At 70.7% G+C, this 56,602-nt stretch carries 53 protein-coding genes and 3 pseudogenes (2 of these 56 cut by a window edge); 34 read left to right on the top strand and 22 right to left on the bottom strand.

Translation table 11 applies throughout. From position 1 onward, the window contains the following. The 5 genes from ACPPVO_RS24845 to ACPPVO_RS24825 form a co-directional block, all read left to right on the top strand. Positions 1-819, top strand: the end of a protein-coding gene (locus tag ACPPVO_RS24845) for a hypothetical protein (protein ID WP_426513546.1). Its footprint begins 3,282 nt before the window's first position; only the last 819 of its 4,101 coding nucleotides appear in the window; its start codon lies beyond the left edge, outside the window; it ends in the stop codon at positions 817-819. Continuing rightward, a complete protein-coding gene (locus ACPPVO_RS24840) occupies positions 816-3,476 on the top strand; it encodes a hypothetical protein (protein WP_426513545.1) in 2,661 nt (886 codons plus the stop codon). The genes ACPPVO_RS24845 and ACPPVO_RS24840 overlap by 4 nt, the downstream gene beginning before the upstream one ends. Positions 3,477-3,486: 10 nt before the next feature. Next, a complete protein-coding gene (locus ACPPVO_RS24835; protein ID WP_426513544.1) occupies positions 3,487-8,730 on the top strand; it encodes a hypothetical protein in 5,244 nt (1,747 codons plus the stop codon). Between the two features lie 211 nt (positions 8,731-8,941). Next, positions 8,942-11,512: an Hsp70 family protein gene (locus ACPPVO_RS24830; RefSeq protein ID WP_426513543.1), complete on the top strand. Its 2,571-nt coding sequence runs from the start codon at positions 8,942-8,944 to the stop codon at positions 11,510-11,512. A 136-nt stretch (positions 11,513-11,648) separates the two neighbouring features. After that, complete coding sequence (locus tag ACPPVO_RS24825; protein ID WP_426513542.1) at positions 11,649-11,930, top strand: hypothetical protein; 282 nt, start codon at positions 11,649-11,651, stop codon at positions 11,928-11,930. 44 nt (positions 11,931-11,974) lie between these two features. On the opposite strand, the gene ACPPVO_RS24820 is transcribed toward ACPPVO_RS24825, so the two are convergent. Both ACPPVO_RS24820 and ACPPVO_RS24815 read right to left on the bottom strand, forming a co-directional pair. Beyond that, positions 11,975-12,610, bottom strand: a complete 636-nt coding sequence (locus ACPPVO_RS24820) for a hypothetical protein (RefSeq protein WP_426513541.1) — start codon at positions 12,608-12,610, stop codon at positions 11,975-11,977. Between the two features lie 142 nt (positions 12,611-12,752). Then, positions 12,753-13,016, bottom strand: a complete 264-nt coding sequence (locus ACPPVO_RS24815) for a hypothetical protein (RefSeq protein ID WP_426513540.1) — start codon at positions 13,014-13,016, stop codon at positions 12,753-12,755. A gap of 352 nt (positions 13,017-13,368) precedes the next feature. Between ACPPVO_RS24815 and ACPPVO_RS24810 the strand changes: the two genes are divergently transcribed. From ACPPVO_RS24810 to ACPPVO_RS24790, 5 genes are all read left to right on the top strand, one after another. After that, entirely contained in the window at positions 13,369-13,875 is a 507-nt protein-coding gene (locus tag ACPPVO_RS24810; protein ID WP_426513539.1) for a MarR family winged helix-turn-helix transcriptional regulator, read from the top strand. A gap of 16 nt (positions 13,876-13,891) precedes the next feature. Then, on the top strand, positions 13,892-14,731 hold the full coding sequence (locus tag ACPPVO_RS24805; protein ID WP_426513538.1) for a helix-turn-helix transcriptional regulator: 840 nt from the start codon (positions 13,892-13,894) through the stop codon (positions 14,729-14,731). 121 nt (positions 14,732-14,852) lie between these two features. After that, positions 14,853-15,260 (top strand): hypothetical protein, encoded by a 408-nt coding sequence (locus ACPPVO_RS24800; protein WP_426513537.1) that lies wholly within the window; start codon positions 14,853-14,855, stop codon positions 15,258-15,260. Between the two features lie 120 nt (positions 15,261-15,380). After that, entirely contained in the window at positions 15,381-16,322 is a 942-nt protein-coding gene (locus ACPPVO_RS24795; protein ID WP_426513536.1) for an NADP-dependent oxidoreductase, read from the top strand. 42 nt (positions 16,323-16,364) lie between these two features. Continuing rightward, complete coding sequence (locus tag ACPPVO_RS24790; protein ID WP_426513535.1) at positions 16,365-17,306, top strand: NmrA/HSCARG family protein; 942 nt, start codon at positions 16,365-16,367, stop codon at positions 17,304-17,306. 156 nt (positions 17,307-17,462) lie between these two features. Here ACPPVO_RS24790 and ACPPVO_RS24785 read toward each other — a convergent pair whose 3' ends face one another. From ACPPVO_RS24785 to ACPPVO_RS24770, 4 genes are read right to left on the bottom strand one after another with little or no spacing between them, the layout of a single operon-like run. Further along, positions 17,463-18,155, bottom strand: a complete 693-nt coding sequence (locus tag ACPPVO_RS24785; RefSeq protein ID WP_426513534.1) for a class I SAM-dependent methyltransferase — start codon at positions 18,153-18,155, stop codon at positions 17,463-17,465. Positions 18,156-18,177: 22 nt separating this feature from the next. Further along, positions 18,178-19,002, bottom strand: a complete 825-nt coding sequence (locus ACPPVO_RS24780) for an ABC transporter permease (protein ID WP_426513533.1) — start codon at positions 19,000-19,002, stop codon at positions 18,178-18,180. Further along, the gene (locus ACPPVO_RS24775; protein WP_426513532.1) at positions 19,003-19,995 is read right to left on the bottom strand and encodes an ATP-binding cassette domain-containing protein; all 993 of its coding nucleotides are present in this window, start codon (positions 19,993-19,995) and stop codon (positions 19,003-19,005) included. Next, complete coding sequence (locus ACPPVO_RS24770) at positions 19,992-20,294, bottom strand: hypothetical protein (RefSeq protein WP_426513531.1); 303 nt, start codon at positions 20,292-20,294, stop codon at positions 19,992-19,994. Before ACPPVO_RS24770 ends, ACPPVO_RS24775 begins: the two co-directional genes overlap by 4 nt. A gap of 60 nt (positions 20,295-20,354) precedes the next feature. On the opposite strand from ACPPVO_RS24770, the gene ACPPVO_RS24765 reads away from it, so the two are divergent. Both ACPPVO_RS24765 and ACPPVO_RS24760 read left to right on the top strand, forming a co-directional pair. Beyond that, a complete protein-coding gene (locus tag ACPPVO_RS24765; RefSeq protein WP_426513530.1) occupies positions 20,355-20,984 on the top strand; it encodes a TetR/AcrR family transcriptional regulator in 630 nt (209 codons plus the stop codon). 193 nt (positions 20,985-21,177) lie between these two features. Further along, a complete protein-coding gene (locus ACPPVO_RS24760) occupies positions 21,178-23,799 on the top strand; it encodes a CHAT domain-containing protein (protein WP_426513529.1) in 2,622 nt (873 codons plus the stop codon). A gap of 10 nt (positions 23,800-23,809) precedes the next feature. On the opposite strand, the gene ACPPVO_RS24755 is transcribed toward ACPPVO_RS24760, so the two are convergent. From ACPPVO_RS24755 to ACPPVO_RS24745, 3 genes are read right to left on the bottom strand one after another with little or no spacing between them, the layout of a single operon-like run. Further along, entirely contained in the window at positions 23,810-24,097 is a 288-nt protein-coding gene (locus tag ACPPVO_RS24755; protein WP_426513528.1) for a hypothetical protein, read from the bottom strand. 14 nt (positions 24,098-24,111) lie between these two features. Next, positions 24,112-24,618 carry a hypothetical protein gene (locus ACPPVO_RS24750; RefSeq protein ID WP_426513527.1) on the bottom strand — a complete coding sequence of 169 codons (507 nt, stop codon included), beginning with the start codon at positions 24,616-24,618 and terminating at the stop codon, positions 24,112-24,114. Next, entirely contained in the window at positions 24,615-24,956 is a 342-nt protein-coding gene (locus ACPPVO_RS24745; protein ID WP_426514972.1) for a hypothetical protein, read from the bottom strand. The genes ACPPVO_RS24750 and ACPPVO_RS24745 overlap by 4 nt, the downstream gene beginning before the upstream one ends. On the opposite strand from ACPPVO_RS24745, the pseudogene ACPPVO_RS24740 reads away from it, so the two are divergent. Together ACPPVO_RS24740 and ACPPVO_RS24735 are read left to right on the top strand one after the other, a co-directional pair. After that, positions 24,838-25,233 (top strand): annotated as a pseudogene (locus ACPPVO_RS24740) (DUF1963 domain-containing protein); the annotation flags it as partial. The gene ACPPVO_RS24745 and the pseudogene ACPPVO_RS24740 sit on opposite strands and share 119 nt — an antisense overlap. A 484-nt stretch (positions 25,234-25,717) precedes the next feature. After that, positions 25,718-27,772, top strand: coding sequence for a PQQ-dependent sugar dehydrogenase (locus ACPPVO_RS24735; protein ID WP_426513526.1), 2,055 nt, complete (start codon positions 25,718-25,720; stop codon positions 27,770-27,772). A gap of 138 nt (positions 27,773-27,910) precedes the next feature. Here ACPPVO_RS24735 and ACPPVO_RS24730 read toward each other — a convergent pair whose 3' ends face one another. Together ACPPVO_RS24730 and ACPPVO_RS24725 are read right to left on the bottom strand one after the other, a co-directional pair. Continuing rightward, positions 27,911-28,441, bottom strand: coding sequence for a GNAT family N-acetyltransferase (locus ACPPVO_RS24730; RefSeq protein ID WP_426514689.1), 531 nt, complete (start codon positions 28,439-28,441; stop codon positions 27,911-27,913). A gap of 202 nt (positions 28,442-28,643) precedes the next feature. After that, the gene (locus ACPPVO_RS24725; protein WP_426513525.1) at positions 28,644-29,216 is read right to left on the bottom strand and encodes a helix-turn-helix domain-containing protein; all 573 of its coding nucleotides are present in this window, start codon (positions 29,214-29,216) and stop codon (positions 28,644-28,646) included. A 74-nt stretch (positions 29,217-29,290) separates the two neighbouring features. On the opposite strand from ACPPVO_RS24725, the gene ACPPVO_RS24720 reads away from it, so the two are divergent. After that, a complete protein-coding gene (locus ACPPVO_RS24720) occupies positions 29,291-30,226 on the top strand; it encodes an alpha/beta hydrolase (RefSeq protein ID WP_426513524.1) in 936 nt (311 codons plus the stop codon). Next, positions 30,223-31,083, top strand: coding sequence for a CPBP family intramembrane glutamic endopeptidase (locus ACPPVO_RS24715; protein WP_426513523.1), 861 nt, complete (start codon positions 30,223-30,225; stop codon positions 31,081-31,083). Before ACPPVO_RS24720 ends, ACPPVO_RS24715 begins: the two co-directional genes overlap by 4 nt. Positions 31,084-31,214: 131 nt before the next feature. Here ACPPVO_RS24715 and ACPPVO_RS24710 read toward each other — a convergent pair whose 3' ends face one another. Both ACPPVO_RS24710 and ACPPVO_RS24705 read right to left on the bottom strand, forming a co-directional pair. Beyond that, positions 31,215-31,733: a GNAT family N-acetyltransferase gene (locus tag ACPPVO_RS24710; RefSeq protein WP_426513522.1), complete on the bottom strand. Its 519-nt coding sequence runs from the start codon at positions 31,731-31,733 to the stop codon at positions 31,215-31,217. Between the two features lie 109 nt (positions 31,734-31,842). Beyond that, positions 31,843-33,711, bottom strand: a complete 1,869-nt coding sequence (locus tag ACPPVO_RS24705) for a histidine kinase (RefSeq protein WP_426513521.1) — start codon at positions 33,709-33,711, stop codon at positions 31,843-31,845. A 376-nt stretch (positions 33,712-34,087) separates the two neighbouring features. On the opposite strand from ACPPVO_RS24705, the gene ACPPVO_RS24700 reads away from it, so the two are divergent. The 3 genes from ACPPVO_RS24700 (at position 34,088) to ACPPVO_RS24690 (ending at position 35,896) form a co-directional block, all read left to right on the top strand. Then, a complete protein-coding gene (locus ACPPVO_RS24700) occupies positions 34,088-34,828 on the top strand; it encodes a phosphotransferase (RefSeq protein WP_426513520.1) in 741 nt (246 codons plus the stop codon). 117 nt (positions 34,829-34,945) lie between these two features. Continuing rightward, entirely contained in the window at positions 34,946-35,467 is a 522-nt protein-coding gene (locus ACPPVO_RS24695) for a hypothetical protein (RefSeq protein ID WP_426513519.1), read from the top strand. Between the two features lie 96 nt (positions 35,468-35,563). Beyond that, positions 35,564-35,896, top strand: a complete 333-nt coding sequence (locus ACPPVO_RS24690) for a hypothetical protein (RefSeq protein WP_426513518.1) — start codon at positions 35,564-35,566, stop codon at positions 35,894-35,896. A gap of 83 nt (positions 35,897-35,979) precedes the next feature. On the opposite strand, the gene ACPPVO_RS24685 is transcribed toward ACPPVO_RS24690, so the two are convergent. Together ACPPVO_RS24685 and ACPPVO_RS24680 are read right to left on the bottom strand one after the other, a co-directional pair. Further along, positions 35,980-36,801 (bottom strand): patatin-like phospholipase family protein, encoded by an 822-nt coding sequence (locus tag ACPPVO_RS24685; RefSeq protein ID WP_426513517.1) that lies wholly within the window; start codon positions 36,799-36,801, stop codon positions 35,980-35,982. Positions 36,802-36,821: 20 nt separating this feature from the next. After that, entirely contained in the window at positions 36,822-36,986 is a 165-nt protein-coding gene (locus tag ACPPVO_RS24680) for a hypothetical protein (protein WP_426513516.1), read from the bottom strand. A 74-nt stretch (positions 36,987-37,060) separates the two neighbouring features. On the opposite strand from ACPPVO_RS24680, the gene ACPPVO_RS24675 reads away from it, so the two are divergent. The 4 genes from ACPPVO_RS24675 to ACPPVO_RS24660 all read left to right on the top strand — a co-directional run bounded on the left by ACPPVO_RS24675 (position 37,061) and on the right by ACPPVO_RS24660 (position 41,298). Then, positions 37,061-38,083 carry an Lrp/AsnC family transcriptional regulator gene (locus ACPPVO_RS24675; protein ID WP_426513515.1) on the top strand — a complete coding sequence of 341 codons (1,023 nt, stop codon included), beginning with the start codon at positions 37,061-37,063 and terminating at the stop codon, positions 38,081-38,083. Between the two features lie 53 nt (positions 38,084-38,136). After that, complete coding sequence (locus tag ACPPVO_RS24670) at positions 38,137-38,769, top strand: TetR/AcrR family transcriptional regulator (RefSeq protein ID WP_426513514.1); 633 nt, start codon at positions 38,137-38,139, stop codon at positions 38,767-38,769. A 126-nt stretch (positions 38,770-38,895) separates the two neighbouring features. Then, positions 38,896-39,699: a class I SAM-dependent methyltransferase gene (locus tag ACPPVO_RS24665; RefSeq protein ID WP_426513513.1), complete on the top strand. Its 804-nt coding sequence runs from the start codon at positions 38,896-38,898 to the stop codon at positions 39,697-39,699. Between the two features lie 975 nt (positions 39,700-40,674). Further along, on the top strand, positions 40,675-41,298 hold the full coding sequence (locus ACPPVO_RS24660; RefSeq protein WP_426513512.1) for a nuclear transport factor 2 family protein: 624 nt from the start codon (positions 40,675-40,677) through the stop codon (positions 41,296-41,298). 146 nt (positions 41,299-41,444) lie between these two features. Here ACPPVO_RS24660 and ACPPVO_RS24655 read toward each other — a convergent pair whose 3' ends face one another. Together ACPPVO_RS24655 and ACPPVO_RS24650 are read right to left on the bottom strand one after the other, a co-directional pair. After that, positions 41,445-42,050, bottom strand: coding sequence for a TetR family transcriptional regulator (locus ACPPVO_RS24655; protein ID WP_426513511.1), 606 nt, complete (start codon positions 42,048-42,050; stop codon positions 41,445-41,447). Between the two features lie 107 nt (positions 42,051-42,157). After that, positions 42,158-43,081 (bottom strand): NADP-dependent oxidoreductase, encoded by a 924-nt coding sequence (locus tag ACPPVO_RS24650; protein ID WP_426513510.1) that lies wholly within the window; start codon positions 43,079-43,081, stop codon positions 42,158-42,160. A 64-nt stretch (positions 43,082-43,145) separates the two neighbouring features. Here ACPPVO_RS24650 and ACPPVO_RS24645 point away from each other — a divergent pair, with 64 nt between their 5' ends. The 4 genes and pseudogenes from ACPPVO_RS24645 to ACPPVO_RS24630 all read left to right on the top strand — a co-directional run bounded on the left by ACPPVO_RS24645 (position 43,146) and on the right by ACPPVO_RS24630 (position 45,891). Continuing rightward, a complete protein-coding gene (locus ACPPVO_RS24645) occupies positions 43,146-43,655 on the top strand; it encodes a zinc-binding dehydrogenase (RefSeq protein WP_426513509.1) in 510 nt (169 codons plus the stop codon). Positions 43,656-43,927: 272 nt separating this feature from the next. Further along, a complete protein-coding gene (locus ACPPVO_RS24640) occupies positions 43,928-44,593 on the top strand; it encodes a Type 1 glutamine amidotransferase-like domain-containing protein (RefSeq protein WP_426513508.1) in 666 nt (221 codons plus the stop codon). A 98-nt stretch (positions 44,594-44,691) separates the two neighbouring features. After that, positions 44,692-45,168: pseudogene (locus ACPPVO_RS24635) on the top strand (O-acetyl-ADP-ribose deacetylase); the annotation flags it as partial. Then, a complete protein-coding gene (locus ACPPVO_RS24630; protein WP_426514688.1) occupies positions 45,151-45,891 on the top strand; it encodes a DUF6508 domain-containing protein in 741 nt (246 codons plus the stop codon). The pseudogene ACPPVO_RS24635 and the gene ACPPVO_RS24630, both read left to right, overlap by 18 nt. Positions 45,892-46,014: 123 nt before the next feature. Here ACPPVO_RS24630 and ACPPVO_RS24625 read toward each other — a convergent pair whose 3' ends face one another. After that, positions 46,015-49,188: a tetratricopeptide repeat protein gene (locus ACPPVO_RS24625; RefSeq protein WP_426513507.1), complete on the bottom strand. Its 3,174-nt coding sequence runs from the start codon at positions 49,186-49,188 to the stop codon at positions 46,015-46,017. A gap of 137 nt (positions 49,189-49,325) precedes the next feature. Further along, the gene (locus tag ACPPVO_RS24620; protein WP_426513506.1) at positions 49,326-49,964 is read right to left on the bottom strand and encodes a hypothetical protein; all 639 of its coding nucleotides are present in this window, start codon (positions 49,962-49,964) and stop codon (positions 49,326-49,328) included. 227 nt (positions 49,965-50,191) lie between these two features. Between ACPPVO_RS24620 and ACPPVO_RS24615 the strand changes: the two genes are divergently transcribed. From ACPPVO_RS24615 to ACPPVO_RS24605, 3 genes are read left to right on the top strand one after another with little or no spacing between them, the layout of a single operon-like run. Further along, complete coding sequence (locus ACPPVO_RS24615) at positions 50,192-51,463, top strand: condensation domain-containing protein (protein ID WP_426513505.1); 1,272 nt, start codon at positions 50,192-50,194, stop codon at positions 51,461-51,463. 56 nt (positions 51,464-51,519) lie between these two features. Then, positions 51,520-52,134: a hypothetical protein gene (locus tag ACPPVO_RS24610; protein ID WP_426513504.1), complete on the top strand. Its 615-nt coding sequence runs from the start codon at positions 51,520-51,522 to the stop codon at positions 52,132-52,134. 12 nt (positions 52,135-52,146) lie between these two features. After that, positions 52,147-52,698, top strand: a complete 552-nt coding sequence (locus ACPPVO_RS24605; protein ID WP_426513503.1) for a CoA transferase — start codon at positions 52,147-52,149, stop codon at positions 52,696-52,698. Between the two features lie 46 nt (positions 52,699-52,744). Here ACPPVO_RS24605 and ACPPVO_RS24600 read toward each other — a convergent pair whose 3' ends face one another. Then, the gene (locus ACPPVO_RS24600) at positions 52,745-53,011 is read right to left on the bottom strand and encodes a hypothetical protein (protein WP_426514971.1); all 267 of its coding nucleotides are present in this window, start codon (positions 53,009-53,011) and stop codon (positions 52,745-52,747) included. A gap of 157 nt (positions 53,012-53,168) precedes the next feature. Here ACPPVO_RS24600 and ACPPVO_RS24595 point away from each other — a divergent pair. Both ACPPVO_RS24595 and ACPPVO_RS24590 read left to right on the top strand, forming a co-directional pair. Then, positions 53,169-53,261: pseudogene (locus ACPPVO_RS24595) on the top strand (M23 family metallopeptidase); the annotation flags it as partial. A gap of 311 nt (positions 53,262-53,572) precedes the next feature. After that, positions 53,573-53,698: a hypothetical protein gene (locus tag ACPPVO_RS24590; RefSeq protein WP_426514970.1), complete on the top strand. Its 126-nt coding sequence runs from the start codon at positions 53,573-53,575 to the stop codon at positions 53,696-53,698. Positions 53,699-53,736: 38 nt separating this feature from the next. Here ACPPVO_RS24590 and ACPPVO_RS24585 read toward each other — a convergent pair whose 3' ends face one another. Continuing rightward, entirely contained in the window at positions 53,737-54,684 is a 948-nt protein-coding gene (locus tag ACPPVO_RS24585) for a GAF domain-containing protein (RefSeq protein WP_426513502.1), read from the bottom strand. 151 nt (positions 54,685-54,835) lie between these two features. Next, a complete protein-coding gene (locus tag ACPPVO_RS24580) occupies positions 54,836-55,228 on the bottom strand; it encodes a calcium-binding protein (protein ID WP_426513501.1) in 393 nt (130 codons plus the stop codon). A 148-nt stretch (positions 55,229-55,376) separates the two neighbouring features. On the opposite strand from ACPPVO_RS24580, the gene ACPPVO_RS24575 reads away from it, so the two are divergent. Then, positions 55,377-55,574 (top strand): hypothetical protein, encoded by a 198-nt coding sequence (locus ACPPVO_RS24575; protein WP_426513500.1) that lies wholly within the window; start codon positions 55,377-55,379, stop codon positions 55,572-55,574. A 603-nt stretch (positions 55,575-56,177) separates the two neighbouring features. Next, a protein-coding gene (locus ACPPVO_RS24570) for a hypothetical protein (protein ID WP_426513499.1) crosses the window boundary here: on the top strand, positions 56,178-56,602 show its start. The gene runs 619 nt beyond the window's last position; the window shows 425 of its 1,044 coding nt (coding positions 1-425); its start codon is at positions 56,178-56,180; its stop codon lies off the right edge, out of view.

Genomic DNA, 56,602 nt, shown 5'->3' with positions numbered 1-56,602 from the left:
GACACGCACCGGGAGCCGTTTCAGCCGGCGCACCCGGGAACCGTACCCGGCCCGTCCTATGTGGACACGATGGACGGCCGCGGGGCCGGCCGTTTCCTGTACCGGATCCGCACCGTCGACGCCTCCGGCACCGCCGGTCCGTGGAGCGCCACGATGCCGATCGTCGAGCTGCGCGACGTCACCGCACCCAAGCCGCCGACACTGCTGTCGATACTCGGCGAGGAGGATGCCGTGTCCCTGGCCTGGCGCAGCGGCACCGAGCCGGACCTCGCCGGATACCGGATCTGGCGCGCAGCCGACGTGGCCGAGCTGACCGACGTGCGGCGGCTGCCGCCCTATGTTGAGGTGGCGGCCAATGGCGCCGACGCCCCGGGCGACCAGGAACTGTGGACAGGCTGGACCGACGACGGGTTGGCGCCGCTGAGCCGGTGGTACTACCGGGTCGCCGCCGTAGACCGGGCCGGCAACGTGTCGGCACCGACGGCCGTGGTGTCGGCCCAGCCGATCCACACCGAACCACCGGAGCCGCCGGCCTGGACCCAGGCGGTACGCGACGGAGCCACGGTCCTGCTGGGCTGGACCGTCGAGCAGGACGGGGTGCTCTGCATGGTGGAACGGCAGCGCGGCACGGAGCGGATCTTCACCTCGCGCAGCGGCTGGCTGCCCCCCACCGCGGGGCCGCGCGAATTCGGCTGGACCGACGAGGACCCGGGATCGGGGGCCGCCACCTACCGGATCCGGGCCCGTGACATCACCGGCAACGAGCAGCGGTACCGGTGGAACCCGGTCACCGTACCGGCCGTGGAGGAGGGCCCGTGATCAGCTCTGTCGGTATCGTCCCGCCCCTGATCCTTCCGATACCCGGCGAGTACGACTCGCTCCGGACGGAGGTGGTAGTGACCGCAGCCACCGACCCCGACGCCGTTGACGTCGCGGCTCGGCCTGGCAACGTGTTCCAGACGCCGCCAGACGATCCGCCATCCACATTGGACACGATCATCACCCCAGAGGCGGCGACGGTGTCGTACCTACCCGCTGGGCAACTCCTGGTCCAGGACGGCTGGCCGCAGGTCGTCGGCCCGTTCGATCAGGACGCCTGGGTGGTGAGCGCGCTCCATGGAAAATCGCCGTTGGCGGACATGTTGCCGCCGGGCTCGCCGGTGCCGGTCTACTGGGTACTCGAAGGTGTCGACCGCCGCTCGGTCGATGATCCAGACAGCGTCGATCCAGACAATGATGGTGGCCTGCTGAACCGCTGGCACAACGGCGAGGTACCCGGGGTGAAGCCGAGGGCGGACGAGTGCCACCGCCGGACCGATCCCGATCAGCGTGCCGACATCGCCCTGCACACCTGGAAACAACGGATGATGGCTGGCACCTGGGCCGAGTCGGTACCGGCCGAGACCGCCCTCGGGCTGGCCACCGCCGACGGCGACTGGAGCCGGCTTCGGGTCTGGACCTTCGGCGCCGACGGCACACCACTGCCGGCGGCCGCCAGCCTCGCGGCCCTCGCGATCGCCGATCCCGACCTCTTGCCCGCCCATCCGGTCGTCGCGGGGTGCGGCGTTCTCACCGACAACGTTCCAGTTCGGTTCTACCTGCGTTTCGAGGTGTGGGATGTGGACCAGTCCTCGGCCTCCGATCCGAAGGGCGCCCCCCGGTCGTTGCAGCCGGACACGGTCCGACTCATCGACAGCCTGCTCGGCAGCGAGATCACTGGTACGCAGTGGACCTGGCGCGAGGCCGCTACGGGCGGCGTGCTGGAGGTGCCCCGCCCGAGTGTGCGGACAGCCACGTTCCACATCCGGGCAGAGTTCCCTGCCGGCCAGCAGATCCGGCTGTCGCGTACCGAGAAGCGGGTCTATCCACCGGGTCAACGGCTCGTCTGGAACAGCGCCGGCTGGACTGCCAGGGACAGCATCACGCCAGGCTCGTGGACCGGCTTGGAAGCGTTGCAGTTGGGCACGTTGTCGCAACCGGTGGCGTACTGGATCGGGACCAAGGTGCGCCTGGCCGCCGCGTACCAGCAGCCTCGGGTCGACTGGTTCAAACGGACAACCAACCTCACGTCCGGTGCCACGTACACCATAAGCAGGACAGACACCTATCCGGTCGCCGCTGGCCACAGGTTGGATCTCTATCAGACTGCCGCGAACCCGGTCGCCTATTTCGTCACCGACGACGACGGCGAGGTCAGCGGGGTCGTCTTCGATGACGTGGTGCCGGGTACCGCGGTCCGGTTGGGACTGGCGCTCATCGTCGGTCTGCCCTCGGTGGGCGGCGGCAGCACCGGGACGCTGTTCGCCCTCAGCGATGGGAGCAACGTACCAAGTCCGGTGTTCGCGGCCGGGGACTTCCTGGCCAGCAATGCCAGGGTTCCGTTGCTTTTCGTCGGATTCAACAGTGGCGTGGTCGGCGCCGCCGAAGGGCCGGCGACGTTCGTGGTGGATGCCGACAGGAACAACTTCGCCACGGGGAACACCGCCTACGCCGCGGCGTTGCACGCGTTGAAGTGCGCAAAACTGACCCACGACGCGGTCGTCCTGCTCAAAGGCGACTCGGTCAATCTCCCGCAGCGCCACGATTTCCAGCTGGCGCTTACGAGTTCGACGGCCGTGACGGTGGCCCTGGCGGCTGATGCCAAGAGACCAGACCGCACCGAGACGACACTTCCGTCGAACAGCTCATGGTTCTGCTCCAACGTGGTTCCCCACGAGTACGGGCACGCGATCGTCAACTGGCTGGGATCGGCCCTGCCCAGCCCCGGGACACTGAACGCCACCTACGCTGCGATCGCCGTCACAAATACCATTCAAGGTTCGCCACCGACGTGGCCCGGCCACACGGCTGGCGCTGTCATCAACTCCGGCGTCGCCTTGGACGAGGGTCTCGCGGAATTCGTCGAGTGCCTGATGGGATACGTCAAGATCTACCGTCGCGGCCATACGTCGCTGAAGAAGCATGGTTCGGTAGGTCACCCGGCCGCGATCTACCTCGCACTGCTGTCGCCGACGTCAAGTCCGCAAAGCCTCAGCAGATTCACACCAGCTCAGGTCCGTGCCGTGGAGGGTGCGGTCGCGCTGGCGCAAGCGACGTACCTGCTCGATACCACGAAATTCCCGGGATTTGGTATCGATACCGGCCCGACCTCCGGTCGGTTCCGTCCAGCCCAGGCGTACCTGGACGACTGGCTGAGGAACAAGCATCGTGACCTGGGGCAGTTGCAGCGGATGTTCCGCTGGTTGTTCACCGATGCGGTCAGCGCCTACTACGGCAATCCCAGTAACTGGCTACTCAGTGGGCCAACTGGCTGGCCCGCACCCCAACTCCAAACGGCCACCTATCCATCTGTGGAAGGTTATCTGACTCAGCTGACGACAAGCGATCCGGCCGCCGGTGGCAGTCCGCCCACGCCGGAGGAGTCGTACCAGCACTTCAACGACAGGTACCTAGTCCCGTGGAACCTCGAACCATAGGGAGACTGCGATGACCGTCGGCATGTGGATCCCGGTCACCGACTACCTGACCGGGTGGGCGGAGAACCTGTTCCCGAAGCCGGATCTGTCCGAGCTGGCCGTGGTCGGCCACAGCACCCGGGTCACCGGCGGCGTGAGCACCGCGGTGATCCAGGTCGAACTCGGCACCGAGCTGACCCTGGCGCTGCCCGGCATCGACATCATCACCGCGCAGCTGCTCCCGGCCGCGGACGGCTCGGACCTCACCGTCGAGTTCGACTGGACCGGCCCGTTCCGGGCACGGCTGCTCGGCCTGGGCGCCGACCTGGTGATCGACTCCACCTTCCTGGTACCGGTGGACAACAGCTCCGGCCGCTGGGAGCCGACCGGGGCGCAGGCGACGATCGGGTTCACCGCCGGCCTGGTCGAGCTGGACGGGTCCGGTGGGATCACGTTCTCCGAGGATGTCGCGCTGTCGATCCCGCCGCTGCGGCTGGGCGACACCGGGTTCGTCATCGAGGCGACCGGGGCGCGGTTGTCGTTCAGCGGCGAGCAGCCGCCGCCGGACACCGCGGTGGAGGGTTTCCGCGGCCTGCTGTTCGACAGCGCGACCGTCTACTTCCCCGACGGGCTGGACGTGGCGGGCATCACCCCGGACAGTATCGAGGTTGTCGACGGGGCGATCGGTACCGGTGGCTTCTCCGGCGCCTTCACCGGCAGCTGGGATCCGGTCTGGGACGGGCTGACCCCCTCCGGAGAGGGTGCCGGTACGTTGCTGGGCTTCGCGTTCGGCCTGGACTCGCTGGAGCTGCAGATCCAGCAAGACGTGGTCACCGGCGCGGCGGTCATGGGGACGCTGGCCGTACCGTTCTTCGACCAGCTGCTCACGGCGTCCCTGACCGTCGACGCCGACGGCGGATTCGCCGCGACGGTCACCGGTACCCCGGACTCCCCGCGGGCGGTCGACGCGAGCGGCACGCCTCTGCCGGTCAACACCCCGGCGATCGCGGAGCTGTCCATCCCTGGTGTGGCGAACATCCGGCTGGACGGCCTCGGCCTGGTCCGCGACGGCGACGGTGCCGGGCTGCTGGTCACCGGGGAGCTGGACCTCGTAGTCGGCGCGCCGGCGCTGGACTGGCCGACGATCGCGGTGCAGGACCTGCGGATCGCCCCGGACGGGCACGTGCACGTCCCCGGCGGGTGGATCGACCTGCCCCAGCCGATCGCCCTGGACCTGTACGGCTTCGGTATGGAGATCACCCGCATCGGATTCGGTACCGAGGACGACGGCCGCCGCTGGGTGGGCGTGGACGGCTCGGTACGCCTGACCGAGCTGCTCCCGGCCGGGGCGAGCGCGCGTGGGCTGCGGGTGCTCTGGGACCCCGCCGACCCGGCCCGGGCGCCGCAGCTCACCCTGGACGGCCTGGCAGTTGGGTTCACTGTGGCCGGTGTGGCCGAGCTCGCCGGCGAGGTCGCACTTGTCACCGACGCCTCCGGGGCGAAGTCGTTCACCGGCGCCCTACGGCTGGGCCTGGACCCGCTGGACATCGGTATCGACGCCGGTCTGACCATCGGGCGCAAAGACACTGGTGTGTACGCCTTCCTGCACCTGGGCGTGGACCTGCCGCTGCCGCTGGGTGCCACCGGTACCGCTCTGTACGGCCTGGAGGGGCTGCTGGCGGTCAACATGGCCCCGACGGCCACCGGCGGCGACTGGTACGGCTGGTACAAGCAGGGCCCCGTCGAGTTCAGCGCCACCGAACCGAGCAAGTGGGCGCCCGAGACCGCCACGTGGGCGATCGGTGCCGGCGCCAGCATCGGTACCCTGCCGGACGCCGGGTTCTCGGTGAACACCCGCGCGCTGCTGGTCGCCGTACTGCCCGGCCCGGTGCTGCTGCTGCAGGGCACCGCGGACCTGCTCAAGATCCCCCCGGCGCTGTCGGGCTCCGCGGCGCAGGAGGGCACGCTGGGGCTGCTGGCCGCGCTGGACGGCCGGGCGGCCACCCTGCAGCTGGGCATCGACGCATCCTGGAGCGTGCCGGTGGTGCTCTCGATCGCCGCCGCCACCGAGGCGTTCTTCGACTTCGACCGCTCCGACGCGTGGCACGTCTGGATCGGCAAGGACACCCCGGCCTCGGCCCGGATCCGCGCCGAGGTCCTGTCCCTGTTCCACGCCGACGCGTGGCTGATGCTCGGCGCCGACGGCATCGCCACCGGGCTGGGCGTGTCCTGGGGGGACCGGTGGCGCTACGGCCCGGCCAGCATCGAGGTACGCAGCTGGATCAGCGCCGCCGCGACGCTGTCGAAACACCCCGCCCAGCTGACCGGGGCTCTGCACCTGGGCGGCACAGCCGAGGTCGCCCTCGGCCCGTTCGGGGTCGGGCTGGCCGTGCGGTCCCGGCTGACCGGCAAGGCGCCCAGCCCGTACGAGGTGGCCGGCAGGCTGGCCGTGACGGTCGAACTTCCACCCCCGCTGAAGGATCTGGACGTCGACCTGGAGCTGAGCTGGCGCCAGCCGGCCGTACCGCTGGTCGAGGACCCGTGGTCGGGCGCGCTGGCCCAGCATCCACTGTGTACCGAAACCTGGACGCCTCTGATCGACGGCACGCAGCCGGACCCCGACGCCGAGGCGCCGCTGGTGCCACTCGACGCCGGGGTCCTGCTCACCTTCGGCCAGCCGATGGGCGACCCGACCGCGATCGCCGACAACCCGCCGGCGTCGGCACCCACCACCGTGATCGGCGACTACACCGCCGACTACTCCATCACCAGGCTCACCCTGTCCCGGCGCCGCCGCAGCCAACCCGACACCGGCTGGCAGGACGTCACCGGCACCGTCTTCGGGACATGGACCCCGGACGCGGCCTCGGACTCGGGTGTGGCCGGATCGCGGCTGCAACTGATGGCCCGCAGCCCGTTCGCCTTCACCCGCTTCAGCTCACGGCGGTGGACCGACGACTTCCTCGCCGGCCAGCCCGACTGGCCGTGCGGCTCGGCGCCACCGGAGCCGATCTGCCTGACCTGGACCGACCAGAGCGCCGGTACCGTCATGCCCAGGCTGTGGCTCCAGGACGGGGCGGTGCTGTCCGGCGCCGCACCCACCGTGGTCAACCTCCCAGTCGTCGGGCACGTTCTGATGCTGGGCCAGCGGCTACCCCTGTCGCGGCTATGGGTCACCCTTCCCGAACCGGCGGCCGAGGTCACCGCACAGGTCGCGGCCATCGCCGGCCCGGTGGTGCTCAGCGGTTGGAATGCCGGCACCGTCGTCGCAACCCGCGAGATGCCGGCGGGTCAGGGAGGCGACCTGACCGTGACCGGCGACGCGTTGCAGGCGGTCACCGTCGACGCGATCGGGGCCAGTCCGGCGATCGGGGTCGAGGCCGGACTGGCGGCGCTGTGCTGGCGCCCGGCGGCGGCCGCGCGGACCCCGGCCGCCGAGCAGACCGCCCGGCTGACCACCGCCGTGCAACGCTGGGCCGACACCCAGCCGATCTTCGAGCCCGACTGCCACTACCTGCTCGAGGTCACCACCCGGGCCCGGCTGGCCAGCACCGACGGGACCCCGGTCCAGGACACGACGTACACCCACACCGTGCGGTTCCAGACCGGTGGGCCACCGGCCATCCCGCCGGACCGCCTGCGCCCGCCCCCGGTGCCGGCTACGGGCTTCCCCTTCGGCGGAGTACTGGCGGACCTGACGCCATACCTGCAACGAACCGTGCCCGATCCCGGCGCGGCGCCGGTGTTCCGGGCCTACGACCTCAGCGCCACCTTCCGCACCGACGCGGTACCCCAGCTGTACGGCGGGGACCTGACACTGCGACTGTACGGCGAGGACGGGCAGCCGGTACGCGACGGTACCGGCGCCGACATCGTGCTCGACTGTGCCTGGCAACAGGCGCCCACAACCACCGTCACCGACGCGGACGCCGCCTGGCTGACCCGATTGACCCGCTGCCTGGGCACGCCAGGCGCCGGTACGGTGCGCGGCGACGACCTGCTGCACGCCGCGCTGCCAGCCGGGACGCTGCTGCCGGCGCGACGCGCGCTGACCGCCCGGTTGAGCGCCACCCGGCCGCTGTTCACCGACCCGTTCACCGACCTGGCCGCGTTCGAGCAGCAGGTACTGGGCACCGGATCCGAGGCGAACAGCTGTACCGCCGCCGGTGGTATCGCCACCATCGCCCGCCCAGCCATCGAACTGGGGGCCGTGGTGGCGCTGGCCGGTGACCTCGACGTGGCTGCCTGTACCGTCGCGTGCACCGCCCGCCCCGCCGGGCCGGGCAGCTTCGGGCTCGTCGCCGGGCACAGCGGGCCGGACCGGTGGGTGGCACTCGAGCTGACCGTCGGCGGCGGCCGGCAGCTGGTGTCGACCACATCCACCGGCTCGCACGCGGTGCTGTGGCACGACGACGGCGCCGTCACCGCCGGGGTCGACTACGCCCTGGCCCTGACCTGCACCAGCGACACCGTCACGGCACGCATCGACGACCTGGAGGTCACCGTACCGGCCGCGGCCGGCCCGGGCCGGTTCGGTCTCCTGTCCGGGATCCGCGCACCACAGGGCTGCCAAATGCGCGACCTCGTGGTCCGCTCGGCACCAGCCACGACCGTGTACTCCTGGCGGTTCACCACCTCGGCCTACCCCGGCCTTCCCGAGATGCTGGCCACCTTCACCGGGACGACCTGGCCGGCACCGGCCACTGTGGACACCAGTACACTGGCGAGCCGCACCCGTGACGCTGCCAACGGATTGTCGGGCGCCGCCGCAGATCTCACCAGTGCCCGGCAGGAGCTGGCCGCGGCGGTCTCGGCCAACAACACCGTGGACCTGCAGGCGCTGGTCGCCGCCGCCGGCGCTGCGGTGCAGCGGCAACACGCCGAAGCCGCCGACAGCTACGACAGCCTGGCCGCCGCCCTCGCTCTGGCGTACCGGCCGGCACCCCCCGTGGTCGAGGTACTCACCGCCGCCGACCACGGCCGTACCGTCGCGCTCGTGCTGGACCTGCCCGAGCCGCTGCCGTGGGAACGGTTGACCTGGTCACTGACCCCAATGGGCCCGCACCCAACCCCTGCCCTGAACGACGTCGTGCTCGCCTGGAGCGCCGACGGCTCACACGCCATGCTGGCGCGTACCGGCGGCAAGACGTTCCCACCAGGACCCTGCTCCCTGGCACTGCACCTGGCCCTTGAGGTGGGCGCCGAAGCAGCCGTCTGGACACGTAACGGAAGGGCAACCCCAGAAGAGGGGACACTCCAATTCACCGTACCGTGACCGACCGGAGCGTTGGCGGTGGACGACCGTGCCGAGCTGCACCGCGTGCGCGGGGAGCAGGCCACGCTGAACGTGCCGGTGATGGCGGCGGCATGGACATGGAATGTGCCCTCCGCTCGGCGGAGGCCGCCTCGGCCGAACGGATGCGGTGTTGATGTCAGGCGGTGCAACGTATCGATCTTGGTGGTCCGGCTGTGGTATTGATCTGGCCATGGTGACGCTCGGCATCGACTTCGGGACCTCGAACACCGTCGCGGTCGTCGGGCTGGACGACGGGCGGGCGGTGCCGCTGCTGTTCGGTGAGACACCGCTGCTGCCCTCGGCGGTCTGCGTCACGCAGGGTGGTGAGCTGCTCGTCGGTCGCGACGCGGTGCGGGCGTCCCGGAGCCGCCCGGAGGCGTTCGAGCAGCACCCGAAGTCCCGCATCGACGACGGCGAGGTGCTGCTCGGCGACCGGGCGGTGCCGGTCGCCGAGCTCATCGGCGCGGTGCTGCGGCGGGTGCACGACGAGGCGGTCCGGGTGGCGGGCGTTGCGGTCGACCGGCTGGTCCTGACCCACCCCGCGGGCTGGGGCGCCCGCCGCCGCCAAACGCTGCTGGAGGCAGCCGCCATCGCAGGCCTGCCGCCGGTAGGGCTCGTCGCCGAGCCCGTCGCCGCCGCGGCCTACTACCTAAACTTCCTCGGTCACGCGGTATTGCCGGGTCGTTGCCTGATGGTGTACGACTTCGGCGCGGGGACGTTCGACGCGTCCGTGGTGCGGCGCACCGCCGACGGGTTCGAGGTGCTGTCCGAGGAGGGCATCCTCGACGCCGGCGGCCTGGACGTCGACGCGGCGATCGTCGCGTACCTCGGCGCCATCCACGGCGCCGACAACCCCGAGGGCTGGCGCCGGCTCACCGCACCGGCTGCGCCGGTCGACCAGCGGATGTCGCGCGCCTTCTGGGACGATGTGCGCACCGGCAAGGAGGAACTCTCCCGCACCTCGATGACGACGATCTTCGTGCCGATCCTCGAACTGGAGGCGGTCCTCGGACGGGAACAGCTGGATCACCTCGCCCGGCCGCTGCTGGATCGCACGGTCGCGGCGACCCGGCTCGCCATTCGCAGCGCTGGGATCCGCGTCGAGGAGATCGCCGCGGTGTTCCTCGTCGGCGGCTCCAGCCGCATGTCACTGGCCGCCACGTTGCTCCACCAATCGCTGGGTGTCGCGCCCACGGTGATCGAACAACCCGAGCTCATCGTGGCCAGCGGCACATTGCGCATCGACCGCGCCGAGGCGCTCACCGCGGAACCAACGTCGAAGGACGAAGTGCCGGAGCCGGTACCGCTGGCTGCTTCGAGACGTACGGTGGCACAACAGCCGGCGCCGCACACGCCAGCGCCCGGTCTGCCGGACCTGCCCACCCCGACCTCGCCTGTACCGGTGTCGCCCGCGCCCGTTTCGCAGGTGTCCCAGCTTCGTGACCTGGCTGGGCATGACGAGCATGGGCAGGGTGGTGAGGCTGAGCTAGGTGCTGGCCGGCCGGTCCAGGCCGCTGTGCAGGCCCAAATACTCGAGGCTTTGGAGCTGCCTGAGTCTCACGCCGAATCGATCGAGCCCCCACTCGCGGGCAACGGCCTGCCGGATACGACGGCCGAGGCCGTGACTCCGACCGTCGGTATGTTCGGGCGGCGGGTGCGCCGCTACCCGGGCTGGCTCGCCGGCGCGGTTGGCGTGGCCATTGTTGCCGTGGTCGCAGTGGTGGCCTTACAGGGTGATCCATTTGGCACGGGCTCAGGACCAGTACCCGGTCCTACCCAGTCGGTGAAGCTCAGCCCTACCCGATCCGTGACATCGATTGTCGCGCCTGTCCGGGTGGCCACCCTCACTGACCACACGAGCACAGTGAATGCGGTGGCGTTCAGTCCGGACGGCAAGACCATGGCCACCGGCAGCCGTGACAATACGGTGATCATGTGGGATGTGACCACCCCGGCCACACCCCGCCGTTTGACCACCCTCAGGGACCACACGAGCACAGTGAAAGCGGTGGCGTTCAGTGGGGACGGCAAGACCATGGCCACCGGCAGCTACGACACGGTGATCGTGTGGGATGTGAGCGTCCCGGCCGCGCCCCGCAGCCTGGCCACCATCACCGGCAGCCTGGGCGGGCTGACGGTAATGGCGCTTAGCCCGGACGGCAAGACCATTGCCGCCGGCAGCTCCGACAAGGCGGTGATTGTGTGGGATGTGAGCGTCGCGGCCACACCTCGCCGCCTGGCCACCCTTACTGACCACACGGGCTCGTTGGAGGCGGTGGCGTTCAGCCCGGACGGCAAGACCATGGCCACTGGCAGCTCCGACAAGACGGTGATTGTGTGGGATGTGAGCGTCGCGGCCACACCTCGCCGCCTGGCCACCCTTACTAACCACACGGGCTCGGTGGACGGGGTGGCGTTCAGCCCGGACGGCAAAACCATGGTCACTGGTAGTGAGGACAAAACGGTGATCGTGTGGGATGTGAGCGCCCCGGCCACACCCCGCCGCCTGGCCACCCTTACTGACCACACGGGCGCGGTGTTCGCGGTGGCGTTCAGCCCGGACGGCAAAACCATGGCGGCTGGCGGTGAGGACAAGACGGTGATTGTGTGGGATGTGAGCGTCGCGGCCACACCCCGCCGCCTGGCCACCCTTACTGACCACACGGGCGCGGTCTTCGCGGTGGCGTTCAGCCCCGATGGCAAGACCATGGCCGCCAGCTCCATCGCGGTGATCGTGTGGAGGACGCACGCCGATGAGTGATCCGCATCGTCCGTCCGCAGGCCACCTTTGTCACCGAGATCTGAACGCAAGGCTCGAGACGTCACCACGGTCGCTGTCCATCTCGGCGACCAGCTCGAGACCCTGCACCGGGCCGTCGTGCGACGCTCGCCAGAGCATGGTGGCGGCGAGCACGGCCACGGCGGCGACAGCGGCCGCCAAGGGGCGACGCCGCCGTGACCGCACCGGCGGCGCGGACCCCAACATCGATAGCACCGCCGGTGGGACCACGGGGGCCGTTCGCGGCGGCGCCGTCGGGGACGCCGAGAAGAACGGCACCACCGGCGTCCCAGGCGTGGCCCTCCACGTCGACGGTGCGCTCCAGGAGCGGGCGGGCGAGCGCCTCGACCTCGGTCCGGCTCAGCGCGCCGGCTACATCTTGTCGCAGGCGGCCAGGTAGGCGCCGAGTGAAGGCTGGGTGCCGCCGTGGAGAGGCCTGACAGCTCAGACGGACAACAACCGATCGAGCAGGCGGTGGTACTGCAGCACGGAGTTGCGCATGTCCGCGATGCTGTCGGACGCCGGCGCGCTGCCGCGCTCGAGCTGCTCTTCGCGGCTGTGTACGCTTTCGGCGAGCGCCTTCACCGCCTCGTCCACCAGCTGCCGAGCCTCGGTAACACTGCCCGGCGGGTCCTGGACGAACCGGCTCTCCACCTTGTGCCAGCGCCGCCGGAAGTCCTCGGTCTGCGTGGTGTCCCAGATCCCTGGCTGCTGCGCGGCGGGGTACTGCGACTGCGGGTCAGAGGCCGCCCGTGGCTGATGGGCCGGCTGTTGCGCGTCCGTGTCATCCGTCCGGTAGACGTCGCCGCCGGCCGGTGTCGCATAGACCGGGCCGCCTGCAGCATCGGCATCTGTGGGTGGCGACGGCGGCTCTTGGGAGGGCGGTGGTGCCGTGCCGACCGCCGCCGGATCGATCGAGCTGCCGTCATGCATCGCGATTCCGCCGGTCCTGCCGGCGCCGCGGGGCCGCCATCCACGCCGCCGCGACGAACGGCGGAATCGGCCGAACGCCGCAGCCGCGACACCGGCGAGGATCAGCAGTAGCAGGACGATGGCGAGCAGGGCTTCAGTCGATGACATGGCGAAATCCCTTCAAACGCAAGCAGCTCAGACGCTAGCTCGCTCCGGCTCCGGCCGACCTCACCTACTCGATCCGGCCTCTTGCCTACCAAGGGTGGGTTGTTCCGGCGCCGCGCGATTTGGGATGGGGGACGGCCGGCCGTCAGTCCACGCCTTGGTAGCGCTTCTCGAGCTCGGCGTGTTCGTCCAGACCGATCAGCTTGTTGAAATCGTCGAAGAGCACCATGCCGTGGAGGGCCTCACGGGTGTCGCCCTTGGCGGCCAGAACGTCGAGATGGTCCTTGATGCCTTTCGCGGCGGCGAACCCGGTTCCGAGCGAGAAGATCGCGAGCGTGTAGCCCATCTCCTTGAGCTTCCGGACGCCCGGCAGCGGCGTACGGCCCCCTTCCATCTGGTTGCTCAGCACGGGACGACGCCACGGAACGCTGCACAGATGCGCCGCATCTCGTCCTCGGTCTCGGGCGACTCGATGAACAGCTCGGTACCCATGGCGATGGCTGTGCGCGTCATCCAGCGGGATGGTTCGTGTCGACAGTACTGACCGGGTGGTCGGCGTCGGCCGACCGCCCGGGTTCATGCGTTCCAGGCCCCCATCGAAACCCGCAACTTCGTGTGCTCACCCTCCGGCAACGAGGAGATGTTCCTCGAGACCGGCGAACTCGGCCCCACCGCGACGAATGACCAAATTTCGGCAAGTCGTCGGGCGTAGGCGGTACACCGGAAGCGCACTTCGAATTCAAAGCAAGTAGGATCATGGGGTGGTTGACCCGGCGCCCGGCCTGAGCTCGGAGCAACTCTGGGCGTACTTCGCGCTGATGGAGGTCAGCAGCCTCCTGCAGTATGCGGTGGACGAGCACCTGCGCGCGGACGGCGACCTCAGCTATGTGCAGTTCCAGATCCTGGCCCGGCTGGTTGACGCGCCCGAGGGCAGACTGCGAATGACGGACCTTGCCGACGGCGTCGTCTACAGCCGCAGCGGGCTCACCTACCAGGCCGGGTTGCTGGACAAGCGCGGCCTGGTCACCCGCTCACCGTCGCCGGACGACGAGCGCAGCGTCGTCGTGACCGTCACCGCCGCCGGCCGGGACCTGATCGCCCGCGTGCTGCCCGGGCATGTCGACCGCGTCCGGCAGCTGCTGTTCGAACCGATGGCGGGCAAGGATCTCGCCGCCCTCAGTACCGTCCTCGGCCGGGTTCGCGACCATATGCGCGCCACGCCGCCACGCTCGGCCAAACCCCGCACCGGCCGTAAGCGAACCGACTGAAATGGCGGAGTGAGCGATGGACCGAGCATTGCTGGCCGACTTTCTCCGGGCCCGCCGGGAGGCGCTGCAGCCGGAGGAGGTCGGGCTCCCCCGGGGCTCACGGCGCCGTACCGGTGGGCTGCGGCGCGAGGAGGTCGCGGTACTGGCCGGCATGTCGGCCGACTACTACAGCCGGCTTGAGCAGCAGCGCGGTCCGATGCCGTCCGAGCAGATGCTCGCCGCCCTGGCGCGAGGGATGAAGCTCAGCCCGAGTGAGCGGGAGCACCTGTTCGCCCTCGCCGGGCATTCGGCTCCGCGCCGCACCCTGCGCGACGAGCAGGTCAGTCCGGCCATGAGGCGCATCGTCGAGCGCCTCTCGGACACGCCCGCGATGGTGTTCTCCCGCTTCGGCGAGGTGCTGTTGCAGACCCGTCCGGCGGTGGCCCTGTTCGGCGACTACACCCGGTTCACCGGCATGTCCCGCTACCTGGTGTACCGCTGGTTCACCGACCCGGCGCAACGCGCCGTGTATCCCCCCGAGGACCATGCCATCCGCGGCCGGGTGTTCACTGTGGACATCCGGGCGGCGTACACGGCCGATCCCACGGGCACCGCCGGCGAGATCGTCGAAGCGCTGCTGGCGGTCAGCCCCGAGTTCGCGGAGGTCTGGCGGCTGCACGAGGTGGATGTCACCCACCACCTCGACCTCAAGCGCTACCGGCATCCGGACCTGGGCGAGCTGGAGCTGTACAGCCGGCGCCTGATGGATCCCGACGAGGGTCAGGATCTGCTGGTCTTCCTGGCGGAGCCCGGGTCACCGAGTGACGAGTTGCTTCAGCGCCTGATCGCCACGAGCGGCGGCGACGACGGGAATTGATCCGGTCCGCATTACCGCCCTCGTTGTCCGCGGACTGATTGTCAGTGGATAACGGCGACATTCATCCGGTTCCCGGTTCGCGCCACGCTTGAGCGGTCGGACAGGGAAGGCGGTGAGGTACGTGGACCGGGAACTGCCGGCGCACTTTCTCCGGGCTCATCGTCAGGAGGCCGGGGCACCGGACGATCACGCCGCGCCGGTCATGACGCGCATCGTCGAGCGTCTGTCGGACCACCCCGCGATGGTGTTCTCCCGCTTCGGCGAGGTGCTGTTGCAGACCCGTCCGGCGGTGGCGCTGTTCGGCGACTGCGCCCGGCTCGGCGGGGCGTCGCGCTACCTGGTTCAACGCTGGCTCACCCACCCGGCGGCGCGCCTCGGACGCTACCGGCATGCCGAACTGGGCGAGCTGGAGCTGTACCGCCAGCTTCTGGTGGATCCCGTGGAGCGCCAGCTGCTGCTGGTCTTCATGGCCATCCCCGGCTCCCCGAGCGACGAGAAGCTCCGGCTCCTGGCGGCCGCGGGCGATTAGGTTCCGGCGGCTGTCGGCCGGCTCACACGGTACACCAGTTGCTTCGAATTTGAAGCGTGCTATGGTCAGGAAGTGCTTCGAATACGAAGCACTTGGCAAAGGAAGAGACGAGGGCTTGCGATGAAGGCAGTGCGTTTCCACGAGTACGGCGACCCGAGCGTCCTGCGTTACGAGGACGTCGAGCAGCCCGCCCCCGGCGCCGGGCAGGTGCTGATCCAGGTCGCCGCGACGTCGTTCAACGGCGTCGACGGCAACATCCGCGCAGGTTTCATGCAGGGTCCGATCCCGGTGACGCTGCCGCACACGCCGGGCATCGACGTGTCCGGCACGGTTGCCGCGCTGGGCGAGGGCGTGGACGGTTTCCAGGTCGGCGACCGGGTCGTCGGGTTCCTGCCGATGACCGGCGACGGCGCGGCCGCGGAGTACGTCGTGGCTCCCGCCGAGATTCTCGCGCCGGCCCCCACGAGCGTCCCCCTGGTCGACGCCGCGGCGCTGCCGATCGTGGGCCTTACCGCGTGGCAGGCGCTGTTCGACCACGCGAAGCTGGCCGCGGGGCAGCGCGTGCTGATCAACGGCGCGGGCGGCGCGGTCGGCGGCTACGCCGTGCAGCTGGCCAAGAACGCCGGCGCGTACGTGATCGCCGCGGCCGGCCCGCACAGCAGCGACCGGGCCAAGGCGGCCGGCGCCGATGAGGTCATCGACCACACCACCGCCGCGGTGACGTCGGCGACGGACCCGGTCGACGTGGCGCTCAACCTGGCGCCGATCGAACCGGCGCAGCTGGGCGCGCTGCTCGACCTGGTCCGTGCGGGCGGTGTGCTGGTCAACACCACGGTGTGGATGCCTGCGCCCAGCGACGAGCGGCGCGGCGTCCGCGGCATCGACCTGTTCGTCCGCAGCGACGCCGCCCAGCTGGCACATCTGGTCACGCTGGTCGACTCCGGCGCATTGCGCGTCGACGTCGCCCAGCGGGTCCCCCTCGCGGAACTGCCGGCCGTGCACGCCCAGGCCGCCGCGGGTGCACTGCCCGGCAAGACCGTCATCGTCGCGCCTGCGGCCTGAACATCAGCCCCCAGTCCACATCCCAAGACAGGAGAATCCTCGATGTCTCACGACAATGTGATCGCGGTGCTCGGTGCGACCGGCACGCAGGGCGGGGCCGTGGCGCGGGCGCTGCTGGCCGACGGTGAGTTCGGTGTGCGGGCGGTGACACGCGACGCCGCGTCGGGCAAGGCGCGGGCGCTGACCGGCCTCGGTGCCGACGTGGTCGAGGCCGACCTTGCGGACGAGGGCAGCCTCCGCGCGGCGTTCGACGGGGTGTACGGCGCGTTCCTGGTCACCCCGTACTGGGAGCACCGCTCCCCGGCCCGGGAACTGGCCGAGGTGGAGAACCTGATCAGCGCCGCCCAGGCGGCCGGCCTGCAGCACGTGGTGTGGTCGACGCTGGAGGACACCCGGGAGGTCATCCCGGCCGGCGACGACCGGATGCCGACGCTCGAGGGCGGTTACCGTGTGCCGCACTTCGACGTGAAGGGTGGCTCGGCCGACGCCTTGTTCGCCAAGTCCGGCCTGCCCACGACGTACCTGCTGATGTCCTTCTACTGGGACAACCTGCTCTCCCTGCAGAAGCCGCAACGCGACCCCGACGGGACGCTCGCGCTGCACCTGCCGATCGGTGACGCCGCGATCGCCGGCGCGTCCGCCGACGACATCGGCCAGGCCGTGCTGCAGGTGCTGCGGCGACCGGCCGAGACGATCGGCGCCACGGTCCCGGTGGCCAGTGACCATCTGACCGGCGAGCAGATCGCCGCGGCGCTCGGCACGGTGATCGGCGAGCCGGTGGCCTACCGTCCGCCCACCCACGACCAGGTCCGCGGTCTCGGGTTCCCGGGGGCGGACGAGCTGGGAAACATGTTCCAGTACTACGCCGAGTTCCCCGGGTCGTACCTCGGCCGCCGCGACCTCGAGGCCGCGCGCGCGTTCAACCCGGATCCGCTGAGCCTGACCGACTTCCTGGCCGCGCACCGTGCCGAACTCACGGCCTGACCGACCGCCGCCCGACTCGATGGACCCGCCGGCACCGGTACCGTTCCACTCGGACTCCGTGTTGCTCCACTTCCCGACGGTCGCCCTGGTACGGACGATCGTCGGGGGGTGAAGCGGTGCGGCGCCGGTGCCGTTGTCCGGGCGCCGCTGAGCGGGTCACGCCGGGTACCGCTTGGTCCCGACGTAGTGGATACCTGTCGCCCGGATTTCACCGGCGTCGATGGCCGCCTGCTCGTCGGCTTGGCTGACCGGGTGCAGGTCGGGGAAGAAGTACGGCGCGCGGGTATCCAGCCGGGATTGGAAGCGGGCCTGGAGCGCCTGGATGATGGCTTCCCCGCGGTACAGCCGCTCGCGTCCGGCCCAGTCCTGCAGATAGCTCTGCCAGGGTTGTCCGGAGGCTTGCCACTGCTCTCGGTGGCTGTGCAGCCAGCCGCGCTCGCCACTGTCCGGGAGCCGGTCGAAGCTCCAGCGTGCGGTCGCTTCGTCGAACCGTTCGTACGCCCACTCCACCACGATGAACGCGCCGCCCGGGGTGAGCGCGGCCGCGGCTCGGTTCAGAACCTCGTCCAGGTCGTCGACGTGGTGCAGTGAGGTGCAGGCCACGATCGCGTCGACGGGGCGGCCGAGTTGGTGCTTTTCGAACTCGGTCTGGTGGTAGCCGGGTCCGGACGGTGCCGCCGGGTCCACGCCCACGGCGTCGTAGTCGCTCCTCCGCATGGCCGGGACGAAGCCGCCGGCCGGGCCGCATCCGATCTCCAGCACGCGGGACGGGGCCGGCGGCAGGTGGGCGCGTACGAAGGGCCAGAGGCTGTCGAGCCAACGCTGCTTGGCGGTCGTCATGTCGATCATCAGTGTGCTCCTTTGGAAGTCGTTACCAGGTGCGCAGCAGGCGCACCGACAATGGCCCGAAGACCGCAGTCAGCGCGGCGCAGGCGGCCAGGAGCCAGGCGACCTGGCCTCCGGAGGTACCGCCGGCCATGAGTTCCCGGGCGGCCGTCACCAGGTGCGTGACCGGGTTGACGTCCACGAACGCCTGCAGCCATCCCGGCAGCGTGGCCGGGTCGACGAAGATGTTGCTGAACAACGACAGCGGGTACAGCAGCGCCTGGGTCACCCCGAGCACGGCCCCGGGCGACTTCATCAGCAGCGCCAGGGTCGTCCACACCCAGGACAGGCTGACGCTGAAGACGATGACGAGCAGCACGGCGGCGGCCACGTCGAGGGCGTTGCCGTCCGGTCGGAACCCGAGCGCGAGGCCGAGCCCGACCACTACCGTCGAGGCGAGCGCGTATCGCACGGCGTCGCTGAGCATCACCCCGATGAGCGGGGCGGCGGGCCGGATCGAAAGCGTGCGGTACCGGTCGAACGCGCCGCTGGCCAGATCGAGGCTCAGGGCGGCGCCGGTGGTGCCGGTGGTCACCAGCAGCGTCATCACCAGAATCCCGGGGACCAGGTAGCCGAGGTATTCGCCGGTTGATCCGCCGACGGCGCCGCCGAACAGGTACGTGAACATCACGGTGAACACGACCGGGTGGACGGCGATGTCGAAGATCTGGACCGGGGTGCGCCTGATCTTCAGCAGGGCGCGCCGGCCGAATGCCAGGCTGGCGGTCAGCGTGCTGGGCCGCGCCGGCCGCAGCCGGGCGAGCACCCCGCCGGTCAGACGGGCTTCGGTGGCGGTGTCGAGCGTGGTCATTCAGGCGGCTCCCTTCGATGTGGTGTCCACAGTGGCCGGTCGGCCGGTGAGCGCGAGGAACACTTCGTCGAGGCTGGGCTGGCCGAGGGTGAACTCGGTGACCTCGATCCGCGCTCGGGACAATTCGGCCAGGGCCTGGGCCGCGGACTCGGCGCCGGCGGGCCCGCGCGGCGTCAGTTGCGCGGTCAGGGCGACCGGGTCCGCGTCCAGCGCCACGCAGCCGCCGAACGCCCGTGTCAGCACCTGTTCGGCGGCCGGCCGGACGCCGGGTTCGGCGAGCCGTACCCGGAGCGTGCCGCCGCCGATCGCGGCCTTCAGCTGGCCGCTGGTGCCCTGGGCGACGAGCTTGCCGTGGTCGATGACGGCGATGCGGTCGGCGAGCCGATCCGCCTCGTCGAGGTACTGGGTCGTCAGCAGGACTGTGCCGCCCTGGACGGCAATGCCACGGACGATGTTCCAGATCTCGTTGCGGTTGCGCGGGTCCAGCCCGGTGGTGGGCTCGTCCAGGAACAGCAGGTCGGGTGTGACGATGAGGCCGGCGGCGACGTCCAGGCGGCGGCGCATGCCGCCGGAGTACGTCCTGACCAGACGGTCGGCCGGTTCGGTCAGGGCGAACCCGGCCAGCAGCTCCTCGGCCCGGGTCGCCGCGGCCGCGCTGGAATGGCCGTGCAGCCGGCTGAGCAGGACGAGGTTCTCCCGTGCGGTGAGGCCGTCGTCGAGCGAGGCGTACTGCCCCGTCAGGCTGATCCGTTCGCGTACGGCGGCGGCCTGGCGAACCACGTCGTGGCCGAACACCCGGGCGGTACCCGCGTCGGGGCGCAGCAGCGTGGCGAGCATCCGGATGGTGGTCGTCTTGCCGGCGCCATTGGGGCCGAGGACCCCGTATACCGTGCCGGTGGGGATGTTCAGGTCGATGCCGTCGACGGCGCGCGTGGCGCCGAACGCCTTCACCAGGCCGATCGCTTCGACCGCGAGGGGACTGGAGCGGGTCATCGGGTCCAGCCGTCCTCGGCAACCAGCTCACCCTGTTCCGCGGTGACGTCGCGGGCGACGGCGAACGCGGCGGCGGCCTCCGGCAGGTTCGGCGCGCCGGCCAGGGCGGCGCTCATGATCTCCGGCGAGTCCCACCGCCACATGTCCACCCACGTCCGCTCGTCGACGCGGATCAGCCGGGTCTCGCCCGGGCCGGCGTACTGCGCCCTGATCGCCGCGATGAGCTGCCCGCGCCGTTCCAGCACGAGGTCGGCATCCGCGGGGTCGGCCGTGAACCGCGTCGTCCGAATGAGAGCCATTTCTGTACTCCTTCTCTAGACTTGATTTTTAGAGTTGAACTCTAGTGTTACAGTACAGCCATGCAACTGGTCAAGAGCACCGGCAAAAAGGGCGAGAAGTCACGGCAGACCCGGCGGCGCATCCTGCAGGCCGCATACGAGCTGTTCGTCAGCCAGGGCTACGGGGCCACCACGCTGCAGGGCATCGCCGAGCGGGCCGGCGTCGCCGTGCAGACCATCTACTTCGCCTTCGGCAACAAGCCGTCGCTGCTCAAAGAGCTGGTCGATGTCACCATCGCCGGCGACGACGAGCCGATCCCCACGCTGCAGCGGGACTGGTTCCGCGAAGCCCTCGCGGCCGACACCGCCGAGGCTCATCTGCGGGCGCACGTGCGCGGCACCTGTGCCGTACTCGCGCGGGTGGCGCCCATCATGGACGTCCTGCAGGCCGCCGGCGCGCAGGATCCGAACTTGGCCAGCCTGTGGCAGCAGGACACAGATCCGCGCCTGGAGGTACAGAGCGCCGCCGCGCGCAGCCTCATCGCCAAGCCCGGCGCCCGAGCCGACCTGACCGTCGAGCACGCCGCCGACCTGCTCTACGGCCTCCTGAGCCCGCAGCTGTACCTGCTGTTCACCCGCGACCGAGGCTGGACGGCCGACCGCTGGGAACAATGGGTACACAACACCCTGCACTTGCAACTTTGCGGTTAGCACCGGCCGCTCGTCCAGCGCCTCGCAACAACTGAGGCAACCCTGCCGGGGCTGGCCGCCGCCGAAACGCGCGCGGACGCAGCTGGCGACATCGACTGGCTGGGGTCGGTCGACTCGACGACGCGATTGATGGGGTTGGGTATTCTCCTGGCATCGGGTGCCTGCTCCCTGCTTTGCATCGGAGAGTGACCACGTGTTCATCGGTGGGCCGGAGTGGAACGCCGCCTCGACGGCCGAGAAGATCGACTTTCTGGACGCCGGACGATCCAACATTTCGCCGACCCGGGACGCCGCAACCTGGGCCCGGGTGAGCCTGCTGCGCGCCGAGCTGCTGCGCGGCGACGACAGCGGTGACCCGGAGGCGAACCGGCTGGCCGCGGCCATCGATCTGGACTTCGCGGCGGTCGTCGCCACGATGGCCGACGACCGGACGCTGGTCGGGGAGATCCTGGCCGCCCAGGCCGAAGCACTGCTCGAGCAGTCGGGTACCACCGATCTGGAGACCGTGCTCGGGCTGGCCCGGCGGGCCATCACGTACACCAGGACCGCCGACCGCACGGTCACCGCCCGCATCTACGTCATGATCGGATTCTGCTACCTCCACCGGGGCACAGGACTTCGGTGGAAGAACCTCGAAAAGGCGAAGTCCGCGTTCAAGATCGCGCTGCGGCTGGCGTCCGCAGCCGGGCTGCGTGACGTGGCCGTCACCGCGACCCAGGGACTCGGTGAGGTCTATCTCGTCCGGATCGAGGGCGAGCCGCTGCGCAACGTCGGTAAGGCTCAGCAGTGGCTGGAGCAGGCGTTCGAGCTGCACGAGCCGACGGCCACCCCGCCGGTCATCTCCTGTCTGCACAAGCTCGGGCTGGCCTACCTGGACCATCGCGGCGAGCCGACCCGCGAGCACATCCAGGCGGCGCGGGCCGCGGCCTCGGCCGCACTGGAGCACGTCGAGGTCGAGACCGATCCGCTGGCGTGGGCGCAGCTGCACCATGTGCTCGGCAAGGCGCTTGCGATGGGAGCCGCCGACGCGGACGATCCTGACTTCGAGGCTGGTCTCGGCTGGATGGACCGGGCGCGGACGGTCCTGGCGGACCTCGGCCTGGCCGACGAGTATGCGCGGGTGTCGTTCGACCTGGCGACCGCCCACCTGGCCCGCCACGACCTGGTCGGCAACCGCGTCGACGCCCAGCGTTCCGCCGAACGGCTACAGCAGGCGCTCACCGTCTGGCGGCCGCACAGCGCGGCCATGGAGTGCCGCGACGCGGCGGGTCTGCTGGGGCACATGCTCGTCGCGCTCGACGACTGGCCCGGCGCGGCGGCCGCCTGGCAGGAGGCGGTGGAGGCGCAGGAGGCCCTGCTCGACCTGTCGCCGGAGCGTCGGCACCAACGGCTCTCGACCCGCGACGGCGGTGAGACCGTCAGCCTGCTCGCCCATGCCTACGCGCGGCTCGGCCGGCCCGAGGATGCCGCCGTGGCCTTGGAGCAAGGGCGTGGGCGAACCCTGCGGAACCTGGTCGGCGTCCGGCAGCTCGCCGGGCGCCAGGACGACCCCGAGATCACGGCGGCCGCGTTGAAGGCCTACCGCGAGATGGATCGCGACGCGTGGGCCGCGCAGGGGTACACCGGCACGCTGCAACGGCTGCGGGCGGTGCTGCCCGACTTTCTGCGCCCGCCCGGCTGGAGCGACCTGCAGCGGTGGATCCCGGCCGGCAAGGCCCTGGTGTACCTGGCCGTTGCCGAGTACGGCAGCACGTGGATCGTCCTGGCCCGCGACCCCGCCGGCCGGACGGTCGCCACGTCGGTCATCGTGGACGGGTTCGACCAGGAGAGCCTGCGTCTGCTGCTCGTCGGCGACGATGGCCGAGGCCGGCTGGCGGCGGCTTCGTTCGGTGACATGGACCGCTTCGCCGACGTCCTCGATGCGGCCATGGAGCAGTTGCGCGTCCTGGTCGAGCCGCTCGCGGCGGCCCTCGACGCGCTGGGCGTTCGCGAGGTGGTGCTGGTACCGACCCGCTTCGCCGTCCTCCTGCCGCTACACGCGCTGCTGATCGAGCGCGCGACCGTGTCGTTCGCGCCGTCGGCCCAGATGTGGGCGGCGGCGGCCGCGACGGCCAACGCCGCCGCTGCGGTACCCCCGCGGCTGCTCGCCGTTGCGACGCCGGACGCCGACCCGCCGCTGCCGTATGCCCGGCTCGAGGCGCAGCAGGCGGCCGGCCGCTTCGGGCAGTCGACGATGATGGCCGACGAGCCCGTCTCCGCGCCGCAGATGCTGGCCGCCATCGCGGATGCGACACACGTGCACTTCGCCTGCCACGGGCAGGTCAATCTCGACGAGCCGCTGCTGTCCTCGGTCGAGCTGCCCGGTGGTCGCCGGCTACACCTGACCCAGGTCCTCGACTACAAGGGCGAGGCGATGCGATGCCGGCTGGTCGTGCTGTCCGCCTGCCAGACGGCGGTCATCGTCACCCGCCCCGACGAGGCCTTCATCCTCCCGACCGGATTCCTCACCGCCGGGGCCGCCGGCGCGATCGCCACCCTGTGGCCGGTCGACGATCTCGCCACCTGCGTGCTCATGGACTGCTTCTACCGCCACCTCGCCGATGGTCAGACTCCGGGCGCCGCCCTCCGCGCCGCCCAGATCGACGTGATGTCGATGCGCCTGCCCGCCGTGCTGGCGTACGCCCAGCGAGAGCCCGGCGCAGCCGCGGTCTCGTCCGCCCGCGGGGGTTCCCCGAACGCCGCGGCCGCCGCCGGCCGGCAGACGCCGTTTCATCACCCCGCGTTCTGGGCCGGCTTCATCCACATCGGCGCATGACCGGACGCCGTCAACCAAACGGCTGGAGGCGCTCGATCGCCGCCGCGATCCCGACGCCGCGGGCGTCGAGGAGCACCTTGCGCAGTACCACCACGGCTTCCACCGACCGCAGGTGTGCCTCACGCTCTTCAGGCGCCTGCTGACTCATGGAGATCCCGGCCTGGATGAACCAGTCGAAGAGATCATCCATCCCCGGATCGAGCAGGCGGGGTTCGCCGATCAGGATCTCCCGCAGCTCGTCCGGGCCCGAGCAGTGGGCGACGGCGATGACGATGTCCGCGAGCTCGTCCGTCGTCATCGACGCCGGGGCCGTCACCGCTCCCCCGGACCGGCGAGCAGCCCCACGGCGTGCGCCTGGCCGGGGCCGGCGGGCCCGTACCACGTCATCCCCACCGCGGCCACCAGCAGTACCAGGCACACCAGCGCCAGGACGATACCGATCCGCAGCGCTGCCGCGGTCCGCAGCGCCTCGTCATGATCCAGCGCCTCCCGCGACGGAACCTCGGCGACACGCACCACGCTCGGCCGGCCGTGCGCCGCTCGCAGCAGCGTCAGCGCGCTGAGCGTGCCGGCGACCGCCGCACCCAGCAGCACCCACCCGACGGCAACTGCCCAGCCTCGGGTCAGCTCACCGAGATCGGACCGCCCCTTCACCAGCGAGAAACCGGCCAGGGCGGCGAGCAGGCCGCCGAGCCCGTTGCGCCACGCCCGCGCGGCCGCCCGAACCCGGACCAGCTCCGTGCGGATCAGCTGCCGCCGGGTCTTCGCCCGGCGAAGGTCCGCCAGTGACGCATCCGGTCCGGCCGCAAGACGAATCATTGCCCGTCCTCGTGCAGTTCGACGGTCCAATACGCTCCGCATCCCAGTTGTCCCGCCGGACGCCCGGGATGGTCTTCGTCGCAGGTGCACACGACGGTGTGGTACATCGGCTCAGCCGGCTCCGTCCGGCGCCGCGAGCGCTTCGTCCCCTGACGGAACACCGATTCGAAGATCGGCACAGCGATGGCCGATGCGCACCGGGGACAGAGTCCGTGCAGCATGACGATGCCGGTCCGCATCCGCTCCGCCGCGAAGGACGACGCGGCGACCGCCGAGAACTCCGAGGCGGTCGTCTCCGTGTACGCCAGCAGTCCCGAACCCAGCTCGCCGTCACTCACGATCGACTCCTGCGATATGCGACACCCGCCGTCATCCATTGGACCAGTCAGATCATGGCGAAATCAATGGCAAATCAAGACAGCCGGCCGAGGCCAGCCATCCGTGCGGCTAGGGCCCAGCCTCGCCATGACCCCGGTTCCGGTCGACGCGCCGCTGCCGGCACTGTCGACGAAGCTCGGCGGGGTGCCCGACCTGCCGCCGGGCACGACCTGGCCCGCCGGCGCCGGTGGGGAGCCGCTGCCGTTCGTCCTGCAGCTCAACCTCACCGATCTGGCCGGGCGCTTCGACGGCTGGCTGCCCTGGCCGGCCGGCGGTGGCGTCGTGCAGCTGTTCACCATCGGCGATGACAGCGACTTCAAGGTGCTGGTGCACCGCGACCTGGCCGCGCTGCGACCGGCGGCGGCGCCCGTCGAGCCGGCCCACGAGTACCGGCTCGATCCGAGCGTTCAGCGCGTCCTGTCCGACGATCCGGTCGGCACGGCCGCCGCTTGCAGCTGCAGTACCAGTGCACCTGACGCCGGCCGGGGACTCAGGCGGCGGCCAGGTCGGGGATGCGCTCGCCGTCGCCGGGCATTCCGTCAGCAGGTACGCCCTGCTCGAAGCCCATTCCAGCGTTTGACATCGGGCAGACATTCATATTTTATGATGTTTGTTCCTTTTCGGCCCGTCCGTCAACCGGGCCTGGTCCGATGCCGAAGCAGTGACGTCGTCGCGTCGCTGGAGCCCGCCAGCACATCGACCACATGCACTTGGAGGACTGATGGGGAAACTCATCGCCATCGGCGCGGGGCTGGCGGTGATCGCCGCGGTGATCGTGACGGTCCTGGCCCCGGCCGACGCCGCGACGGGAACGCCCATCGTCGCTCAGGCCTCGGGGCGGTGCCTGGACGTGGTCGGGCAGTCCCAGGCCGACAAGACCCTGGTGAACATCTACGACTGCAACGGGCAGGCCAACCAGGCGTGGACGTTCACCGCGGCCGGCGAGCTGCGGGTGTACGACACCCCGAAGTGCCTCGATGTCGCCGGGCAGGACACGACCGCGCCGGCGACCGCGCAGATCTACACCTGCAACGGCGGGCCGAACCAGAAGTGGCGGATCAACGCTGACGGCACCATCGTCGGGGTGCAGTCCGGGCTGTGCCTGGACGTGACCGGCGCGGGCACGACGAACAGCACCGCGGTGGCGTTGTGGACGTGCAACGGCCAGACCAACCAGCAGTGGCGCATGTCGGCCGCGGACACCCAGCCGCCGAGCGTGCCGGGCAACCCGCGGGTGAGCAACCTGGCCTGCGACTCGGTGACCTTCGCCTGGAACGCCTCGGCCGACAACGTCGGGGTGGCCTTCTACGACGTCTTTCACGACGGGCAGCTGATGAAGTCGGTCAGCGGCAGCACCCTCTCGACGAGCCTCACCGTCGTCGCCGGCGTCACCTGGGGCCTGTACGTCAACGCCCGCGACGCCGCCGGCAACGTCTCGCAGGCCAGCGCCACGGTGTCGATCACGCCGCCGCAGTGCCAGGCCGACACCCAGCCGCCGACCGCCCCGGCCGGCCTCACCGGCTCGGCGTCCGGCACCACGGTGACGCTGCACTGGACCGCCGCCAGCGACAACGTCGGCGTCCGCGCGTACGACATCTACCGCGACAACGCCAAGGTCGGCGCCGTCACCGGCACCGCCACCTCCGCCCCGGCGACCGCGTTCGTCGACAGCGCCCTGGCCGCCAACACCGCCTACCAGTACTACGTCGTGGCCCGCGACGCCCAGGCCAACGTCTCCCCGCACAGCAACGCCGCGACCGTCACCACCGGCGCGGCGTGCGGCAGTTCAGTGTGTGCGGTGACCCAGATCGCCACCGACACCGACATCCCGTGGGGCCTGGTCACCCTGCCGGACGGCACCATCCTCTACAACCGCCGCGACGCGCACGACATCGTGCACCTCAACCCGGCCACGGGAGCGAAGACGAGCGTCGGCACCGTGCCCAACGTCGACAACACCGACGGCGAGGGCGGCCTGCTGGGCCTGGCGATCTCCTCCAGCTACGCGTCGGACCACTGGCTGTACATCATGCACACCTCCCCCACCGACAACCGCATCGTGCGGATCAGGCTCGACAACGACGTGCTCACCACCGGTAGCGAGCAGATCCTGCTCACCGGCCTGCTGCGCAACAAGTTCCACAACGGCGGCCGGTTGCGCTTCGGCCCCGACGGCAAGCTCTACGCCTCCACCGGCGACGCGCAGAACGGCGACAACGCGCAGAACAAGAACAGCCTCAACGGCAAGATCCTGCGGCTCAACCCCGACGGCACGGTGCCGTCGGACAACCCGTTCGGCAACTACGTGTGGAGCTACGGGCACCGCAACCCGCAGGGCCTCGCGTTCGACTCGCAGGGCCGGCTGTGGGAGCAGGAGTTCGGCAACGCCGTCATGGACGAGACGAACCTCATCACCAAGGGCGGCAACTACGGCTGGCCCGCCTGCGAAGGCACGTCGGGCACCTGCGGTACCGCCGGATTCATCGCCCCGAAGCAGACCTACTCCACGGCCGACGGCTCCTGCTCCGGCATCGCCATCGTCCGCGACGTGCTCTACGTCGCCTGCGAGCGCGGGACCCGGATGTACCGCGAGGTCATCAGCGGGAGCAGCCTCACCAACGTGCAGATCTACTTCAACGGCACCTACGGCCGGCTGCGCACCGTCGAGCCGGCCCCCGACGGCGGCCTCTGGCTGACGACCACGAACAACGGCGACAAGGACAGCGTCCCGAACAACAGCAACGAGAGGATCTTCCACGTCGCCCTGGGCAGCTGACCTGGATGTCAATCGTCGCGGCCGGCCGATGGGCTGTCCACGCTGGGCCTGCCGCTGCGGCCGCCAGTGATGCCGCAGCACCGATCAGGGATCTCGGTGCTCGAGTCAGGTCGTGGCCCGAGGCCGATGCTGCCTCGCTCACAGCCGGTCGAATGGGCCGGCATAGGAGAAGTGGCCAGTCATGCCGTCGTACTGGGCGAGGGTCCGGACCTGGAAGTAGTCACCCCACGACGGGTCCGGCGCGGCTATCCCGATCGACTGGGAGGGAACAAAGCCGAAACGATGGTAGAAGGCAGGGTCGCCCACCAGCCCGACCAGAGGCTCGCCGAGCGCGTCGGCAGCACCCAGAACGGCGTGCATCAGGGCAGCACCGATACCGGCTCTCTGCCGGTGCGGGAGAACGCTCAGGGGCCCGAGACCAAGAGCCGGCTGAGCATCGACATGGGCACGTGTAGCGACCACGTGGCCGACCACGAGGTTGTCCTCGACCGCGACCAACGACAGCTGCGCAACCCAACTGGCATCGTCTCGCAACCGCGAGACCAGGGTCGCTTCGCCCGGATCTCCACCTGACTCCGCCGGCGGTGCGCTGTGCGCGACGCCACGGAACGCGGCGGCCGTGACCGCACGGATCACCTCAACATCATCGGGAAGTTCACGTCGAATCATCACCACGGAACCATCGGACTCTTCGCTGACCCTCGTCAACGTCTTTTACAGGCTGGCGATGGAGTCCATCGGTCGAAACCTCAGTTCCGACGGGGCCACCTATGTCCGTCGCAGCCAGTGGGGGGTGAGCGCCGGCGGCTCGGGTGCCGGAGCAGCGCGATGCCGTTCCACGGGCCCGCACGGCAGGCACCCGGCCCGCGGCTCAACCAGCCGCGGGCCGGGTGGTTGCGGCCGACGCGGGTGGCGTCGTCGGCGTGTCCGGGACGACAACGAGGCTCACGACGCGGCGGGCGCGGTCGCCGTCGCGGGTATTGCCGGTCCGGCTGACGACGGCGTGCTCGATCTCGGTGACCATCGCGGCGAACTCCTCGTCGGTCAGCCACACCGCCGCCTGCCGGTAGACCACGCCGTCGCGCTGCGGGTCGGCGTGCTCGTGGGTGAGGTAGCGGTCGAAGTCGCCCATCAGTGACGCCGCGAACGTGGTGAACGCCCGCCGGTGGTCGTCCGGGGTCATCGCCGCCCGGGCCGTGGCGTCGATGACGCCCTGCTCCTGGTTGACGCGGTAGCTGCGCTCGATCGTGCCGCGGACACGTCGCTCGTCGACCACCGTCAGCACGCCCGCCTCGACGAGCACAGCGATGTGCCGATACATCGTCGTCGCCGGGATGTCCGGCAGGCGCTCACGCAGCTGCCCGGTGGTCAGCGGGTCGGCGTCGAACAGCGTTTGCAGAATACGCATCCGGATCGGATGCAGGAGGACGTCCGCAGTTGCCATCCCCCCATGTTCCCACCTACGGTAATGTCACCATTTTCGGGAATATTCCCGCGAACGACAATATTCCGAAGTGTGTGAACGAGAGGCGGGTCATGCCGGACGTCGAGATGACGGCGGTGGCGGACGACGGACTGCTGCTGGCCGGCACCCTGACCCTGCCCGAAGGACCCGGCCCGCATCCGGGCGTCCTGCTGCTGCACGGCTCCGGCCCCCTTGATCGCGACGGGAACACCCGCCGCCACCGCCTGGGACTCGGCGCCGACCTCGCGGCGGCGCTCGCCGCCGCCGGGATCGCCACGCTGCGTTACGACCGGCGCGGTGTCGGCGCAACGGCCGGGGACTGGCGCACGACCGGGTTCACCACCACCCGCCAGGATGCTGCCGCCGCGCTGCGTGCCCTGGCCGGCCGGCCCGGCATCCGGCCGGACGCGATCGGCGTGATCGGGCACAGCGAAGGCGCCATCCACGCCATGAGACTCGCCGGCCGGCCGGGGGTCGCGGCGGTGGTGCTGCTGGCCGGGTTCGCCCGCCCGGGTGCCGACGCGCTGCGCCGGCAGGCCCAGCTGATCGCCGGCGGTCTGCCCGCACCCCTCCGACGGCCGCTGCAAGCCCTGTTCACGTGGTACCTGGCCAAGGTCAAGGCGACCAGCACCGACGCGGCGCGCGTCGCGGGGATCCCCGTCAACGCCCGGTGGCTGCGGGAACTGCTCGACCACGACCCACGGCCGGACCTGACAGCCATCCACGTTCCGGTCCTGGCCATTACCGGCGACAAGGACATCCAGGTCGACCCCGCCGACCTCGACGACATCAACCGACTGGTACCGGGCGGGGCCGAGACCCACCGCATCTCCGACCTCACCCACCTGCTGCGACGCGAACCCGGCCGCCCGTCACTGCGCACCTACCCCCGGCAGCTGCGCCGGCCGGTCGACCCCGACCTGCTCACCCAGATCACTGCCTGGCTCACCACCCGGCTCCACACCTCTGTGAAAGGGACGACCGCGTGACCACCGCAACCCCTCCCCGGCCCGGCGGGCTCGGGCTCTTCTGGGCCGTCACGTTCGCCACCACCTGGACCTGCTGGCTCGGCGCCATCGCGATCGGCGGAACCCCGACCAGCTTCCCCACCGCCGTGCCGTACCTCCTCGGCGGCTTCGGCCCGGTGTTCGGCGCCATCGCGGTCCGGCTACGCCGGACCCGCCGCCTCGAACCCGTCCCCGCGCACACCGTTCCAGTGCGGCAGGGCAGCCGGCTGCTGTGGGCGCTGCCGCTGCTGGCGCTGGCGGTGGCGACCGTGGCGGGTGCCGCGGTGCTCGCCGACCTCCTCGACGGCCCGGCGATCGACCTCACCGAAGGCCGGGACCTCGTCGCCACCGCCGGTGGACCCGCGCCGTTCCTGATCAGCATGCTCATCGCCGGGCCCCTCGCCGAGGAACCCGGCTGGCGCGGCACGGCGTACCCACGCCTGCGCGCCACAATGAACCGCCTCCAGACGGGTCTGGTGCTCGGCGCCGCCTGGGCGGTCTGGCACCTGCCGCTGTTCTTCATCACCGGTACCGTGCAGAACGAACTCGGCCTGGTCAGCTGGAGCGGACTGCTGTTCAGCCTCAGCGTCTTCCCGATGGCGCTGCTGACCGGGTACGCGTACGAAGTGGCCGGCGTGGTCGCGTCGATCGCCGTCCATTTCGGCGTCAACACCACGATGGCGCTGCTGAACGTCAGATCACCCGCCACGCAAGCAGCCGTCCTGGCGGTCCAGATCACCGTAACGGCCGTGCTCCTGGCTTCCCGGCGAAACCGTCCCGCGACTGGCTTGCCCGCCCAGGCGGGCCGTCGCGACCGCGAACTGGGCGGTATTCGTTGACCGGTCAAATCGCCTGGATGGGCTGCGCCGAGCCGCCGGCCACCGAGCCGGTGGCGCCCACGCCTCGGCCCGCAACCAGCTGTAGCCACCGTCGGTACAGAACGCAGACAACTCGGCCTCCGCCTCGCGATCTAGGCCCGGTCTCGTGGATCTTGGTGGAGCGTGTAACGGCGTAGCGTGACAGGGCTGCCGTCCGGAGTGGTCCAGCTCGCCGTCGTGGTGTGCAGGTGCTGCCAACCGGTGCGCTCGTAGAGTGCGATGGCCGCTGACCCTTGGCTTGCGACGACCTCCAGCGTCAGGTCGATGTGGTGCTCGGCGGCCCATCGTCGTGCCTGCTGCAGCAGCCTGGTCGCGACGTGGTCCCGGCGGAACGCGGTTGCGACGAACAGGCGGCCGAGCTCGGCGGACGGCGGTGTCGGACCATACTCTCTCGACGGGACGGGAGCGGCGTGTACGGCGACGTGCCCTACCACGGCGGCGCTGTCGGTCGTGGCGATCCACGCGTGCAACATGTCTGGCGGGCAAAGCCATCGATGCGGGTCGGTCGGCCAGTTCAGCGGGTAGCCATCGAGACGATGCACGTCGGCGAGCAGGTCGACACACGGCTGCAGGTCGCTTGGTTCTCGGTCTCGGATCGTCACCTCGTCCATGTCCTCATCATTGTGGTTGTTCGGCGTGCCGCCCGGTGTGGGGCAGGTGGTGCGGTAGATAGACCGTCGTGTCTCCGTGAGGATCGGGAGCGATCAGCGAGCTGGAGAGTTAGTCAGTCGGCGCAAAGTCGATGTCGATCGGTAGCGTGGCGAGCACGGTCGTCCCGGACCTTGCTGGGCTTGAGACCTGCAGGTGTCCACCGAGCGCCTCGACCCGGTCGGCGAGACCTACGAGCCCCGAGCCCAAGGCCGGGTCGGCGCCACCGACGCCGTCGTCGCGGATCGAGAGCACGAGGACCTCACGGCCCGTGTGATCGTCGAGGGTGATGTCGACATCAACGTCGACCTCGGAGGCGCCGGCGTGCTTGGCCGCGTTTGTGAGCGCTTCGGACACGACATAGTAGGCGGCGACCTCGACACCGCTGGGCAGCCGGCGTTTGGGGCCATGGTTGATCGTGACCGGGACGGGAGCGCGGCGGGCGAGCGCCTTCAGCGCGGTCATCAGGCCGCCCTGCGAAAGGATGGCCGGGTGGAGGCCCCGCGAGATCTCCTGCAGGTCGTTGAACGCGTTGCCCAGGCCTTCGGTTGTCCGGCCGAGCTGCGCTTTGGCCTGGTCGGGGTCGCCCGGCAGGAGCGCCTCGGCCGCGCGGAGCTCGAGGCCGAGCGACACGAGGCGCTGCTGTACGCCGTCGTGCAGGTCGCGTTCGATACGGCGGCGGGCCTCGTCGGCGGCCAGGACGATCCGGGTCCGCGACGTGTTGAGCTCGGCCCGGCTCTCGGTGTTCGCGATCGCGGTGCCGACGAGCTCGGCAAACTGGGCCAGCCGCTGCTCGGTATTGGGGGGCGCCGGTTCGCCCCGGGTCCACAGGACAACGAGGGCGCCCCACACCCGGTCCTCGACCGTGATCGGTGTGGCGACTGACGAGCGGAAGCCCTCCTTCCGCGCCAGATCGGCGAGAGGACCGCTGCGGTCGTCGTAGCTGTCCATGCGGGCGGGGCGGGCGGTGCGCAGTACCAGCTCCGTAATGCCGCCTCCGACGGTAAACTGCCGCCCCAGCAGGGGCTCGACGCCGGGTTGGCTGTACTCGGCGATGACGCTGACCGTGCCGGGCGCCTCCTGGCGCATCAGCCTCGTGGCGTCCGCCGCCAGTAGCGACGCCGTCTCGGCCGCGACCGCGGCGACGACGTCGGCCGGCGGCGCGAGGTGGGCGACGAGCACCGCCACCCGACGCAGGCTCGCCTGTTCCGCCGCGAGCTCCCGCAAGGAAGCCGCGAGCTCATGCAAGGAATCGGCCATGGCCTCGCGCTCGGTCGCGGCCTGCAGCAGGATCTCCAACTGGGGCACCATCCGTTCGCGCACCCGGCGCAGGACCGGGTCCTGAAGGTCGGCGGGGACAAACAAGGTGCCGGTCTGCGAGCCGTACCTCAGCGGGAGTGCCATCCGGTCCTCATCGCCTGGGACACTGTCGCGTTCGATCGCTGCGAACGGCAGCCGCAGCATCCGCGCGAGGCGGTGCGACGCCTCCGGCAGCACCAGCCGCAGGTCGTGCACGGCCAGACAGTGCCGGGCCAGCCCGGCGAAGAGGTCGGCCTCCTGGCGGCGTTGGACCGCCTCGACCGCTCGAACCCGGGCCAGCTCCGCCATCACGCTGGCCAGGACCATCGCCACCAGGAACGCCGCGAGTTCCACCCAGTCCCGCGTCTTGCTGACGTCGAGGTCCCGAACGGGCGGAACATAGCCAATGTTGTAGGCCGCGACGCTCACAACCGACATCGCCAACGCCAGCCGCACGCCCCAAATCGTGGAGATCGCCAGCACGCCGAGTAGAAAGAACACCTCCAGGGCGTCCCGCGCCACTACGTGTCTGAGCAGATCGACCAGCAGCATCTCGGCCGCGACGAGCAGCACGCCGACCGCAATCCCCAGCCAGAGCGGCGGCGTCGGCGGCAGCAGCCGGGCCGCCAGGCGTACCAGCATCACCGAACCCCCCATCCGGTCGCCCCGCCACCAGCGTCCTCCCTGGTCAGGCTCACGACCACCTCGTGTTGCGAGGCAAGCAATGTGCCCGCGTTGCCCGCCCAGCGGCCATCCTGCCCTCGGGCAGGTGACGCTATGCCGCTCACCCGGCCGCGATCGAGCGAGGCGAGGGGTGACAACCGACCGACGCTCGAACCACCATCCACTGGGCGGCGGCCGGAGGGCGTCGCCATGCCTCCAGCTCTACAACCCGGAGGTGGCCTCCGGCGACCAGGACTACCCGCACCCGCCCACACCCGCATCCCGTGCGCCGATGGTGTGCGCCCGGGCGACAAAGGGCGGGCCGCCGCGCGGTCCTTCCGCGATACTGGCCCGTGTGGATGAGGTTCAGGTCGTGGTTGCTCACTCCGAGCGGGTGACGCTGCGCGTCGGCGACATGTTCCTCAAGGTGGACGCCGACCCGGCGCGCCTGGACGCCGAGGCCGAGGCGATGGCCGCGGCGCCGATCCCGACGGCGCCGATCCTGTGGCGCAAACCGTCGGTGATAGCGCTCGGCGCCCTCCCCGGCAAGGCCCTCGGCCGCCTCGGCGAGCCGTCGCCCGCCTCGACCGCGGCCTGGGCCGCCGCGGGTGCCGCCGTCCGCACTCTGCACGATGCGCCGCTACCCGCGCGCCCCGGTCGCAGCGCCGACTCGCTGGTCCGGGCGGAGCTGGAATCCGAGTGCGAACTGCTCGTCGCGAACGGCGTCCTCCCCGCCGACCTGGTCGCCCGCAACCGTGAGGTCGCCGAGGTCGCCTTCCGCCCGTTCACCCCGGTGTTCGCCCACGGCGACCTCCAGATCACCCATGTCTTCACCGACGGCGATCGGGTCACCGGCGTGCTCGACTGGTCCGAGGCCGGCCATGGTGACCCGATGTTCGACCTCGCCACACTGACGCTGGGCCACGAGGACCGCCTCGCCGACATCCTCGCCGGCTACGGCCCCGCCGCCGACCCGGCCGCCATCCGCGCCTGGTGGTCCCTCCGCAGCCTCCTCAACGTCCGCTGGCTCGCCGAACACGGCTTCGACCCGTTTGCCCCGGGCTGCGAGGTCGACGTCCTGAAATCTCGCATGTAGCGGACCGACTCCGGGCAATGCCGGGCTATGACTCGTCGAGGCTCCCGCACCCTGGCTCGCCGGCACCGCCGGAGTGGTCGCCGCCGTGACCGGAGAGCTGGCTACGGGTAGTAGACCGTGGGCGGCGGCGACCGCGTCGGCGCGGGAGCCGACGCCGAGCTTGCGTCCTACGTGCAGGAGCGCCATCCGGTCGGCCGCCTCGTCCTGCGCAGCAGCGGCGCGATCATCCACCTCGCCATGGTCGAGTCACGGGCCGGCCGCCTCGCCCGTTCCATCGTGGGCGGCGCGGTGCTGCGCCTGCCGCCGATCGCGCGCAAGGCCGCGGGCACCATCTCCGGCATCGGCATCGACTACCCGCACGCCCCGCGGGCCGCGGACCTCGGCCTGCAGAACGGCCGCCGCCTGTACGAGACCCTGCGCGACGGCCGGTTCGTGCTCGTCGCCCCGCCCGCGGCCGGGTCCGCGATCGCCGGCCGGCCCGTCACGCTGGTATCCGCGGCCGACGCGGCGACGCCGTGGACCCTGGTGCGGCCCGACGCGCACGTCGCCTGGCGCGGCAGACCGTCCGGCCTCGAGGCCGCGCTCGCGGCCGCCGGGCTGTCCCTGCGCTACCAGCGCAGTTCGCCGCGCTCATCCTGAGGGGTACCGGTCGGGCCGTCGGCGCCGGGCGCGGCCAGGCGCACGACGGTCCGGACGTACCGTCTCTCGGCTTGCCCGCGCGAATAGGATCGACGCGTGAAGATCCGTATCCGCGGTCGGCTGCAGGGCATGGGTCGTTGGCTGGCGATCGCCGGCGCTCTGCTCGTCGTGGGCCTTCTCGCGGCTCCGGTCCTGACCTCGGAGCCCGGCGGCGACCACCCGAACGACATGGACTGCGGCAACGTCTTCTGGCTGACGCCGCCGAAGCCGGACCAGGCCGACCCCGACTACGAGTTCTACCGCGACAAGATGGACCGGGCCTGCCGGGAGGCCCGCGTCACCAGAGCCGCCGAAGCAGCCTTCGTTTTCGTCATCACGATATTCGGCGTGGCCCTATGTCCCCGCCGCGATGGAACGTCTTCGTCATAGAGCCGTCTCATCGGGCACAGCGGTCGCGTCACCTGGGACAGCGTGGACGGCCCGCCGCCGGGGTAGCTTGCGACACGGCTCGGTCAACGAGTGCTGGCAGCACGGATCGCGACCGCTGCGCTTTCCGCCTGGCGCCTGCCGATTGGGAAGGCACGAGCGGTGACCGCCGGATCCATCATGCGGGCCGGGGCGCCGAGGTCACCGAAGTCGGGCTCCACGGTGACCACCCGGGCGGACCCGCGCTGCCTGTCGACCTGGGCCGCGTCCGCGCCCTCCAGCGGCTGGCAGCACACCACCACGAGTACGTCGGAGGGTGGTGCGGCCGAGACGTTCAGCCGGCTGACGATGCCGCCGTCTATGTAGTGCACGCCGCCGATGGTGACCGGAGGGAAGAGCATCGGCACGACGCAACTGGCGGCGACGGCGTGCAACAGCGGCACCCGAGAGTGCTCGCCCCACACGACCAACTCGCCGGTGTCGGTGTCGACCGCGGTGCACCGGAAGCCCAGCGGCCAGGTGACACCGTCGAGGACGCCGAACAGGCCGAGGTAGTCGTCCTCGGTGAGCGTGACCGGCGCCTCCCGCGCGGCGGAGCCGATCTCGCGCAGCGTCGGCCGGGGGTCCGCGGCAGCCGCTGCCCGGCGGGAGGCGTCCTGGAAGCCGTCGGAGCCGGCCGCCAGGGTGCCGGCGTCGAGCCGTTCCCCCACCGCCGCCAGCACTGCGAGGGCGCCGGTCACGTCTCGGCCGCTCGCCAGCAACGCACCGACCAGGGAGCCCGCGGAGGTTCCGATGATCCCCGTGGTTCTCGCGAGGTCGACGCCGGCCTCGCGCAGCCCGATGATCAGGCCCGTCTGCCAGGCAACACCGACGGTCCCGCCACCTCCCAGCACCACCGCAGTCGTCACCTGGCCGTCCCTTCCCGTCGTCATGAGATGCCGAACAGAGCGCGGGCGTTGCCAGCGGCGAAGAGCTCGCGGGCCGCATCGGTCGGAAACCCGGTCAGGAACTTGTCGATCTCCGTCCGGGACGGTCGCTGGAACGGGTGGTCGGTCGAGAACAGCAGCTGCCAATGTTCCTCTGTTGCGATCATGAAACCCCTTTCCGGGTACGCCGTAAGCTTCGCCGTCCGCTCACCTTTGAGCCAGTTTTCGTAGGATTGGCTCCGTGAACGCATCAACGGTGGCCGAATCCGGCACTCTGGAGCCGGATGACGTACGAATCATCCGAGCTCTTCAGCTCGACCCGCGGGCGTCGTACGCGCAGATCGGCGCCGTCCTGGGTCTTACCGAGGGCACCGTTCGCCGCCGATACCTACGCCTGCGCGCTGACGGAGTCATCCACGTCGCCGGCGTCCTCGACCCGGGCGCGCTCGGTCAGAGCCGCTGGCTGGTACGGCTGCGCTGCCGCCCGGACAGCGTCGGAGGGATCGCCACCGGCCTCGCCCGGCGCGACGACGTCAGCTGGATCGCGGTCGGCGCAGCCGGCACCGAGATCACCTGCGCCGTCCGCTCCCGCACCACGACCGACCGCGACGACCTGATCGGCCGCCTCCTCCCCCGCACCGCCGCCGTCCTCGACATCGGCGCGGCCGTGATCCTGCACCAGTTCATCGGCGGGCGCGGCCATTACTGGGCCACTCTGTCCGGCGCCCTCACCCCGCAGGAAGAGGCCGCCCTGGGCCAGGCCCCTTTCGTCGAGTCCGCTGCCGTGGCCGCCGTCCCGGCCACCCTCGACGCCGCTGACGAAAAGCTGCTCGCCACCCTGGCCGTCGACGGCCGCGCCCCGCTGTCCACGCTCGCCGCCGCCGCGAACCTCACCCCGGGCCGCGCCGCCCGCCGCCTCCAGGCCCTGGTGGAGCGGCGCGTCGTCCACATCGATGTCGAGATCCCCCCGGCCGCCCTCGGCCTGCACACGCGCGCTGTCCTGCTCCTGCGCATCCATCCAGCTCAGCTGAAGGCCGCCGGCCGGGCACTCGCCCAAGATCCCGCCATCCCGTTCGCCGCCGCCACCTCCGGCCGCGACAACCTCCAGGCCGTCGCACATTGCCGTGACCTGGAAGCCCTCTACGAACTCGCCACCACCCGCCTCGGCGACCTTCCGGGCCTGCGATCGCTGGAGGTCTCCCCCATCGACCACCAGGTCAAGCAGGCCGCAACCAGACTCATCGCCGACCGCCTCGTCCCGTAGGTGGTTGCGCGACGCCGCTTGACAAGAAATCAAACATTCGTTTTAGTTCGGGCGTGGCGACCGGGAAGACAGATCTGCGCCGCGCGGCTGGGCAGCGTACGCGCGATGGCTTGTTGAGGGCGACGCTGGAGTTGCTCGCGTCGCGTGGGCCGGAAGGTCTCTCACTGCGGGAAATCACCGTCAGGGCCGGTGCCAACGTGGCGGCGGTCAGCTACCACTTCGGCTCCCTGAAGGGGTTGTGCGACTCGGCCGTCGAGAGCGCGCTGGAAAGTTATCTGGACGCCCAGCTCGAGGCGCTCGGTCAGCTGAGCGAAGGTTCGACGGTGGAGGAACTGGCGGCCGCGTTCGGCCGGCCGATGATGCAGGCGCTGACCGCGGGCGGCACCGAGCTGGCGGTCATCCGGACGGTGGCCCGCGTCGGCATTGATCCGCCGGACGGCTGGGAGCGGTTGATCGCCAAGTTTCAGCAGACTCGCACCGACGCACTTCGCGTGCTGATGACCAGCCTTCCCGAGGTCGGCGAAGAGGAGTTGATCTTTCGGGTCCGGTGCTCCGCCGGCTTGCTGAACTGGCTGGTTCTTGCTCCGCTGGGGGCTGAGCTGGCAGCGCAGCCGGCCGAGCGGCTCGAGCAACTTCTGGTACCCGTGCTGGCGGGGGCCCTCCGGGGCCGGTCCCAGCCGGCCTGAGCTAAAAAGGCACGTTATTGCGAATTTCCGATAACGATCGGCAGGTGGACGAGCGGCTGTGTCCTGGCGCGCCTGACATCCAGAATTGAGTATCTGCCGTGGGAACAGCCCTCGTACTCTCTGTGGGTGAGCGATGGCAATGACTATGTGAAGCTGCGAGAAACCTTCAACGAGGACGCCGAACGGTATGACCGTGCCAGGCCCCGATACCCGCTGCGGATGTTCGACGATCTCGCTGTGGCCGGAGTAGCGCTCGGTGCCAGGGTGCTGGAGATCGGCTGTGGAACCGGGCAGGCGACCGTGCCGCTGGCCGAGCGGGGTTACCGGATCGTGGCCGTCGAGTTGGGCACGGACATGGCAGCTGTGGCTCGGCGAAATCTTGCCGCGTTCGACTCGGTGGAGGTCGTTACGGCGGCGTTCGAGGAGTGGCCCTTGCCTAGCGAACCGTTCGATGTGGTGTTCTCCGCGACGGCGTTTCACTGGGTCGACCCGGCCGTGCGGGTGTCGAAGTCCGCTGACGCCTTGCGTCTCGGTGGTCTGTTGGCCACCGTGGGGACCCGCCACATCGCTGGCGGCACCTGGACGGAGGCATTCTTCGTCGAGGTTCAGAAGTGTTACGAGCGCTTCGATCCGGCGACCCCACCGGGCCTGCGTCTTGAAGCTGCTCGTGACATCCCGGAGGACGACCGGGAGCTGACCTCGTCCGGGCGATTCGGGCCTGCGAGCTTTTACCGGTACGAGTGGGAGTTGCCGTACTCGACAGCGGACTACCTGGATCTTCTGTTGACCTACTCCGGACACCGGGCCTTGCCGGACGGGCAGCAGAGCGCGCTGCTGAACTCCATCGCGCGGCTCATCGACGAGAACTACGGGGGGCGGGTCGTCAAGCGCTACCTGACTGAGCTGAGGCTCGCCGAACGAGTCCAGTGAATCGATCGGGTAGAACGTCGTGGCGCTGCCTGCCGCGCGGGCCGCTGGGGTGCCGTAGCCGTTGATGTCCTCGGCGTTGAGGGTGATCCCGGCGGCCATCAGCTTGGCCCAGGCCGCGTCGTCGATGATCCGCGGGTTGGGGCGGATCTGGGCGTGGACGGACAGGGGCAGGCTGAGCACCCGCCGCGGGTCGAATCGGCCGGTGATCCATTCCCATTCGATGAGGTCGACGAAGAATCCGCGGATGTGGTCGATGCGTTGGGCCTTGCCTTTTGCGCTGAGCGGCTGGCCGAATCGGGTGCGGTTGTGGCTGTGCCCGGCCCACTGCCCGATCGTGGCGGTCAGCGTGTCAGCGACGTACTCCGCGGCGATGTCGCGGGTCCACAGGTCCGGGGTGCCAGCCTCGGGGTACCGTTCCGCTGCCCAGCGCCGGGCGATCAGGATGACCGAGAACCGGCCGCGTACCGTCGCGGGCTCCAATGTGGACAGCCGTCGCCACCGTAGTGCCCAGTCCCGCCACGGCGGTGGGACCGACTCCAGCGTCTCGGCCCAGGGGCCACGGTTGCGGTTGCGCAGCGGCTCCGCCGCTACTGTGTGCAGGATCCGCTGCCAGTCCCGCTCGTTGGGGATCCACGGCGCCTGCTCGACCCGCCGCACCAGACCCTGCCTGGGACGACGACCGCGTCGCCCGGACTGTCCACGGCGGACCGGGTTGCGTTCGCGGAGGCCGTCTTCGACGAGGAACTCGTAGAACGAGCGCACCGCGACCACGTACTGCTGGACCGTGGCGGTGGACAGCCCCCAGCGCACCCATTTCGGACAGATCCCGGCTGGCCGGCAGGTGACGCGTGCGACCGCACAGTGGCTGCGCCCTTGACGCTTCGGCGCCGGGCTCGCATATACTCAATCAAGCATTTGAATTATTTCTGGCCGGGCCGGCGAGGCGGATCCGGTCGACAACGGAAGGAGATCGTCGTGAAGGCTCTCCACTGGAAGACGGCAGGCGCCGCGGTCGTGGCCCGGGCGTTCCCCCTCGGCGCGGTACCGTCGCGAGCCGCAACTCCCGCCGAGGGCCGGCCGCTCACCCCGGCATCGACCGGGCCTGACCTGTCGGTGCTGCCGCTCACCGACCGCCACCTGAACCCGCGTGAGAAGGCGAACCTCGCGGCCGTCCTGCAGGCGTACGACACGGCGGAGGGCGACAAACTCAACGTGCCCGCGTTCGAGGCCGTCTTCGCGCGCAACGGTGTGTTCAACGACGTCGTCGCCGGCCACACGTACCAGGGCGAGGCGCTGGGCCAGGTGCTGAACAAGATGGTCGGAATCCTTCCCGACGTCCATCGCGAGCTGAAGCAGATCACCGTGCACGGCGATGTGATCAGCATCGAGCTGTCGGTCCGGGGCACGTTCAACGGGTCCCTGCCGACGCCGGCCGGCACCCTGAAAGGCAACGGAGCCAAGGTCGACATCCCAACCGCCGACTTCTGGTACCTGCGCAACGGCAAGGTCGAGAAGTTCGACTGCTACCTCGGATACTCGGCCTTTTACACCCAGCTCGGCGTCAACTGGGACTGGGCCGCAGCGGTCGGGAACAACTGAACCAATCTCGCCGAAGACGATGCGCGGGCCACCCGGGCCGCAGATCCGCGTCGAACGTGCTGAGAGCACACGGCGCTTGGAGCCGATCTTCGGAGCACCCTGCCATTCGCAGGCCGCGTACCAGCCCCAGACGCTGCTTCGGCTCCTTATTGAATCGGATGTTTGAGCGCGAGTAGTTCGGCGGCGCGGACGGCGCTGGCGCGGCGTCGGGCGGTGGCCTCTTCGGGAGTGGAGGAACCTCTCTCGGTCATCCGGGTGATCTGGGGGACGGCCGACCACCAGGCCGCGGTCGTGATGAGGAGGAAGAGCAGGTCGCCGGGGGGAATCTCGTCGCTGAGCGTGCCGTCGAGCTGGGCTTGGACGATGACGTCGACCTTGTCCTGGTAGTGCTTGCGTCGTTCGGCCTCGTCGGGCACCGGGTGGTCGCCGAAGCGCAGGGCTTCCCACTGCAGCAGCCGTTGGAGCCGAGGGTTGTTCGTGTGGTAGTCGAAGAGCTTGCCTGCGAACGCGCCGATATCGGCGATGCCCGCGGCGTCGAGGGTGACGGCCTGTGCGATGGCGAGCAGTTCGTCGCCGAGCACGGTGGCGAAGAGGCCGTCTTTTCCTCCGAAGTACGCGTAGACGCGTTCGCGGTTGACTCCGGCCGATCGGGCGATTTCGTCCACGGTCGTCGCGTCGGGGCCGCGGGTGGCGAACAGCTCGACAGCGGCCCGTTTCAGTCGGGTCGGGATGTCTTCCGAGGTCTGCCGCATCGCCTCAGCTTAGTTCGGCGGCGGCGCCGCGTGGCCGGCAGCCGGTCCGGCCGGCCGGTGGGTCGCCGCGAGGTTTCCGTTGGCCCATGCAACGTCGGCACCGCCGGTCAAAAGACCAGTACCAATCGGCCGCGGACGCCCCCGGCGGCCAGCCGGCGGTGCGCCTCTCCCACGCGGTCGATCGAGTAGGTGTCCGCGATCCGAGTAGTCAGGCGGCCGGCGCGGAGGTGGTCGGCGAGTTCCCGCAGGCTCTCGATCTGTTCCATGTCGTCGAGGACCATGACCGGCTCGATGCGGATACCGCGTTCGGCCGGGCCGGCCCAGAACCGGAGAGTCGCCAACGCACCGTGGTCGCGGATCGGCGCGAGCGCGGCCGCATCGATGACGGCGGCGTCGATCAATCCGTCGACACCGCCAGGAACGACCGCTCGGAACGCGGCGCCCGGGTTGTCGGACCGGGCAATCACCTCGTGGGCGCCGAAACCGCGGACCAGTTCCTCGTCGCCGGGTTTGGCGTCGGCCAGGACCCGCAACCCGGCATGAACGCCAAGTTGGACGGCGTACTGCCCCACGGCGCCGGCCGACCCGATCACGCCCAACGTCGCGCCGCGCGGAAGGCCAAGTCGGCGCAGCGCCTGCAGAACGGTGAGTCCGTTCATCGGAATCGTCGCCGCCTCGACGTCCGAGACTCCGGCGGGAGTCCGTACCACCGACGCGGCAGACGCCAGAACGAACTCCGCCTGAGCACCGCCCTCCGGGCTACGGGCGTTGACCACGGCGAAGACCCGCTCGCCGGGCTGGAAGTCGGCGCCTTCTCCCACCCCCGCCACTGTCCCGGCCACTTCCACGCCGGGAATCCACGGCGGCGACAACACGCCGTCTCCCCGCTGACGCAGCAGGACATCGGTCGGGTTGACGGTGGCGGCGGCCGCACGAATGACCACCTGGTTCGGGCCAGGTCGCGGTATCGGCCGCTCGGCGACCTCCAGCACGGAGGGGTCGCCGGGATGAGTGATGATCACAGCACGCATACGTCGACGATAGCAACAACACTGTTGTTGCCGACACCGGATCTGAGTACAGTCCGTTCCAACAATGATGTTGTTGGGCCCGCCCGAGTCAGCTGTGGAGACGGGAGAAACGTGGACCTCGACCGGGCGTGCGCAACAGCGTCGGCGAGGAACACGTCGAGCGCGTCTCGGCCGGCTACCCCGGCGGACGGCTCGGCCAGCCGGACGACCTCATCGGACTCGTGGCCTTCCTGTGCAGCGACGCCGCGAATCACCTGTCCGGGACAGTCATCAGTGTCCGGCCCCCGGTGGGGCGCGGCCTCGAGAGCGCCGTGCGTCACGTACGCGACGGCGGAAGGATCGTGTCCATCGCCGGCGCCGTGACCGACAACTCACCGCCCAGAGCCGAATCACCGCCACCAACTACCTGCTCGACAACAAACCCGCCCGCCTCCGCTGGGTCAGCGAGCGCCTCGCGACGGGAAGCCTTGTCGCTCCCATCGACCGGGAAGTCAGCCTGGCCGAGGCGCCTCAAGCCGTTCAGACCGCCAGGCAAGGCGGAGCCCGCGGCAAAACCTTGATCCGTGTCGACTGACGCCCGGCATGCTGACCGGTGCTCCAACAACTCAGGCTCCAAACCGTACGACCAGCGGCGTCGCCTCGCCCCGCCATCGGCCGTCGCGTCACCTTCGCCGGGCATGTCTTCTACCGGTTACGCGAGAACCGGATCCAAGCGGTGCGAACGGTCACCTGACGGCCGCCGACCTGCCTGAGGGACTTCCGGAAGGGGAGGCCCGAACTACGATGGGTCCGGCTCGATCCCTGGCCTTCAGGCACGTCCACCTTCCGCGCGAATTCGGAGGCACCGTGAAGCTCTTGCTCACCTCAGGCGGCGTTACGAACCCGAGCATCCACGCGGCGCTCGTGCAGCTTCTCGGCAAGCCGGTCGCAGACTGCCACGCTCTCTGCGTCCCGACAGCACAGTGGGGTCACCCGATGTGCGGTCCGACATCGGTACGGGGCCTCATAGCCGCCAAGCCCGAGCCCGACTGGCAGTATCTGTCCGGCCTGGGATGGGCGTCCCTCGGTGTCCTCGAGCTCACCGCACTGCCCACCATCGGCGCGGAGCGTTGGGTCCCGTGGGTCCGCGAGGCCGACGTGCTCTTGGTCGACGGCGGCGATGCGACGTACCTGTGCCATTGGATGCGGGAGTCCGGGCTGGCCGATCTGCTGCCTTCGCTGCCCGGCACCGTCTGGGTGGGAGTGAGTGCCGGAAGCATGGTGATGACGCCCCGCATCGGAGACTACTTCGTCGAGTGGCAGTCCGCGCCGGACGACCGCACCCTGGGAGTCGTCGACTTCTCGATCTTCCCGCACCTGAACGCCTTCCCCACGAACACCCCGTCTGACGCAGAGCGGTGGGCCGCCGACATCGGTGGCCCGGCCTACGCCATTGACGAACAGACGGCCATCAAAGTCGTCGACGGCTCGGTCGAGGTGGTCTCCGAAGGCCAATGGACGAAGTTCGGGTGATTGCCGCCCAGGCGGCCATACCGACAGCTCGAGTAACTAAGCGTCCGGCTGCCGGGGAGCATGGTGCGCCGCTCACGGGCCTGGCAAACTCCGCGGGCATGCGGATTCATGTCGTTCAGGGCGACATCACCGAGCAGAACGTGGATGCCGTCGTCAACGCCACCGGCGCCTCGCTTGTGGGTGGTGGCGGTGTCAGCGGGGCCATCCAACGGCGCGGTGGGCCGGCGATCGTTGCTGAGATCCGGAAACTGCACGCCACCGGACACCGCGCAGGGCTGCCGACCGGGCAGGCGGTGGCGACCACGGCGGGGAATCTCCCGGCCCGCTGGGTGATTCACACCGTCAGCCCCGTTCACTCCGCGGACGAGGACCGCTCCGAGCTGCTCGCCTCCTGCTACCGCGAGAGCCTGCGGATTGCCGACGAGCTGGGTGCGTCCACCGTTGCGTTCCCGGCCATTTCGGCGGGACAGCGAGGCTGGCCGCTCGACGACGCCGCTCGCATCGCGATCGGGACCGTCCGTGCCACCTCGACCCAGGTCGCCGACGTACGCTTCGTCTTGCTCGACCAGGATGCTTACACCGCGTTCGTCAACCACCTCGGACCCACCGACGAAGAGATCACCGCGGCACTCGCGGCCAAACCCGCGGAACGGTGGCGGCGGCTGTTCGACCTGGCCGACAGTCTCTCTCCAGGAAAACTGCAAGTTCGCTGGCGTGGTGGCGGCGAGACAGAGCCGGGAGTCTTCACCCTGCACTACCCGCTCTACAGCGATTCCGTTCAAGCGATCATCGAGTCGTTGTACGAGCTCGGCGTCATCGTGTCGTTCAACTGGCCGGAGTGGCACCGGACCAGCCCGCTGTTCCCTGATGCAGCTGGACTGATGGAGGCACCCGTAGCCGACGCGGCGCGGTTGGCCACCACCTACGTCCGCGGTGAGCGCTTCAGCGACGGCGCGATCCAGCAATCCATCGACAACGGCGCGTTCCTGGCGATCCTCAACCGGCTGCGCCGCTGGTTCGAGACCGAACGCCCGGACCCTGACGAAGGCGCACGCGCAGAGGCGAACCCGAGCCAGATCACCTACCGGGATATCGAGGCCGTCACCCGGCAGCTGATCGTCTGCAAGATTGAAGCCGACCGGCTCGACACGTACGGGCTGATGAAGGCCCGCCATTTCGATGAAATCTTCGCAGCTATCGCCGACGACCCCGTCGCCGAAACACCCTCGGCGGTGCGTGCGGACCTCGAGCGGGCACTGAACGTCTTCAGGCCCAGAGAGCCACACGACACCGAGTAGGCGATGACGTTGCTCCAGGTCAGTGCTCGTACCGGCGTCACGCGCGGTCAGCGGCGCGGTCTGGCCGTGCTGGTGCCGATGGCGCCGTAGAGACCTAGTTCGCCCGCGCCCGCGGTACGACCGTCACGGAGCTGATCTTCGAGCTCCCCGCAGCGCCGCGCTGATCCGCTCGGCGTCGGGCAGGCCCAGGTCGGTGTAGACGGTCAGGGCGTGCCGCCACGCGCGCCGGGCGCCGGCCCGGTCGCCGGCCGCGGCGCAGAGGCCGGCCAGGCCCTCGTGGGCGATGGCCTCCTGGAGCCGCTCGCCGGTCTCCGCGGCCAGGGCGAGGGCCTCGGCGTAGCGGTCCCGGGCCGCGTCCGGCTCGCCCGCGGCGGCCAGTGCGGCGCCCAGCCCGTTGAGCGTGTCGATCTCGCGGGCGCGCGCCCCGATCTCACGGAACAGGCTCAGGGCGCGATGGTGGTGCACGATCGCGTCCCCGGACCGGCCGAGGACGAGCAGCGCGCGGGCCAGGTTGTGCAGCGCGTCCGCCTGTCCGGCGGGGTAGCCGATGTCGGTACAGATCGCGTAGGCCTGCTCGTGACACTCGACGGCCCGGTCGGCGGCGCCGGTCTCCTGGCGGAGCAGGCCCAGCGTGTCCAGCGCATAGGCCTCGCCGTGCCGCGCGCCGAGCTCGCGCAGCAGCACGAGGGCCCGGTCGAGGCCCTCGGCCGCGGCCTCGAGGTCGCCGAACTGCCGGTTGCCGGTGCTGATGTGGACGAGCTGGATCGCCTCGCCGAGCCGGTGGCCGGCCGCCCGGAACGTGTCGAGGGCGGCGTACTGGTACGTGCGGGCGCTCTCGTAGTCGCCGAGGCGCCATGCGGCGTTGCCGATCAGCTCCTGGCTGCGCCCCACACCGGCGGCGTCACCGGCCGCCCGGAACCGTTCCAGAGCCTGGTGGTGCAGCTCGACGGCGTCCGCGAAGCGGCCGAGCCGCAGGTAGGTGACGCCGAGATGGTTCAGCGCCGTGGCCTCGGCGGTGGGGTCGCCGTGCTGCCGGGCGGCCTCGCGCGCCCGGGAGTGCAGGTCCTGCGCCTCGGTGTAGTAGCCCAGGTCGAGGTACCGCTGCAGGGTCCGGGCGATGGCGATCGTCTCGGCGGGCCGGCCGTGTCCGGCGAGCGCGACGGCGTTGACGCGCTCGCGGTCCAGCCAGGCCCGGGCGGCGCCGACATTCTCGAACAAGCCGGCGAGGTCGGCCTCCGACTCGCCGGGCAGGACGGTCGCGATGGCGGCCGTGGCCGTGTCCACGTAGTACTCGATGAGGCGGCCGAGGGCCGCGATCCGCACGGGCGCGGGGTCCTCGTCGCGGCCGCGCTCGGCCGCGTACGCGTGCAGCACGTCGTGCATCGTGAAGCGGCCGGGTTCCGGCTCGGCGAGCAGGTGCGCGCCCGTGAGCTCGGCCAGCAGCGGCGCGACCTCGGACCGGCTGTGCCCCGCGAGCCGGGCCGCGCCGGCCGCCCCGAGGTCGGGGCCGGGATGCTGGCCGAGGAGCCGCAGCAGCCGGGCGGCAGCCGGCGTCAGCTGCCGGTAGGAGCAGTCGAGGACGGCGCGCACGTCGGTGCCGGGCTCGTCCCCGTGCAGCGCATCGAGGCGGTCGGCCAGCTCGGCCGCGAGACTCGCGAGCGGCAGGCCCGGCCTGGTCGCCGCCCGGGCGGCGGCGAGGGCGAGGGCGAGGGGCAGCCGGGCGCACCGCTCGACGATCGCGTCGACCGCCTCGGCCTCCGCCCGGAGCCGCTCCGCGCCCAACCGGCGGGTCAGCAGTGCGCGGGCCTCGTCGGGTGGGAGCAGATCCAGCGGTACCGGTTGCGCGCCCTCGGCCGCGACCAGCCCGGTGAGGCGGTGGCGGCTGGTGACGAGGGCCATGCAGCCGGGCGCGGCCGGCAGCAGCGGGCGTACCTGCTCCGCGTCACGGGCATTGTCGAGCAGCACGAGCATCCGCCGGCCGGAGAGCAGCGTACGGTACTGCGCGGCGCGCGCCTCGAGATCGCCCGGCACCCGCCCCGGCGGCAGCCCCAGTGCGGTCAGGAAGCCGTGCAGCGCCTCGGCGGCGGTGACCGCGTCGCCGGTGGGGTGGAAGCCGCGGAGGTTGACGTAGAGCTGCCCGTCCGGGAACCGGGCCCGGATCCGGTGCGCCCAGTGCACGGCGAGCGTCGTCTTGCCCACGCCGGCGGTACCCGACACGACGATGACGGCCGCCGACCCGAGCCGGTCGAGCGCCGCGACGGCGGCCCCGCGCCCGGCGAACGCCTGCAGGTCGGCCGGCAGCTGGGCCGGTGCCGGCCGGGCGGGCGCGGGTGCGTGCGGTACCGCCGCGGGCTCCTGCCGCAGCACCCGCCGGTGCGCGGCCGTCAGGTCGGGGCCCGGCTCGACGCCCAACTCGCCGACGAGCCGCTGCCGGATGCGCCCGTAGACCGCGAGCGCGTCGGCCTGGCGCCCCTCGGCCGCCAGCACCGCGATGAGCCGCGCGTGCAGCAGCTCGTGGAGCGGGTGCGCGGCGGCGAGGTCGCGCAGGGTGGGCAGGCAGCGGTGGGCCTGCCCGGCGGCGAGGGCGAGCTCGGCGTGGCGCAGCGCCATCCGCACCCGCTCCTCCACGACGGTGGTGACGATCGGATGGTCGCGCAGTTGCGGCACGTCCTCCAGCGGCGCGCCCCGCCACTGCCGGGCGGCCCGCTCCAGCAGATCGAGCGCCTGCTCGGGCGGGGCCGCGGCGGCCGCCAGGACATCCCGCCGGAACGCGCCGAGGTCGAGCCGGTCGTCGGCGACCTCGAGCCGGTACCCGCCCGGCGTCCGGTGGATGACCGGGTCCCCGTCGCGCCCGCCCGGGCGCAGCGCCGAGCGCAGCCGTGACAGGTGCGTGTAGAGCGCGCCCGCGGCGTCCGCCGGCCGGCCGCCGTCGTGCAGCAGCTCGAGCAGGTCCGCCAGCGGTACCGCCGCATTGGCCGACAGCGCGAGCCGCCCGAGCACCGCCCGCCGGGCCCCGCGCCCGACCGGCACCGCCTCGCCGCCGCGCTGCACGAACAGCGGCCCGAGCACCCCGATCCGGACCGGCGCGTCGCCGTCGACGCCCGGTCCCTCGGCGCCCAGCCCCAGCACCTCCGCGAGTGCCTCGGCCGACCCGCGGTGCGGCCGGCGGGTGCGCCCCTGCTCGAGGTCGCGGATCGCCGCCACGCTGAGCCCTACCCGCTCGGCCAGCTCCCGCTGACTGAGCCCGGCCGCCACACGGTGCCGCCGCAGCAGCGCACCGAACTCCTCGCCACCCATACGCGCAGGGTACGGGTTTTACTTGCAAGATCACGGAAAGGCCCAACCGCGATGATCGATCCGCGCCATGTCGGACGGGGGCCGCGGCCGATCACGGGGCGGCCGCGGCCTCGCCCCGCATGTCCGCCCTCACACGATCACGTGGTCTCCCCGTCGTCCGAACTCGGGTGGAGTGCCGGGCGGTAGCCCGCCCGTAGCGCTGCCACCGACGCCGGCGGGGTGAGCAGTTCGGCCCGGTCGGGCAGCGGTCGCGGCGGGCCGTATCCGGTGCTCGTCCACGGCAGGAACCGCCGCTGGGATATGAGCCCGACGGTGCCGTCGTGCCGGACCATCGCGCCGGTGGGCAGGCCGGCGCATCGAACCGGCCGGGTGACCTGCCGGCGGGTCCGTGATTCGACCCGCTCATCGTGCAGCCGCGCGTCCATCTCGTGCGCCCACGGTCGCCGGGCGAGGCTCTCGGCAGCGCGCCACGCCTCGGCGTAGGCGAGGAAGTCCGCGCGCCGGCAGTACGCGCACGGCCGGTGCCCGGCGGCGAGCGCGGTCGCCTCGTCGAGGAAGAACAACGCCGTCCAGCGGCCCGGCGGCATCGGGTCGCGGCGAACGTCCTTCCAGGTCAAGGTACAGCAGATCCAGAGCTTCGACCGCCAGCGGGCGACGCCGAGCTCCCGGCCGATGCCGTGCAGGCAGCCCCGATTGCCCATCAGCGTCCCGCGGGCAGGGTCCGCGATGATGTCCCCGGTCGGCAGAACGCGGTTCTGTAGCGGTCGGCGATCCACCAGGCGAGCGTACGACCCCGCATGGACGGTGGCGCCGACATGGGGGAATCCCGGCCGGGGCTGTGCGCGGTCGCAAGGGCCACCGGGCCCGCCTCGACGCACCGTTGATGTATGGCTATCTACCGATAGAGTGCCTCGCTGGGTATCGTCCGTCGAACGGAGCCACCGAGATGATGAGCGGCCTGGTAGAGCGAATCGGCGTCCCGTTCGCGGGTGACGGTGCTGGGGTGGGCCCGCTGAGCTGGGGTCAGCAGTCCATCTGGAAGGAGATGGCGACGTCCGGCAGCTCGCTGGCGATGAGCGCGGTCAGGGCGTTGGAGCCCGGCGCGACCCTGGACCGGTTCGTCGATGAGTACTCGTTCTACCTGAGCCGGTACCAGTCGATGCGCACGCTGTTGCGTTTCGCGCCCGACGGCAGCGTCTCGCAGGTCGTGGTGGACGCGGGGACGGCCGAGATCGAGGTGTACGACTCGGGAGACCGGGATCCGGCCGCCGTCGCCGTCGAAGTGAGCGCACAGCACTACGCCGTTCCCTTCGACTACGAACGGGAATGGCCGATGCGGATGGCGCTGGTCCGGCAGGCCGGGGCGCTGACCCACCTGGTGGTGACGCTCTCGCATCACGTCGCCGATCCGACGGCCGCGATGGCCATGTTCGAGGATCTGACCAACCGCGACGCCTCGACGGGCGAGCCGCCGCGGCCGCCCGGGCTCCAGCCGCTGGAGCAGGCGCGGCTGCAGCTGACGCCGTCGGCGTTGCGCCAGAACGAGGCGGCGCTGCGGTACTGGGAGACGCAACTGCTGACACTGCCGTCCCCTCGGCTCCCAGTACCGGACGATGCCGCGCCGCCGGAGGACCGCTACTGGGAGTTGGACTTCCTCTCGCCCGCCCTGTACCGGGCCCTGCGCGCCATCGCCGCGCGGCTCGGTGTGACCACGACACCCGTCCTGTACGCCGCGTTCGCGGACGCGTTGGGGCAGGCGACGGGTGCCACCCGGGTGGCGACGATGATCACGGTGAACAACCGGTTCCGCCCCGGCCTGGCCGATGCCGCCGGGCACATGAGCCAGCACGGCCTGTGCACGCTCGACCTCGCCGAGGGCGGGTTCGACGACCTCGTACTGCGGGCGCGGCGCCGCCTGCTCACCGCGCACAAGAACGCGTACTACGCGCAGGGCGACGTCGACGGGCTCATCGCCAGGATCGGCCGGGAGCGCGGCGTCAGCTTCGACCTGCTGTGCCTGTTCAACAACCGGCGCTCCGAGGACGGACCCATCGAGACCGCGCCGACCGCGGCGGACGTGCGCGCCGCCGGTGCCGCCACGTTCGAATGGCGCCGGCTCCCGAGCCTCCACCAGCGCCTGATGATCCACATCAACGACGCCGTCGACGCCCTCAGCGTGCGGGCGCAGGCCGACACCACCGCCATCAGCCGCGGCGACCTGACGGCACTGCTGCGGCGCATGGAGGCGACCGTGGTCGACGCGGCGCTCGCCTAGCCGGCCTCCACCGGCTGCTGCGCGACGGCGCACGCGCGGCCAGTATCGTCTCGGTCATGCTCCGTCGGATCATTGCCGTGGCTTCGTGCGGTGTCGTCCTCGCCGGCTGCAGTGAACCGACCGGGGTCGGTACGGCGCCGCCGCCCACGGCATCGCCGGCGCAGCGCCCGATGCAGGCCCGCTGGTGGGAGTGGGCCACCACCGAACCCGTCGACACCAATCCGGTGGCCGATCGCACCGGCGCGCACTGCGCCCGTAACCAGCCCGATGATGTGTGGTTCCTGGCCGGTACCTTCGGCGGGCAGGTACAGCGGCGTTGCACCGTACCGCTCGGCGTACGACTGGTCGCGCCCGCGATCAATCTGGTCAGTGGCGACGAAACCGACTGCCGCAGCTACATGGCCGACGCCAACGGCACGATCCAGCTCGACGGGGTGGAGGTGCCCCTCGAGCGCATCGAGCACGAGACCATCACGTTCGTGGCCGCGCCGGGCAACCCGGTGACCGACACCTCGGGCAAGACCCGAGGCATCGCGTGCGGGCTCTGGGCCCGGATCGATTCGCCCAGTGCCGGCGAGCACCAGGTCCACATCCACGGGAAGTCGGGCACCTTCGCGGTGGATGCGCAGTACACGTTGGTGGTGACGGCAACGAGCCAGTCCGCGACCTAGGTGTACCTGCTCATGACCTTGATCACGCCGCCGACCGCGCCCAGGGACTTCGACAGGGCACAGCGGCCCGGCCTCGACCAGAACGCGCAGGTCGCCACCGGCTTCTCACACACCGAGGGCGACGGCGGCCCACCCAGGTTCTCGCCGGTGTACTACAGGGCCGACCTGATGACCGGATACTTCGGAACCGCAGGAACCATGGCCGCCCTGTTACGCCGCAGCCTCGAGGGCGGCTCGTACGCCGTGCGGGTGTCACTCGCCCGCAGCACCATGTGGGTGCAAGACCTCGGACTGGTCGACACCGCCACCCAGACCGACCTCCCCGCCTCCGGCAGCTACCCGGCCAGAACCGTCACCTTCCGCACGCCCTACGGCAAGATCACGCAGCTCGCCCCGGCGGTGACCTTCTCCGGCCTGCCCCTGGAACCCGCCACCCGCCTCACCTCGTGCGGTGCCGACCCGCACGTCTGCCGATGCTGCACCTGCCCGCGACCGCGATCAGCGACGCCGGCGTCGTCGACACCGGCCCGCACGCCGTGGCGCTGGTCGCCTGCACCACGGTGAACATCGGGCTGCGCACCGGCGAGGAGCAGGCCGCGCTCATCGGCGGCTACGGGCGCTGGCTGAACTCCCTCGCCGGGCCGGTGCAGATCGTCGTCGCCGCGCAGCGGGTCGACCTCGCCGGGCACGCCCTGCGGGTCGCCGACCAGGCCGAGACGATCACCGATCCGGCGCTGGCCGAGGGGCCCTGGACTACGCCGGGTTCCTCGACGAGCTCGCCGCCCGCCGCGACCCGCTGTGGCGGACCGTCACCGTCGCGGTCACCGCGGCCGGTGAGCGCGGCCGGGACATCGAGGTGCTGCGCCGTGCCGAGCACGCCGCGGCGTCCCTGGCCGCCCTCGGCGCGCAGACGGCCGTCCTCGACGGTGGCCGGGCCGCTGCGGTGCTGGCGTGCGCCACCGACCCGTACACCCCGGCCGACGTCACCTGGGCCAGATCCCTGCCGGACACCGCCATCACCGGACCGGGAGCCCGGCCAGGTCATCGGTACGGTCGGATCGTCGGGGCACACCTCAGGTCCGCACCTGCATTTCGAGGTGCATGTCAACGAGGATCGGAGCGCCAGCGCCTGTTCGCGGTCCCCCGGCGGTCTGGCCCACGGCGTCGACAGACAAGGCCGCAGCCGCATGCACAGTCCCGATCCGCGCTGTCGCGGCCAACGTCGATATGCCTGTTCGCCGCCATGCGCACCTGGCCGCCAGCGGCCCCACACAGGCAGACGGCGACGGCCTCCGGCGGCCGTGCACGGCCGCGGCTCGTCCGCCGCGATAGCCTACCTCGACAACATCGTCACCCGGATCGCCACGGCCGCACCAACCGGCGTCGCCGTGGCTCGCCGGTCATCGACCGGGAGCCGCTCGCCGCCAGTTGGCAACCTATGGCCACTCGGCGGACGGACCTGCACCTCGATCTCATACCGGCCGACCGGCTCGGCGACGCGGTCGACCCCAGCGCGCCGGACGTCGTGAGCAGCGTCTACCGCGCTCCCGAGTCCAGCGCATAGTCCGCACCCAACAACGAAGGAGAGCCTGTTCTTGGCAACTAGGCCGGCGGGAACTGCAAGGCGATCCGGACGTCGGTCGAACCCGGAATGACGGAGGTGCTGGCCTTGGTGGCGCCGTGCGCCCGCAGGATGTCGGCGACCGCGTGCGGCACCGGTTCGTCCGATGTACCCGTGCCGCACAGGTCGGCCCACCACTTCGGCGGGCCCGACCCGGCGGCCTGGCGGATCTCGATCGTCGGCGACGGTGAGGTCGCCACACGCACCGCGACGCGCCCACCCGCCGGGGTGGCCTTGAGTGCGGTGAAGCTGACGTAGTCGACCGCCTGGTCCAGCCGGACCGGATCGGCGCGGACCCAGGCCGGATCGGTAGGAGCCAGGGTGATCGCGGTCTTGCGGTCATCGCCGATCGCGCGCAGGTGGTGGATGCGGTCCCCGGTGATGTACGCGAGGTCGAGGGTGCGCAGCTCCGGCGGGGGATCGAGCGTCCCGGTGAGAGCCTGCCTGCGCAGCTCCAGCAGCTCGGTCACCTCCCCGGCCAGGATTCGAAGGGCGCGCATCTGCTCGATGTCGAGCCGATGCGGTTTGTAGTCGAGCACGCATAACGTGCCGAGCGCGGCGCCTTCGCTGGTCAGTATTGGAGCGCCGGCGTAGAACCGAAAGCGGGGATCCCCTCGCACGATCGGGTTGTCGGCGAACCGGCCGTCGGCAGTGATGTCGGGTATGACCATCAGGTCCCGGCCCATGATCGCGTACGAGCAGAACGCTATCTCACGCGGCGCCTCGCTCACCCCGATGGAGCCGCACTGCGCCTTGAACCACCACCGATCGGTGTCGACCATCGTGACCAGCGAGATCGGCGCGGCGCAGATTTCCGAGGCGATCTGGACGATATCGTCGAAGTCGCTCTCCGGCGGCGTGTCGAGCACCGCCATCGCGTGCAGCGCGGACACCCGATCCGCTTCGTTCTCGGGAATCGGTACCGGCATCGCCATCTCCGACATGTGCGCTTCCGACGTCAACCCAACACTAGCTCCGCGTCTCGCCTCTGCCGACCGGTGATGGCTCCAGACCGCACGCGCCTCTCCTGACCGGGTCGTTCTGGACGGGCCGGCGCACCGGCCCGTCCACCGCCGGAGCTCATGGAATGTTGTACGCCCACGCGCAGCCGGTGCCGACGACCGGCCCGTCGACGTCGGGCGCCCCGCCGACCACGTGGGTTCCGCCGTCGGCCCAGTCGGCTGGATTGTTGCCGCAGAGGATGTAGTCGTCGCCGGGGCCGCCGTAGATGGTGTCGGCGCCGTCGTCGCCGTAGATCCGGTCGTCGAGGGCGCCGCCGCGCAGCTCGTCCTGATCGGTACCGCCGTGGATCTCGTCCGAGCCGTTCTCGCAGTCGACGCGGTCGGCGTCGCTGAACTCGCCGTCGGCCGGCGGCATGCCGCTGTAGATGACGTCGTTGCCGTCGCCACCGCAGACGACGTCGTCGCCGCCGTAGGCGTAGATACGGTCCGGCCCGCCAGTGCCGATGATCACATCGTCCCCGGCGGTGCCGTAGGTGGTCCCACCGTCTGCGCCCTTGGACGCACACGGTGACAGCTATGCGACCCGCCCTCCGCGGGCGGGTTTGCGCACCCGCGCCGGGGGAAGCCGATTGGGTACGGCGAGAGGACGGGAGAGTGTCATGGCAGCACGGACGCAGGAGCAGACCCAGCCGGCGGCCGTCCCCGAGAGCTGGCCTACCAAGGTGGACTGGCAGCGGGCGGCGGATCGCAACCCGGACGACTTCGACCCGGACGAAGAGGGCCCGCCGATGATCAATCCGGCGACCGGCCTGGAGTACGGGGAGGTCGACAACTCACCGCGGGTCCGCCGCGACTGAACAGGCATGCCATCGCCGCGCTGACGGGCGGTGTCGTCAGTGCCGCGGCGGCAGCAGTTCGAGTAGCAGCGACGTGAGTTCGTCGGCGTCGAGGTCCGGCAAGCGGTCGAACGCGCCGGAGGCCCGGGCCGTGAGCACGCCGACGAACGCTGCGCCTGCCGAAAACCCATCCGTGCTGGTGACCTCGAGCTCGACGACGCCGCTCCGGCACCGCGGCGGCTCGTCGTCACCACCACGGGGCCGTGCCGGGCGTGCGGGACCGTCACCGCCGTCCCCGGAGTCCTGCCCACGGCCGTTTGCGTGGGCTGCGCCGCGACGGTGCCGCTCCAACCGGTCCAAACGCACGGAGGCGCCCGCCGGCAGTGGCAGGAGTCAGCGAACAAACTCGCGCAGCCAGACGGGCCGGAGACATCGACATCGTCGTGGACGAGGAAGTCCTCGCCTCCGACATCGCCCGTGCGTCGGCGGGCCGGCCCCTGCTGGCCAGTGACCATGCCGAACTCGCCGAACTGCTGGTTTGTAATACAGCTGCCGAGTCGTGCGGAGGCCCCCGGTCCAAGCCGACGGCGGGTGGCGGGCGGCGTGGCCGGGCGGGGTGCGGTCGTGGACACCAGCCCCGACCGCAAGGCCGAGGACACGGTCGTGATCTACCACACCGGTCACGGCGTCCTGCTCGACGACCGGCTGCTGCTGCCGATGGCCGACACGACTGAGGATGTCGCGTTCACCGCGATGCCGGCGGCCGAGCTCACCGGCCAGGTCCTGTCCGGCATCGTCGTCCACCGCCTGCTGATCATCTTGGATGCGTGTTACGCGGCCACGGCCAGTATGGCGCTGCTCGGCAGCGGTATGGACGTGATCAACCGGCTGAAGGGCCTGGCGGTGTCGCCGCAGGTGAGCGTGGTGATCGCGGCACGACCATATGAGCGGGCCGGGTCGACCGAGTTCAGCCGGGCGTTCGTCGAGGCGGTCGGGCATCGGGCCAGCGGCGGTCACGAGCCCGAGTACCTGCCCCTCGACGGCGTGAT

Origin of the sequence: Dactylosporangium sp. McL0621, from assembly GCF_049995355.1 — a bacterium.
In the GTDB taxonomy this organism is placed as follows: domain Bacteria; phylum Actinomycetota; class Actinomycetes; order Mycobacteriales; family Micromonosporaceae; genus Dactylosporangium.
The sequence above is the reverse complement of the archived record's forward strand: the minus strand, read 5'-3'. Positions and strand labels throughout refer to the sequence as shown.

What these genes read in the sequence shown, in the direction of transcription:
- ACPPVO_RS24585 (WP_426513502.1), bottom strand. Translation starts at nt 54,684, where the DNA reads ATGCCGGTACCGATTCCCGAGAACGAAGCGGATCGGGTGTCCGCGCTG.
- ACPPVO_RS24650 (WP_426513510.1), bottom strand. Translation starts at nt 43,081, where the DNA reads ATGCGTGCTGTGATCATCACTCATCCCGGCGACCCCTCCGTGCTGGAG.
- ACPPVO_RS24730 (WP_426514689.1), bottom strand. Translation starts at nt 28,441, where the DNA reads ATGATTCGACGTGAACTTCCCGATGATGTTGAGGTGATCCGTGCGGTC.
- ACPPVO_RS24735 (WP_426513526.1), top strand. Translation starts at nt 25,718, where the DNA reads ATGGGGAAACTCATCGCCATCGGCGCGGGGCTGGCGGTGATCGCCGCG.
- ACPPVO_RS24610 (WP_426513504.1), top strand. Translation starts at nt 51,520, where the DNA reads ATGCTCCGTCGGATCATTGCCGTGGCTTCGTGCGGTGTCGTCCTCGCC.
- ACPPVO_RS24605 (WP_426513503.1), top strand. Translation starts at nt 52,147, where the DNA reads ATGACCTTGATCACGCCGCCGACCGCGCCCAGGGACTTCGACAGGGCA.
- ACPPVO_RS24790 (WP_426513535.1), top strand. Translation starts at nt 16,365, where the DNA reads ATGTCTCACGACAATGTGATCGCGGTGCTCGGTGCGACCGGCACGCAG.
- ACPPVO_RS24795 (WP_426513536.1), top strand. Translation starts at nt 15,381, where the DNA reads ATGAAGGCAGTGCGTTTCCACGAGTACGGCGACCCGAGCGTCCTGCGT.
- ACPPVO_RS24780 (WP_426513533.1), bottom strand. Translation starts at nt 19,002, where the DNA reads ATGACCACGCTCGACACCGCCACCGAAGCCCGTCTGACCGGCGGGGTG.
- ACPPVO_RS24765 (WP_426513530.1), top strand. Translation starts at nt 20,355, where the DNA reads ATGCAACTGGTCAAGAGCACCGGCAAAAAGGGCGAGAAGTCACGGCAG.
- ACPPVO_RS24750 (WP_426513527.1), bottom strand. Translation starts at nt 24,618, where the DNA reads ATGATTCGTCTTGCGGCCGGACCGGATGCGTCACTGGCGGACCTTCGC.
- ACPPVO_RS24645 (WP_426513509.1), top strand. Translation starts at nt 43,146, where the DNA reads ATGATGTTGTTGGGCCCGCCCGAGTCAGCTGTGGAGACGGGAGAAACG.
- ACPPVO_RS24835 (WP_426513544.1), top strand. Translation starts at nt 3,487, where the DNA reads ATGACCGTCGGCATGTGGATCCCGGTCACCGACTACCTGACCGGGTGG.
- ACPPVO_RS24680 (WP_426513516.1), bottom strand. Translation starts at nt 36,986, where the DNA reads ATGATCGCAACAGAGGAACATTGGCAGCTGCTGTTCTCGACCGACCAC.
- ACPPVO_RS24710 (WP_426513522.1), bottom strand. Translation starts at nt 31,733, where the DNA reads ATGGACGAGGTGACGATCCGAGACCGAGAACCAAGCGACCTGCAGCCG.
- ACPPVO_RS24805 (WP_426513538.1), top strand. Translation starts at nt 13,892, where the DNA reads ATGGACCGAGCATTGCTGGCCGACTTTCTCCGGGCCCGCCGGGAGGCG.
- ACPPVO_RS24725 (WP_426513525.1), bottom strand. Translation starts at nt 29,216, where the DNA reads ATGGCAACTGCGGACGTCCTCCTGCATCCGATCCGGATGCGTATTCTG.
- ACPPVO_RS24785 (WP_426513534.1), bottom strand. Translation starts at nt 18,155, where the DNA reads ATGATCGACATGACGACCGCCAAGCAGCGTTGGCTCGACAGCCTCTGG.
- ACPPVO_RS24590 (WP_426514970.1), top strand. Translation starts at nt 53,573, where the DNA reads ATGGCCACTCGGCGGACGGACCTGCACCTCGATCTCATACCGGCCGAC.
- ACPPVO_RS24775 (WP_426513532.1), bottom strand. Translation starts at nt 19,995, where the DNA reads ATGACCCGCTCCAGTCCCCTCGCGGTCGAAGCGATCGGCCTGGTGAAG.
- ACPPVO_RS24820 (WP_426513541.1), bottom strand. Translation starts at nt 12,610, where the DNA reads ATGTCATCGACTGAAGCCCTGCTCGCCATCGTCCTGCTACTGCTGATC.
- ACPPVO_RS24705 (WP_426513521.1), bottom strand. Translation starts at nt 33,711, where the DNA reads ATGCTGGTACGCCTGGCGGCCCGGCTGCTGCCGCCGACGCCGCCGCTC.
- ACPPVO_RS24830 (WP_426513543.1), top strand. Translation starts at nt 8,942, where the DNA reads ATGGTGACGCTCGGCATCGACTTCGGGACCTCGAACACCGTCGCGGTC.
- ACPPVO_RS24655 (WP_426513511.1), bottom strand. Translation starts at nt 42,050, where the DNA reads ATGCGGCAGACCTCGGAAGACATCCCGACCCGACTGAAACGGGCCGCT.
- ACPPVO_RS24770 (WP_426513531.1), bottom strand. Translation starts at nt 20,294, where the DNA reads ATGGCTCTCATTCGGACGACGCGGTTCACGGCCGACCCCGCGGATGCC.
- ACPPVO_RS24575 (WP_426513500.1), top strand. Translation starts at nt 55,377, where the DNA reads ATGGCAGCACGGACGCAGGAGCAGACCCAGCCGGCGGCCGTCCCCGAG.
- ACPPVO_RS24625 (WP_426513507.1), bottom strand. Translation starts at nt 49,188, where the DNA reads ATGGGTGGCGAGGAGTTCGGTGCGCTGCTGCGGCGGCACCGTGTGGCG.
- ACPPVO_RS24825 (WP_426513542.1), top strand. Translation starts at nt 11,649, where the DNA reads ATGGTGGCGGCGAGCACGGCCACGGCGGCGACAGCGGCCGCCAAGGGG.
- ACPPVO_RS24755 (WP_426513528.1), bottom strand. Translation starts at nt 24,097, where the DNA reads ATGACGACGGACGAGCTCGCGGACATCGTCATCGCCGTCGCCCACTGC.